The 57,065-nt window shown below is 59.1% G+C and carries 51 protein-coding genes and 11 pseudogenes (2 of these 62 only partly in view); 35 read left to right on the top strand and 27 right to left on the bottom strand.

Features of this window, described 5'->3' with window-relative positions; all coding sequences use genetic code 11:
* The 5 genes and pseudogenes from HGP14_RS35650 to HGP14_RS23270 all read left to right on the top strand — a co-directional run.
* Positions 1-278 (top strand): annotated as a pseudogene (locus tag HGP14_RS35650) (DUF6481 family protein) (its annotated part extends 88 nt beyond the left edge of the window); the annotation flags it as partial.
* Positions 279-373: 95 nt separating this feature from the next.
* Complete coding sequence (locus HGP14_RS23255) at positions 374-649, top strand: hypothetical protein (protein WP_168832251.1); 276 nt, start codon at positions 374-376, stop codon at positions 647-649.
* 862 nt (positions 650-1,511) lie between these two features.
* Entirely contained in the window at positions 1,512-2,639 is a 1,128-nt protein-coding gene (locus HGP14_RS23260; protein ID WP_168832252.1) for a PAS domain-containing protein, read from the top strand.
* Positions 2,636-3,103: a response regulator gene (locus HGP14_RS23265; protein ID WP_168832253.1), complete on the top strand. Its 468-nt coding sequence runs from the start codon at positions 2,636-2,638 to the stop codon at positions 3,101-3,103. The genes HGP14_RS23260 and HGP14_RS23265 overlap by 4 nt, the downstream gene beginning before the upstream one ends.
* Before the next feature lie 168 nt (positions 3,104-3,271).
* The gene (locus HGP14_RS23270) at positions 3,272-5,014 is read left to right on the top strand and encodes a PAS domain S-box protein (RefSeq protein WP_168832254.1); all 1,743 of its coding nucleotides are present in this window, start codon (positions 3,272-3,274) and stop codon (positions 5,012-5,014) included.
* A 178-nt stretch (positions 5,015-5,192) separates the two neighbouring features.
* On the opposite strand, the pseudogene HGP14_RS23275 reads toward HGP14_RS23270, so the two are convergent.
* From HGP14_RS23275 to HGP14_RS23290, 4 genes and pseudogenes are all read right to left on the bottom strand, one after another.
* Positions 5,193-5,818, bottom strand: a pseudogene (locus HGP14_RS23275) (S1C family serine protease); the annotation flags it as partial.
* Positions 5,819-6,196: 378 nt separating this feature from the next.
* A complete protein-coding gene (locus HGP14_RS23280) occupies positions 6,197-6,445 on the bottom strand; it encodes a DUF982 domain-containing protein (protein ID WP_168832255.1) in 249 nt (82 codons plus the stop codon).
* 363 nt (positions 6,446-6,808) lie between these two features.
* Positions 6,809-7,072 (bottom strand): DUF982 domain-containing protein, encoded by a 264-nt coding sequence (locus tag HGP14_RS23285; RefSeq protein WP_168832256.1) that lies wholly within the window; start codon positions 7,070-7,072, stop codon positions 6,809-6,811.
* Positions 7,073-7,271: 199 nt separating this feature from the next.
* On the bottom strand, positions 7,272-7,457 hold the full coding sequence (locus HGP14_RS23290) for a hypothetical protein (protein WP_168832257.1): 186 nt from the start codon (positions 7,455-7,457) through the stop codon (positions 7,272-7,274).
* On the opposite strand from HGP14_RS23290, the gene HGP14_RS36270 reads away from it, so the two are divergent.
* From HGP14_RS36270 to HGP14_RS23295, 3 genes are all read left to right on the top strand, one after another.
* Positions 7,451-7,576 (top strand): hypothetical protein, encoded by a 126-nt coding sequence (locus tag HGP14_RS36270; protein WP_281408114.1) that lies wholly within the window; start codon positions 7,451-7,453, stop codon positions 7,574-7,576. The two genes, HGP14_RS23290 and HGP14_RS36270, sit on opposite strands and share 7 nt — an antisense overlap.
* Positions 7,577-7,772: 196 nt before the next feature.
* The gene (locus HGP14_RS36275; protein WP_281408115.1) at positions 7,773-7,901 is read left to right on the top strand and encodes a hypothetical protein; all 129 of its coding nucleotides are present in this window, start codon (positions 7,773-7,775) and stop codon (positions 7,899-7,901) included.
* Positions 7,902-7,965: 64 nt separating this feature from the next.
* The gene (locus HGP14_RS23295; protein WP_168832258.1) at positions 7,966-8,541 is read left to right on the top strand and encodes a hypothetical protein; all 576 of its coding nucleotides are present in this window, start codon (positions 7,966-7,968) and stop codon (positions 8,539-8,541) included.
* Positions 8,542-8,901: 360 nt separating this feature from the next.
* Here HGP14_RS23295 and HGP14_RS35655 read toward each other — a convergent pair whose 3' ends face one another.
* The 3 genes and pseudogenes from HGP14_RS35655 to istA form a co-directional block, all read right to left on the bottom strand.
* Complete coding sequence (locus tag HGP14_RS35655; RefSeq protein WP_246704551.1) at positions 8,902-9,048, bottom strand: DUF982 domain-containing protein; 147 nt, start codon at positions 9,046-9,048, stop codon at positions 8,902-8,904.
* Between the two features lie 357 nt (positions 9,049-9,405).
* Complete coding sequence (gene istB, locus HGP14_RS23305; protein ID WP_168832259.1) at positions 9,406-10,143, bottom strand: IS21-like element helper ATPase IstB; 738 nt, start codon at positions 10,141-10,143, stop codon at positions 9,406-9,408.
* Positions 10,144-10,155: 12 nt separating this feature from the next.
* Positions 10,156-11,686 (bottom strand): annotated as a pseudogene (gene istA / locus HGP14_RS23310) (IS21 family transposase).
* 176 nt (positions 11,687-11,862) lie between these two features.
* Between istA and HGP14_RS23315 the strand changes: the two are divergent.
* Positions 11,863-12,066 carry a hypothetical protein gene (locus HGP14_RS23315; RefSeq protein ID WP_168832260.1) on the top strand — a complete coding sequence of 68 codons (204 nt, stop codon included), beginning with the start codon at positions 11,863-11,865 and terminating at the stop codon, positions 12,064-12,066.
* A gap of 20 nt (positions 12,067-12,086) precedes the next feature.
* Here the strand turns inward: HGP14_RS23315 and HGP14_RS23320 are convergent, their stop codons facing one another.
* Entirely contained in the window at positions 12,087-12,347 is a 261-nt protein-coding gene (locus tag HGP14_RS23320) for a DUF982 domain-containing protein (RefSeq protein ID WP_168832261.1), read from the bottom strand.
* 256 nt (positions 12,348-12,603) lie between these two features.
* Here HGP14_RS23320 and HGP14_RS23325 point away from each other — a divergent pair, with 256 nt between their 5' ends.
* The 3 genes from HGP14_RS23325 (at position 12,604) to HGP14_RS23335 (ending at position 14,058) form a co-directional block, all read left to right on the top strand.
* Complete coding sequence (locus HGP14_RS23325; RefSeq protein ID WP_168832262.1) at positions 12,604-12,978, top strand: hypothetical protein; 375 nt, start codon at positions 12,604-12,606, stop codon at positions 12,976-12,978.
* Positions 12,975-13,436 carry a hypothetical protein gene (locus HGP14_RS23330; protein WP_246704553.1) on the top strand — a complete coding sequence of 154 codons (462 nt, stop codon included), beginning with the start codon at positions 12,975-12,977 and terminating at the stop codon, positions 13,434-13,436. The genes HGP14_RS23325 and HGP14_RS23330 overlap by 4 nt, the downstream gene beginning before the upstream one ends.
* Positions 13,437-13,842: 406 nt before the next feature.
* The gene (locus HGP14_RS23335; RefSeq protein WP_168832263.1) at positions 13,843-14,058 is read left to right on the top strand and encodes a hypothetical protein; all 216 of its coding nucleotides are present in this window, start codon (positions 13,843-13,845) and stop codon (positions 14,056-14,058) included.
* A gap of 1,036 nt (positions 14,059-15,094) precedes the next feature.
* Here HGP14_RS23335 and HGP14_RS23340 read toward each other — a convergent pair.
* The 3 genes and pseudogenes from HGP14_RS23340 to HGP14_RS23350 all read right to left on the bottom strand — a co-directional run bounded on the left by HGP14_RS23340 (position 15,095) and on the right by HGP14_RS23350 (position 16,435).
* Positions 15,095-15,813, bottom strand: a pseudogene (locus tag HGP14_RS23340) (SOS response-associated peptidase).
* A gap of 74 nt (positions 15,814-15,887) precedes the next feature.
* Entirely contained in the window at positions 15,888-16,079 is a 192-nt protein-coding gene (locus HGP14_RS23345) for a hypothetical protein (protein WP_168832264.1), read from the bottom strand.
* Positions 16,079-16,435 carry a hypothetical protein gene (locus HGP14_RS23350; protein WP_168832265.1) on the bottom strand — a complete coding sequence of 119 codons (357 nt, stop codon included), beginning with the start codon at positions 16,433-16,435 and terminating at the stop codon, positions 16,079-16,081. The genes HGP14_RS23345 and HGP14_RS23350 overlap by 1 nt, the downstream gene beginning before the upstream one ends.
* 357 nt (positions 16,436-16,792) lie before the next feature.
* Here HGP14_RS23350 and HGP14_RS23355 point away from each other — a divergent pair, with 357 nt between their 5' ends.
* Together HGP14_RS23355 and ligD are read left to right on the top strand one after the other, a co-directional pair.
* The gene (locus HGP14_RS23355; protein WP_168832266.1) at positions 16,793-18,031 is read left to right on the top strand and encodes a DUF2254 domain-containing protein; all 1,239 of its coding nucleotides are present in this window, start codon (positions 16,793-16,795) and stop codon (positions 18,029-18,031) included.
* A gap of 145 nt (positions 18,032-18,176) precedes the next feature.
* Complete coding sequence (gene ligD / locus HGP14_RS23360; protein ID WP_168832267.1) at positions 18,177-19,220, top strand: non-homologous end-joining DNA ligase; 1,044 nt, start codon at positions 18,177-18,179, stop codon at positions 19,218-19,220.
* A gap of 168 nt (positions 19,221-19,388) precedes the next feature.
* On the opposite strand, the gene HGP14_RS23365 is transcribed toward ligD, so the two are convergent.
* The gene (locus HGP14_RS23365) at positions 19,389-19,586 is read right to left on the bottom strand and encodes a hypothetical protein (RefSeq protein WP_168832198.1); all 198 of its coding nucleotides are present in this window, start codon (positions 19,584-19,586) and stop codon (positions 19,389-19,391) included.
* A gap of 137 nt (positions 19,587-19,723) precedes the next feature.
* Here HGP14_RS23365 and HGP14_RS35660 point away from each other — a divergent pair.
* Positions 19,724-19,906 (top strand): annotated as a pseudogene (locus HGP14_RS35660) (hypothetical protein).
* Positions 19,907-19,919: 13 nt separating this feature from the next.
* Here HGP14_RS35660 and HGP14_RS23370 read toward each other — a convergent pair.
* Positions 19,920-20,312 (bottom strand): annotated as a pseudogene (locus HGP14_RS23370) (hypothetical protein); the annotation flags it as partial.
* Positions 20,313-20,522: 210 nt separating this feature from the next.
* On the opposite strand from HGP14_RS23370, the gene HGP14_RS35255 reads away from it, so the two are divergent.
* Positions 20,523-20,819, top strand: coding sequence for a hypothetical protein (locus HGP14_RS35255; protein ID WP_205927303.1), 297 nt, complete (start codon positions 20,523-20,525; stop codon positions 20,817-20,819).
* Positions 20,820-21,139: 320 nt separating this feature from the next.
* Here HGP14_RS35255 and HGP14_RS23380 read toward each other — a convergent pair whose 3' ends face one another.
* Both HGP14_RS23380 and HGP14_RS23385 read right to left on the bottom strand, forming a co-directional pair.
* Positions 21,140-21,373: a tyrosine-type recombinase/integrase gene (locus HGP14_RS23380; protein ID WP_168832268.1), complete on the bottom strand. Its 234-nt coding sequence runs from the start codon at positions 21,371-21,373 to the stop codon at positions 21,140-21,142.
* Entirely contained in the window at positions 21,361-22,029 is a 669-nt protein-coding gene (locus HGP14_RS23385) for a hypothetical protein (protein WP_168832269.1), read from the bottom strand. Before HGP14_RS23385 ends, HGP14_RS23380 begins: the two co-directional genes overlap by 13 nt.
* Positions 22,030-22,258: 229 nt before the next feature.
* On the opposite strand from HGP14_RS23385, the gene HGP14_RS23390 reads away from it, so the two are divergent.
* The 4 genes from HGP14_RS23390 to HGP14_RS35665 all read left to right on the top strand — a co-directional run bounded on the left by HGP14_RS23390 (position 22,259) and on the right by HGP14_RS35665 (position 24,501).
* Entirely contained in the window at positions 22,259-22,522 is a 264-nt protein-coding gene (locus HGP14_RS23390; RefSeq protein WP_168832270.1) for a hypothetical protein, read from the top strand.
* A gap of 346 nt (positions 22,523-22,868) precedes the next feature.
* On the top strand, positions 22,869-23,006 hold the full coding sequence (locus HGP14_RS23395; protein ID WP_168832271.1) for a hypothetical protein: 138 nt from the start codon (positions 22,869-22,871) through the stop codon (positions 23,004-23,006).
* Positions 23,007-23,404: 398 nt separating this feature from the next.
* A complete protein-coding gene (locus tag HGP14_RS23400) occupies positions 23,405-23,575 on the top strand; it encodes a hypothetical protein (protein ID WP_168832272.1) in 171 nt (56 codons plus the stop codon).
* 617 nt (positions 23,576-24,192) lie between these two features.
* Positions 24,193-24,501, top strand: a complete 309-nt coding sequence (locus HGP14_RS35665; protein WP_246704554.1) for a hypothetical protein — start codon at positions 24,193-24,195, stop codon at positions 24,499-24,501.
* Between the two features lie 364 nt (positions 24,502-24,865).
* Here HGP14_RS35665 and HGP14_RS23410 read toward each other — a convergent pair whose 3' ends face one another.
* Positions 24,866-25,147, bottom strand: a complete 282-nt coding sequence (locus HGP14_RS23410; RefSeq protein ID WP_168832273.1) for a hypothetical protein — start codon at positions 25,145-25,147, stop codon at positions 24,866-24,868.
* Positions 25,148-25,971: 824 nt separating this feature from the next.
* On the opposite strand from HGP14_RS23410, the gene HGP14_RS23415 reads away from it, so the two are divergent.
* Positions 25,972-26,484: a hypothetical protein gene (locus HGP14_RS23415; RefSeq protein WP_168832274.1), complete on the top strand. Its 513-nt coding sequence runs from the start codon at positions 25,972-25,974 to the stop codon at positions 26,482-26,484.
* Positions 26,485-26,811: 327 nt separating this feature from the next.
* Here HGP14_RS23415 and HGP14_RS23420 read toward each other — a convergent pair whose 3' ends face one another.
* Positions 26,812-28,119, bottom strand: coding sequence for a polysaccharide pyruvyl transferase family protein (locus tag HGP14_RS23420; protein ID WP_168832275.1), 1,308 nt, complete (start codon positions 28,117-28,119; stop codon positions 26,812-26,814).
* Between the two features lie 315 nt (positions 28,120-28,434).
* Positions 28,435-28,755, bottom strand: a complete 321-nt coding sequence (locus HGP14_RS23425; RefSeq protein ID WP_168832276.1) for a low affinity iron permease family protein — start codon at positions 28,753-28,755, stop codon at positions 28,435-28,437.
* A gap of 763 nt (positions 28,756-29,518) precedes the next feature.
* Here HGP14_RS23425 and HGP14_RS23430 point away from each other — a divergent pair.
* From HGP14_RS23430 to HGP14_RS23475, 11 genes and pseudogenes are all read left to right on the top strand, one after another.
* Positions 29,519-29,974 carry a KilA-N domain-containing protein gene (locus HGP14_RS23430; RefSeq protein ID WP_168832277.1) on the top strand — a complete coding sequence of 152 codons (456 nt, stop codon included), beginning with the start codon at positions 29,519-29,521 and terminating at the stop codon, positions 29,972-29,974.
* 28 nt (positions 29,975-30,002) lie between these two features.
* Positions 30,003-30,416, top strand: a pseudogene (locus HGP14_RS23435) (N-acetylmuramoyl-L-alanine amidase); the annotation flags it as partial.
* Positions 30,416-30,706 carry a hypothetical protein gene (locus HGP14_RS23440; RefSeq protein WP_168832278.1) on the top strand — a complete coding sequence of 97 codons (291 nt, stop codon included), beginning with the start codon at positions 30,416-30,418 and terminating at the stop codon, positions 30,704-30,706. The pseudogene HGP14_RS23435 and the gene HGP14_RS23440, both read left to right, overlap by 1 nt.
* Complete coding sequence (locus tag HGP14_RS23445; protein WP_168832279.1) at positions 30,703-31,068, top strand: hypothetical protein; 366 nt, start codon at positions 30,703-30,705, stop codon at positions 31,066-31,068. Before HGP14_RS23440 ends, HGP14_RS23445 begins: the two co-directional genes overlap by 4 nt.
* A gap of 1,389 nt (positions 31,069-32,457) precedes the next feature.
* The gene (locus tag HGP14_RS23450; RefSeq protein WP_168832280.1) at positions 32,458-33,237 is read left to right on the top strand and encodes a Crp/Fnr family transcriptional regulator; all 780 of its coding nucleotides are present in this window, start codon (positions 32,458-32,460) and stop codon (positions 33,235-33,237) included.
* Between the two features lie 967 nt (positions 33,238-34,204).
* Positions 34,205-35,231 (top strand): annotated as a pseudogene (locus tag HGP14_RS23455) (IS110 family transposase).
* 791 nt (positions 35,232-36,022) lie between these two features.
* Positions 36,023-36,535, top strand: coding sequence for an acyloxyacyl hydrolase (locus HGP14_RS23460; RefSeq protein ID WP_246704560.1), 513 nt, complete (start codon positions 36,023-36,025; stop codon positions 36,533-36,535).
* Positions 36,536-36,929: 394 nt separating this feature from the next.
* Positions 36,930-37,143, top strand: a pseudogene (locus tag HGP14_RS35670) (flagellin); the annotation flags it as partial.
* The gene (locus HGP14_RS23465) at positions 37,121-37,396 is read left to right on the top strand and encodes a hypothetical protein (protein WP_168832282.1); all 276 of its coding nucleotides are present in this window, start codon (positions 37,121-37,123) and stop codon (positions 37,394-37,396) included. The pseudogene HGP14_RS35670 and the gene HGP14_RS23465, both read left to right, overlap by 23 nt.
* Positions 37,397-37,791: 395 nt before the next feature.
* Positions 37,792-38,104: pseudogene (locus HGP14_RS23470) on the top strand (flagellin); the annotation flags it as partial.
* A 671-nt stretch (positions 38,105-38,775) separates the two neighbouring features.
* Positions 38,776-39,369 carry a cysteine hydrolase family protein gene (locus tag HGP14_RS23475; RefSeq protein ID WP_168832283.1) on the top strand — a complete coding sequence of 198 codons (594 nt, stop codon included), beginning with the start codon at positions 38,776-38,778 and terminating at the stop codon, positions 39,367-39,369.
* Positions 39,370-39,881: 512 nt separating this feature from the next.
* Here the strand turns inward: HGP14_RS23475 and HGP14_RS23480 are convergent.
* Both HGP14_RS23480 and HGP14_RS35675 read right to left on the bottom strand, forming a co-directional pair.
* Complete coding sequence (locus tag HGP14_RS23480) at positions 39,882-41,783, bottom strand: potassium transporter Kup (RefSeq protein WP_205927304.1); 1,902 nt, start codon at positions 41,781-41,783, stop codon at positions 39,882-39,884.
* 62 nt (positions 41,784-41,845) lie between these two features.
* Entirely contained in the window at positions 41,846-41,992 is a 147-nt protein-coding gene (locus tag HGP14_RS35675) for a hypothetical protein (protein ID WP_246704561.1), read from the bottom strand.
* Positions 41,993-42,575: 583 nt separating this feature from the next.
* Between HGP14_RS35675 and HGP14_RS36485 the strand changes: the two are divergent.
* Both HGP14_RS36485 and HGP14_RS23490 read left to right on the top strand, forming a co-directional pair.
* Positions 42,576-42,835: pseudogene (locus HGP14_RS36485) on the top strand (hypothetical protein); the annotation flags it as partial.
* A 256-nt stretch (positions 42,836-43,091) separates the two neighbouring features.
* The gene (locus HGP14_RS23490) at positions 43,092-48,623 is read left to right on the top strand and encodes an AAA family ATPase (RefSeq protein WP_168832285.1); all 5,532 of its coding nucleotides are present in this window, start codon (positions 43,092-43,094) and stop codon (positions 48,621-48,623) included.
* Between the two features lie 39 nt (positions 48,624-48,662).
* Here the strand turns inward: HGP14_RS23490 and HGP14_RS23495 are convergent, their stop codons facing one another.
* The 7 genes from HGP14_RS23495 to HGP14_RS23525 all read right to left on the bottom strand — a co-directional run bounded on the left by HGP14_RS23495 (position 48,663) and on the right by HGP14_RS23525 (position 56,043).
* Positions 48,663-49,709, bottom strand: a complete 1,047-nt coding sequence (locus HGP14_RS23495; protein ID WP_168832286.1) for an ABC transporter permease — start codon at positions 49,707-49,709, stop codon at positions 48,663-48,665.
* Positions 49,706-50,500: an ATP-binding cassette domain-containing protein gene (locus HGP14_RS23500; RefSeq protein ID WP_168832287.1), complete on the bottom strand. Its 795-nt coding sequence runs from the start codon at positions 50,498-50,500 to the stop codon at positions 49,706-49,708. Before HGP14_RS23500 ends, HGP14_RS23495 begins: the two co-directional genes overlap by 4 nt.
* A 53-nt stretch (positions 50,501-50,553) precedes the next feature.
* Positions 50,554-51,564, bottom strand: a complete 1,011-nt coding sequence (locus HGP14_RS23505) for a substrate-binding domain-containing protein (RefSeq protein ID WP_168832288.1) — start codon at positions 51,562-51,564, stop codon at positions 50,554-50,556.
* Positions 51,565-51,675: 111 nt separating this feature from the next.
* Entirely contained in the window at positions 51,676-52,479 is an 804-nt protein-coding gene (locus HGP14_RS23510; RefSeq protein WP_168832289.1) for a DNA-binding transcriptional regulator, read from the bottom strand.
* Positions 52,480-52,616: 137 nt separating this feature from the next.
* Positions 52,617-54,125, bottom strand: coding sequence for a bifunctional 3-(3-hydroxy-phenyl)propionate/3-hydroxycinnamic acid hydroxylase (locus tag HGP14_RS23515; protein ID WP_168832290.1), 1,509 nt, complete (start codon positions 54,123-54,125; stop codon positions 52,617-52,619).
* A 31-nt stretch (positions 54,126-54,156) separates the two neighbouring features.
* Positions 54,157-55,137, bottom strand: coding sequence for a VOC family protein (locus HGP14_RS23520; protein ID WP_168832291.1), 981 nt, complete (start codon positions 55,135-55,137; stop codon positions 54,157-54,159).
* A 66-nt stretch (positions 55,138-55,203) separates the two neighbouring features.
* On the bottom strand, positions 55,204-56,043 hold the full coding sequence (locus HGP14_RS23525) for a fumarylacetoacetate hydrolase family protein (protein WP_168832292.1): 840 nt from the start codon (positions 56,041-56,043) through the stop codon (positions 55,204-55,206).
* Positions 56,044-56,388: 345 nt separating this feature from the next.
* Here HGP14_RS23525 and HGP14_RS23530 point away from each other — a divergent pair, with 345 nt between their 5' ends.
* A protein-coding gene (locus HGP14_RS23530) for an MFS transporter (protein WP_168832293.1) crosses the window boundary here: on the top strand, positions 56,389-57,065 show its 5' portion. It continues 655 nt past the right edge of the window; the window shows 677 of its 1,332 coding nt (coding positions 1-677); its start codon is at positions 56,389-56,391; the stop codon falls past the right edge of the window.

Genomic DNA, 57,065 nt, shown 5'->3' on the forward strand with positions numbered 1-57,065 from the left:
AGCCCTTGCGGGTTGCGAGGCAAGCCGAGCGCATCTCGGTTGGTGAAGCTCGTGAAGCCCGCCGTGCTGAAAGGCAACGCCTGAAGCTTGAGGAGCGCATGCTCCTGGAAGCGCAGGTGGCTGAAGAGCAAGCGGCCGCGGAGGCCGCAGCCATGGCAGAAACCAGGGCGCGTGCGTAGGCTGAGAATGCCCGTATCGCCCGGGTGGTCGAAGATGAAGCTGCTCGGAAGGCAGAGCGAGACAGACGCTACGCAAACCGCAAGGCTAGACAGGCTTAGCCTTCACACTCCTGAAATCGCGTTGGTGAACGATATCACTGACCAGGAGCTGTGGCACAATCATATCGAAACTTACGCGAACAACAGGAGCCATCATGGCGCTGGACACGAACGAGCTTCAAGCGATCAACACATCCTGGCAGATTGCGATCCAGGAAATCCTCCGCATGATCATTCGTGACATGTACCATGCAGGCGGCGAGGCAGCATTCAATGCCCATATCAAACGGATTGAAGAAGCGGCAGTTGACAGCATCTATACCGACCTAAAACTTCGCGGTACCGACGAGTGGACGGAGGTCCTCGTCAAGGAACGAGCCAGCAACTTCGTGACGACCCTTTTGACGTCGTTCACATATGATCGGGCCTGATTCGAGGGACGCGGCATAATCTTCGGTGCGGCGAGGCTCGTTCCGGCCGGCGACCATGTCGTCTGCGCGCTCAGCACCGAGCCATCGCCTTCAAGGACGAGGAATGCAAAGCCGGCTCCTGTCGTCCCAACAGATCGTTGTGCCTTCCTCGAGTATACGGATCGCGTTGCGCTTGCTGCGCCGGGCCGTGATCCCATGCAATTGATCTGCGGCGCGACCAGAACATGTTTTTCCGCGAAGGCGACAAGAACTACCCGCGCTGGACCGGTCTATCGGAGCAAACGAAATCGACGACTGAACAAAACACCTGTTAGCGCGTTTTGGCTGCATCGTAGGGGCGTACCGCAATCATGATTATGAACCCGCCATCATGATTATGAACTCTTCAGATGCGAGACTTGTGTTCGATCCATCTATGCGCCGCTCAATACGGAGCCTTCCTCAGCATCAGGTGCTCGATCTCGATGATCGCTTCGCGTGGCTTCTTGGGCGCCTGTCTCGGGCCGAGGGCACCAGCACGTCATCGTCCTTTTCTGAGGATCATGTTGTCGCGTCTCCCGTCGCCCGGACGGCCCAAGCTTGGGTCCAACCAGGGGCCGTCCGATGAGAGAGAGCCAACCTTCCTAATATGCGCGAGCGCGCTTGCTGAACCGACTTAACCAAAGGTCCTCACCTAGTAGATCTTTGGTGCATTCGTCGAGACGGCCAAGTTGTGGCATCGAGAGTTCGGTGCCCTTCAAGAGCAGTAGCGGACAATACCGACGCATTCGAGCAGTTTCGGAGCCTATCCTGCTCCGACTATCGACCGGGAACCAAAATCAAGTTCCTGCATTATATAGGGCTTCATTTTTGCGGGACCCTCATGCGGGAAAAGAACAGATCCAAAACCGACGCGCAAGACGCCGGCGACAGGCTTGTCGCGCGCCATGTCCGTGAAGATCCATTTGCGGCAGCCTTCAAGGCGACACGCATGCCGATGATCGTCACGGATCCTAACCAAGACGATAACCCCATCATCTTCTGCAACACGTCGTTTGAAAAGCTTACTGGCTACTCGGGCGACGAATTGGTGGGTCGCAATTGTCGCATCCTGCAAGGGCCGGGAACGGACAAGACAACAGTCGCACGCATCCGCGAGGCGGTCGGCGCAGGTCGGGACATTGCGGTCGACATTCTGAACTACCGCAAGGACGGCACCACCTTCTGGAACGCTCTTTTCATAAGCCCCGTCCGAGATGATGAAGGCCGGATCGTCTACTTCTTTGCTTCGCAGCTCGACTTCACGAACGTCAAGAGCCGGGAAGCCGAGCTCGCCGCAGCCCGACATCAAGCCGAGGAGGAGGTCGCCAAGAACACCGCCGATCTTCGCGCTGCGCTGGCGGCCAAAACACTCCTCGTCCACGAGGTCGATCACCGGGTCAAAAACAACCTTTTGACCATGGCTTCGATCGTCAAGCTGCAGGCTCGCACAACGAAAGATGAGAGCCAGAAGCGTACCCTGATGGCCGTTCTCAATCGGGTGGAAGCGCTCAGCACCGTTCAGCGCAAGCTGTTTACCCTTGACGATATCGCAAGGTTCGATGTCGCTGACTTCGCCCGCGAGCTTGTCACCGATCTGATCGGCGGGATTGGCCGCGAGGATATTCACCTGACACTCGACCTGCAGCCGCTTTATGTCCCAGCCGTCAAGGCGACGCCGCTGTCGCTGATCCTCAATGAGCTCGTTGGTGACGCCGTCAGACGCGGCCTGAGCGATGGCGGCGGCGAGATCCATATCGTCGTGAAGCGGCTGAATGGACACTTTCTGATCCGAATCGAAGATACCGTCAAACCCGTCGAGCCTGATCCGGAAAGCGCGGAGTTCAGCCGTCTGCTTCTTGAAGCTTCCGCCCAGCAGCTCGACGCCCAGATCGAACGAAGCAGCCAGGGCAGGAAAACGATCGTGAATGTAACGCTGCTTGTTGATGAACATCAGGAGAATGGCCATTGAGGGTGATGATCGTTGAAGACGAGATGCTGCTTGCAATGGAACTGGAAAGCGAAGTGGAAGCGGCGGGACACGAGGTGATCGGTCTCGCCATTAGCAGTCACCACGCTCGTGATCTTCTCTCAGCCTCAAGACCAGATTTCGCGTTCGTAGACATCCATCTCACGGACGGCCCAACGGGAATAGATGTAGGCCGTCGTCTTGCGGAAGCGCAAGTGCCATTCGTGTTTGTCAGTGGCAACATCAAGCGCCTTCCCGATGACTTCGCGGGTGCACTCGGCACGATCGAGAAACCGTACACGGTGAACGGGATGAAGAACGCCTTGCAGTACATCTCTGCAGTGGTTTCAGGCGATGAGGACGGCGCGGCGCCACCCAGCCTCGTTCTCGCCTGCGACGCTCAACCTCGCACGGTGCGCAAGCATGCGCAGCGTCGCAGCATGGGTCTGCCCGGACAGTCGGTTTGAGAGAAAGATCGACTGATGTAAACTCAGGCCGATCATGATCAACGGGTCGTAGTTGGGAAAGTAGAGGGGAACGCGCCACTGGCTGAACAAATACCGCATGTCTCAAGGGGCGCAAGCGCGCAGGCACTTCTGGCGTCGGTCGATTGGGAGTCCTCACCCGTCGGCCCGATGTCTCAGTGGCCCAACTGTCTGCATTCGGCGCTCGACATCATGCTGCCCTCGCAGGCCCAGATCGTTATGTTCTGGGGCCCTGAATTCGTTGCCTTCTACAACGACAGCTACGCCCCGACGATCGGGGACAAGCACCCCCATGCGTTTGGCAGGCCGGCTCGGGAATACTGGTCCGAGCTTTGGGACGATCTCGAGCCCCTTCTCAAGCGTGTGCTGGAAAACGGGGAAACCGTCGCGGCCAAAGACCGGCCTTTCTACATCGAGCGGCATGGATTTCCGGAAACGGTCTACTTCGATATTTCCTACTCACCCGTACGGAATGAGCACAAAGCCGTTCGGGGAGTGTTGTGCATCGTCAACGAGACGACCGAACGCGTCAACGCCGACGCGGCTGTCCGCGAAAGCGAGGAGCGTCTTCGAGCGATCTTCTCACAATCGGCGGCAGGCATCGCCCTTGGCGAGCCAACCGGAGAGCTCGTGAGCGTCAACCAGCGCTTTTGCGACATTGTTGGCCACCCGGCCGAGCAATTAATCGGAACGCGGATGCAGGACATAACCTATAGGGATGACCTGCCAGAACACGCCAGGTTGTTCGGGCGTTTGGTCGAGACCGGAGAGAGCTTCAATATCGAAAAGCGCTACATTCGCGGTGACGGTAGCCTGATCTGGGTTGCCGACTCGGTCTCGGCCATCCGGGACGAGCAAGGTCGGATCTCCAAGGCCGTTGCCATCACGATCGATATCACCGAGCGCAAACGAACCCAGGAAGTCGAACGGCATCTTGCGTCCATGATCGCCTCGTCCAACGACGCTATCTTGGGCATAGACCTCGAGATGACGATCACCAGCTGGAACGCCGCCGCCGCGCGCCTCTACGGCTACTCCGAGGAGGAGGTCATCGGTCAATCGGTTCTGACGCTCGTTCCCGATGACCGCAAAGACGAAGAGCCTTCGATCCTGCGGCAGATCAAGGCCGGTCTGGTGGTAGAACCCTACGAGACCAAACGAACGCGCAAGGACGGGCGGCAGGTCGACGTTCTTCTGAGCGTCTCTCCCATTCTAGACGCATCCGGAAAGGTCATCGGCGCTTCCAAAGTCGCCCACGACATTTCTGCGCGAAAGGAGGCGGAACGTCTGCAGGCCATGCTGGCGGGTGAATTGAGTCATCGCGTCAAGAACATTCTCGCCGCGGTTGCCGCAATCGCGCGGCAGACAATAGGGCGTGACGCCGCGAACAAAAAAGATGTCGAAGCTTTCCTAGCAAGGTTGACGTCGCTCGGAAGGGCACAGGACTTGCTCTTGAACGGTGATTGGCAACACGCTGATCTTCGAACGGTCGTCGAACAGGCCATCTCACCTTATCCAGGCGAGAGGTTTCGCGTCGAAGGACCATCGGTATCGCTTCCCCCGAAGGCTGTCGTTTCGCTTTCGCTGGCGCTTCACGAACTGGCGACCAATGCCGCCAAATACGGAGCGCTTTCCGCCTCCACCGGTCTCGTTTCTATCGACTGGCAGCACGACAAGTCTGTAAACGCGGTACTTCGACTACGCTGGAAAGAGGAAGGCGGTCCGGACGTTCTACCGCCGGCAACGAAGGGATTTGGCTCCAGGTTGATCGAGCGCCTTTTGGCTGCGGAGCTCAAGGGCTCTTGCGAGATCACCTTCAATCGAAATGGTGTTGAATGTGTGATTGCGGCTAACCTGGCGCAAATTGCTGACGATTTTGCCCCTCACCGGTAGAAATCCAATGGCGTGAGCTCCCCTGGCACAAACTGCGCCGACCAGCGAGGATCGCTGGCCGGCCGGCGGTTAGGGGCGGATGTGGTTCAACTCCTTGACGACGGCCGGGACGCACACGCGTAATGTGGGCGAGCGTCTCTACGACCCAGTAGCACGTGCTATGACAGTGCGTTCGGACGTCCCCCGCCTTCAGGGTTAGCTGGATCCGAGTTCCTGCAGTCGTAAGTCCGATACGATTACGCAGATCAGCCGCACCTTGAACCGGGCGGCCGTCGATGGCCGCCACGACGTCACCTGGCTTCAATCCCGCCGCCGCCGCCGGAGATCCTGCCTCAACTGCCCCCCTATCACCGCTCTCTGGACGTCATCAACGCCAAGCGAAACTGCTGTGCCAGGATCAAGGTCCCGGACCGCGAACCAGAGTTTCCCAAGCCTCATGAGCTGCGCCATGACCGCTCTTGCTATTTTGCTTGGGACTGCAAAGCCGATACCGATATTGCCGCCTGCAGGTGATGCCTGCGAGCCGCCCATCAAAGGTCACCAATGCTCCACCGGGATTCCCAGGGTTGATCGACGCATCTGTCTAGATGAAATCTTCATAGCCTTCGCGGCTGAGGCCACTTCGGCCAAGCGCGCTCACGATGCCAGACGTGACTGTTTGGCCAAGACCGAAGGGGTTGCCGATCGCCACCACATAGTCGCCCACCCGCAATGCATCGGAGTCACCAAAAGGCAGTGCGGTCAGATGACGGCTGGGATCTGGAGGACCGCCATATCGGTGCCTTTATCGGAGCCGATCATCTTTGGCAGCGGGATGTCAGCGAAGGGGCGCATCCTTCTCCCTGAGCGGTTCGGCCCACATCGCCTCCAGGATATTCCGGTGCCGGTCCTGCGTTGTCTCGTCCAAGCTGGTGAAGGCGAGGGAGCGCATGTACGCCATGGAGATCGACCGGAACGTGTTTGGCTTCACGACGACTGATAGAGCCTTGGCTTCGCCAACTCGCTCCCTGTGCGGCTTTGCGGGCCTTCCAATATGCCGTGGCAAACTCTTCGGAGGTGAGAGCCCTGCGCCCTGGCGATCTGCTGGGGCATCCGCGAGATGAAGGTCCATGCCGGACGGTATCAGCAACCGCTTATGGATCTTCGCATGCAGCGGAACGAGAGGAGCGCGGCATGAGGACCTCAACTCGTTCGCAGAATTCCACACTCACTGGCAGCCGCTATGAACGCGTCACGAGGGTCAAGGTCGGGTGGCCCGCCGTTGAGGGCACTGAGACATACCTTCCGAGCCGCCGCGTATGCCGGACCTTTCTGATTTGGCCAACTAGTCATCAAGCATTCTACGGCCTCCCTGGTGCTTTTCACGGTACGGAATTGGTCTTTTCCGTCGATCACCAGTTCCACGCTGCGGTCCCATATATCGTTTTTCACGAATTCCTCCGTTGGCGCCTACGATTGTCGGCGAGGCAGGTTGGCATGATCCAGATGCCAGCGCGCGGGACCAAAGTCCTGAGCAGGCAAAAATCCCGTTCAATCATCAAGCGCGTCGTTAACGCGGCCGTGATCTCACTTCATCATCGGTGGAAAGTCTTTAGGGATCGGGGCCGGATTAGGAACCTCAGCAGGCGGCAAATCTGGGATCGGCTCCTCGTTCGGCGGCTGCGGTACATCGGACGGGAGGTCGGGAACCGGTTCCGGCTTCGGACTGGGTTTCGGGTCTGGGGAAATGGTCGCCATGGCGGGGTCCTTTCTATGGCCCCAATCCATTCGTGGCGCAGTTTGTTCCTGACGACCTCAGTGAACGACAGTGATCACCGGGATGCCAGCTTCCTCGGCCGCTCGGATGAGCGCAGCTCTCGCATCTGCCGCCGCCGTCTTGCCGTGCAACGCCTCCAAACAGGTCTTTACGGCCACGAGGTATTCCTCCCCATCGTCGAAAGGCCAGGAAGCGAACAGGGCTTCTGCAGCGTCTCCCACCGACTTCACCAATCTGTATTTTTCAGAGCCACTCATCACCAGCATCAGCGGAGGGAATGCTCTGAATGTGTGTCCGTTCATTACACTCGAACTCCTGACGGTAAATACTTTAGTAACCGTGCAAGAGCCGTGCCGTGCGGGGTGGAACGAAATCCGTTTTCTCCTCAACCTCTATGGCCTCCTGTCCTCGTCGGCGAGGGGAAATCATCCCTCACGATGCAGCTGATCTATCACGCGGTCGTCGAGCGGCATCCGGTTCTCTCCTCTCCTATGACCAGCCTCAGCTCAATGCATTCGCCAGATGATCGCGCAGGTGCACGGCATCAACGTCCGCCAGCAGCGCGATCCGTCTCGTCTGACGACCTAGAACGAGCAGGACCGATGCGATAGCTTCGCCACGTGGATCGATCGGCAGCCCCTCGAAATCATCCGCTGCCAGCGAGAGAGCATACCCAACTGGTGACATATGCCCGCCGCTTCATCAAAAAGCGCGCCAACGGCAAGACGCGCTTTATCGTCATCGACCACATTGGCATTGTGAAGCCGCGCGATCCGAAGCTGTCTCCGGGACCGCATCTCCGGTGAAGTCACAGTCGAGTTGAAGGCGCTGGCCGACGAGACCGAGAGCGCGATCCTCATCCTCAACCAGCGCAACAGCTTCGGCACCCGCCGCGACAACCCACGGCCCATCTCGGCCGACCTATAACGGGGCGAGGGCGCCAAGGCCGACTATGACGCCATCGTCTAGCTCTACCGCGCCGAGAAGTACAAAGCCGACCGCGTGGCCATCGCCGCTACCGATGCCGACTGGAAGAAGATCAACAGCGTCTTCGGCTCCAACGTCGAGGGAGTAGCCGAGATCGGCAGCACAAATGCCGCTTCGGTGATCCGACCATTCGCGAGCGTATGACCTTCGAGGCGCAATTCACCCGATACGTATCGATGCGGCCAGAGCGGCCGGCGGAGTTGTTCTGATGAAGCAGCTCTCATTCTTCGACATGATGGCAGCGCCCCCGGCGCCGGTAGCCGCGCCGGTTGCGGCAAAAGTAAAGCTCTCGCCTTGGCAGATCGAGCAAAGAGACAGCCGGCTAGCCCGCTTTGCGTACCGTGACAGCCTGCCCAGCGATGATGCCGGAATGCTCAACCAAGCTTGGATAGAGCTTCGCGCCTATGACACCGCGGTTCGGAACGCCGACTACGACGGTATGGTGATCTCTGGGAACCGCCTGAAGGCGATCGGCGAGCATGCGTTCGGGTTGACGGTCGAAGAAGCTCAAAAGGGTGGCCCTCCGGACGGCAACGAGCGGTTCTTCTGCCTATACGATGCATGGCAGTGGTTATCAGCTGCGCTCGCCGCTGACGACGGTAAGATTTCGATGTTCGGTCAGAAAGGCCGCTTTGAGATCGAGACGCCGGTTGTCGGGTTGATTTCGCCTATGCGGGCATCTTCGGTTTCTGCGGTGGCGATGCTCGTGTCATCGACCATGAAAAGCCGTTCTTTTCCGAAACAGGCTACCGATCATTTCAAGTCTGCCCTGATGATTTCGTGATTGCAGCCGCAAAGCGCGACTGCCGGCGCTGGCTAGAAAGGGTTTGCCTCGGGCAACTCACTGAAGGCGGAAAGAAGAAGATCCACCTAACCCGAGCATGGCCTTCCTATGCGCGGCAGTGGCGGGATTCCCGAAATTACGCCGAAAAATATGCGCGCATAGACGGTTGGACCGAAGAGCGACGGGCAGAGCACGACGCGAAGCAAGCTGCTGCACTGGAGCGAATGGCCGCTGAAGGCATAGACCCGGAAGAAGTTTGGAGAAGCAAATGAACTACTTTTGGCCTTCACGCCAACATCTTTGCTGTAGCAGCGGCGTTCACGAATGCCATCCGAGCCTCCTCGGCGCTCGCATTCTGACTCAGCGCAGCCAGCATTTGCGTTTAGCCGTTTCATAAAGGGCGTCCGTGGCTCCGGGCCAACGGTGATTGAGACATTCCAGCGCTTCATCGGGGCCGCAGATTTTTTTGCGAGAACCGTCTCCAATCTTAACGTGCACCGGAATCATTCAGGAGACCTTGAAGTCGATCTTGATGACCTTAGCCATTTTGCACCTTCGATTTTGGATGGCCTCGAACTTGCGCATTAGGAATTTGTTCCGAAGGAGAATGCAGCTTGAACGAGTTTGCTGGTTATACAAGCCGGTACCAGGCGGCCATTGGGGCATGCTCAGATTTGCCCGTGACGGCCATCCGAAGCCGATCATGGGCGACGGGGATAGGCCAATCGTGTTCCCGACCTGCCGATTCCGATGAAGCCGCCCCTTTGTTCCGAGATGATTACGCCCCCGGTTTCCGGGATGATCTCGCCCCCTGTTTAGGGGGTCTGCAGGCGATGATTGTTGTCAGTTCATTCAGGCGAAGTGTCAAGCTTTGCGCGACAGATTCCGGCGTAGACTGTCGCCGCTCAGTTCGATGCGATGGGCGTTATGAACGAGGCGATCCAAGATCGCATCGGCGTAAGTTGGGTCTCCTATGACGCTATGCCATGCGGACACGGGAAGCTGGCTGGTGATGATCGTGGATCGACGGCCATAGCGATCTTCGAGGATTTCGAGAAGGTCGTGGCGGGCCTGCTCATTGAGCGGTTCAAGTCCCCAGTCGTCGAGGATCAGGAGTTGAACATGGCCCAGGGTCCGTTGCAGGCGGGCATACCTGCCGTCGCCGCGAGCGAGCGCGAGCTGAGCAAATAGTCGCGGGACGCGTTGATAAAGAACGGATCGATCGTCTCGGCAAGCCTTGTGGCCAAGAGCACAGGCCAACCAGCTCTTTCCGACACCCGAGGGTCCGCAGATGGCCAGATTGTCGTGGGCATTAATCCAGTCGCCGCCAAGCAATTTTAAGAAGAGCGCGCGATCAAGACCGCGTTCGGCGCGATAATCGACATCTTCCGGGGTTGCTTGGTGGCGCAGCTTTGCGAACCTAAGGCGTGCGGCGAGCTTGCGATCGTAGCGAGAACTCCATTCCCGTTCGAGCAGCAGTCCGAGCCATTCGGCGTGCGAGAGATGGTCGGCTTCGCCGTTGGCGACGAGCTCCCCGAAGGCCTTTGCCATGCCGACGAGGCCCATGGAATTCAATTTATCCAGTGTTGGATGAGCAAGCATCTTCCGTTCTCCTTAGTGGTAATAGCGAGGTCCGCGTACGTTGGCGTGGTGGATTGGTTCATGAGACGCCGTTCCATTTGAGGCAGCAGTTCGATCGAGGTGATTGTCGAGGATGGAGCGCACCGAGCCATAGGTCCGTGCCCCGATCTCCAGTGCACGGCCGCAAGCGGCATTGACCCTGTCGCGGCCAAAGCTCTTGTTGAGGCGGATGATCCCGAGGCAGGCGCGAAAGCCCTGCTCGGGATGCGGCCTGTCGGCAAGAATGCGCTCGCACAACAGCGCAACATCCGGCCCCATGGCAGAGGCTTCGCGTTGAATGCGTTCGATCGTCCAGTCGGCAAAGCGGCGATGCGCCGAGGGCATATGATCGGGGATCGTCGTATGCTTTCCGTTTCCGCTGGAGCGGCGATGAGCGGCAATTCGCTCGCCCCTGTGGAAGATCTCGATCGTATTGGCGGTGATCCGAGCCTCGACCTGCTCTCGGGCGAAGCGATAGGGGACAGAATAGTAGTGCCGCTCGATCTCGACGTGATAATCCAACCCCGCACGCCGGATACGCCATTCTGCAAAGACATAACGTTCCACCGGCAGTGGTCGAAAAGCCGGATGATCAAGCTCTTCGAACAATTGGCGACGAGTGACGCCAACCCGGCGCAGAACACGCTTGTCGTTGAGATCATGCAGCAAATCGGCAATTGCCGCATTGACCTCTGCCAGGCTGTAGAAGGTGCGATGGCGAAGGCGGCCCAGCAACCAACGCTCGACGATACGAACCGCAGCTTCTACTTTCGCCTTATCGCGAGGGCGTCGCGGCCGAGTTGGCAGAACGGCGCTGACGTAATGGGCCGCCATCGCACAATAGGTCCGGTTGACCTGGGGATCAAAGTGACAGGCCTTGATAATCGCTACCTTGGCATTGTCGGGAACGAGCAAGGCTGGCGCGCCGCCGAAGAACTCCAGCGCCTGGATATGGCATTCGATCCAGTCGGGAAGCGTCTCGCTCCCAGCGAGCATGAGCGTATGACAGGCTTGATGCGCCCATAACCGCCACGAACAGATGGGCCTGTCGTGTCTTACCGGACAACCGATCGACAACCACGGTGACCGTGTCGCCGGCATAATCGACGAACAGCTTATCGCCGGCCGCATGATCCTGCCGCATCGTCACCGGCAGCTTCAGAGCCCAGCCGCGGTAAAGGTCACAGTAGCGGCTATAGCGATAGCCGTCCGGATGGCGGCTGATGTACTCGCCCCAAAGGATCTGCAGCGTCATATGCTTACGCTTCAGCTCGCGATGGACGTGTGCCCAATCCGGCTCAGGCGCACGACGATGGCCCGTCTTCGTCCCGGCCGCTTTGTAAAGCGCCGCCTCCAGGACTGCATCGCTGAGGTCGTCACCCAAGGGCCACGAAAGCTTCGCCACCGCCGCACGCCGAAGCGTCTCACGCACCGTCGAGGGCGCAGCGCCAACTCGCACCGCAATCGACTTATGCCCAAGCCCTTGCTCAAATCGATATCTTAATATCTCGCGGACACGCTGCATCTCCAATCTCTCCGCAGGCATCCCGTTCCTTCCTCGTCAACGTCGAAGGAAGAAACTTCACACCTGCAGACAACCCTTGCCAGATGCCTTCGAAGGGGGCGGCATCATCTCGGAATCAGGGGGCGACTAATCCTCGGAATAGAGGGGGCGGCATCATTTCGGAATCGGGGGGCGGATTGCCTCGGAATTTGCACCCGACCGAGGTCGAAGCCTTGCGGGCCGTGAACAAGCACCTGCTTGCCTATTTCAACGGCGACTACCGGCGCGACGGCGCGAAGCTCGAAGCATCATCCGCCGGCGATGCGCTGTTCCCCGGTCTCAAGCCGATCTTCCGTAAGGGGAAGAGGATCGAAGTCGAGCGTAAAGGGGCGGCGGCATGAGTGAGATATTCAGCGGAGTCTCACTGTTCCATGGACGTCTCTATAGGAACGTTTGCCTCTCGGGCGGCGATAATGAACGCTTCTCGTGCCTCTCGCGGCTCGCGTATCCCTGCGTCGACGTCAGCGCAAATTTGAAGTGCCGACATAAAGGCTTTTCCTTCCGCCGTCGGCCATGCATTCAGCAGGATGTCGCGCGCTTCATTCGTCGTGTTGACCATCAGCATTTGGCCGGTCCGCTTGCAGACCACCAGAATCGGCGAATCCCAGCGCCTATTGCCCATTGCCCAACCCTCGAGAACTGGAACGATGGTACTTTAAGGCAGTTGCTTGCCTGCGCAAGACAAACAGATGTGAAAGCGCGGAGGGATCCCGCATGACCATCGCCGTCCAAAACCATTCATCCGCCGCTGAGATCGTCGGCTAACGCGGGCGCATCCTCGGGTCATCAACCCGCCGGTCAAGGTCACGCGCGAGGTCCTGGAAGCGGAGGACGCCAAGATAGCTTCCCTTTGCCAGACGATCCGCGTTCACGAGCAGATGCAGCAGCAGAAGCAGTCGATAATCGACCGGCTGAAGGAAGAGCTGCAGCAGGCCCGCAAGAGCGAGGACATCCTCAAGGCAGAGCTTCGCAAGGCGCAGGCCGGAGGAGCGTCAAAGGTTCAAGGCTTCGACGGCTGCGAGGAGATCGTCGCCGAAGTGATGAAGGGTTGGCCCGATCTCACGATGGCGCACATCAGGAACCGCCGTCGGGCGGAGCACATCGTCGCGTGCCGTCACGCATGCATCATTGCTCTCGCCGATCGCATCCCTGACATGACGCATTCTGAGATTGCCCGGTTCATGGGGATGAATGGTTCCACCGTTCGCTATGCGATCAAGAAGCACCGCGCAGGGATGGGCGAGATCGAATGACCGAGCATCACGAGGCCCAAGCGATCTTCGCAGAATACGGCATCGAAGTGGTGCCGGCGAACGTGATGCCGGCCAACGGGCAGACGCGCGCCATCGCCACGCTTGACCGCATCAGAAACCGCCATGGCGAGGCTCACGCGAGGTTTGTGGTCATGACGCTGTCTGAGACCGCCAACAACAAGGCCTTTATCGATGAGACCTCCCTATGGGTAATCAGCGACATGGTAAGGGCGGCGGCCAAGAACCACCCCGAGCTAGTCGAGAACAATGTCTCCGCCTGGTTCGCCTTCTTCGACGGTCTACCGCTGGGATGGCTTCAATACTGGGCTCTGGACCTCGACGGCGTCATATCGAAACGACACGCCTTGGGCGGGATGATATACGAACGGATGCGCCGGCCGTTCGGAGCCTTGGCGGTCCAGCCTGATCTTCTTGATGACAGACGAGGTGCGGCATGATGACAGGACGTGACATCGGTGAGCGTTTCATCCGGGCTGTGGAGATCAGCTTCGCATCAGTCGGCCCGAGGGTATCCAGCCGCGCTGCCTGGATAGAGTATCCATACACCCAGGCAGATAAGAACGGCTGGGCGCTGAACGGCTTGCGGAGGAGCGGAAAGCCTTCTGGGCCACCATGCGGACACCTACCGCCCGCGACATCACTGAGGCCGAAGAGACGCAAGGCTGGCTATCCCATGTCACCGACGAGAGCGAGCGGCGGTGCCTCACAGCATTGGCATGGTGCTCAGCTCGGAAGCGCTATTTCCAGGACTGGTGCAAGGAAGAATGCATTCATCCCGAGACCGGTCGGCGCCGAAAAGCGCGGGCAATCTTGCGTATTTTGTTAGCTTTGCCTCGCAAGCCATTGCAGCATAACGAAATCGACGTTTTTTCCCTGTTGCCTGATGACCCGGAAATCAGCGATAAGGATGTCATCATCGCAGAAGGTGCGACACACTGGCGGGACGCTGAGGCAAAGCCGATGGCCTGCGACTTTGACACGACGCTGGAGCGGTTCGATTGGGCTGAGGCACAAAATGCCCGCCGCCAGCGTGAGGCCCGGCGGAAACAGGCGGCATAGCGCGTCTCCGGCTCGAAAAGCGGCCGGGCGGGCAACCTTTCGAGGCGGCGTCTCAGCATCGACTGGGAAGCGATGAGAGTTAGTTGTAAAGGCCGTTCATACCGCCGCCGCCACGAACAGGGCCGATCCCTGCGGGAGTTGCGTAGGTAGTATTCTCCGCACTGGTCGTTGTGCACCCCGAAAGGGTCAATAGCGCTATTGCGACCGCAGCTAAAAGGTACTTCAGAGGCATGGCATCGTCCTATCATCAGAGACTGTGCGGGCCTCAGGGGCCAGAGCACGGATACTCCCTCAACTGATCGGCAATGGCAATCGGGGCGGCTATAATCAATTCGAGGCAATGCCTCAGCACAGGTCGGCTCCGGCCTCTGAATGCAGGCGGTGGTTCGTCACCGGGGGCGTTCAAGCCAGCGCGTGAACACACGGTGCAATCGGCGGCGTGGCCACAAAGCCGATTGTGGAGCCATCATCCAGCCCGCCCCGTAACCCGGAGGCGGGCTTTGTCGTAGCCAGCATTAATGGCTGGCCGGCAGGAAAGGGGTTACCAACGTCGGCTAGTGCGCCGCACGTCGACGATGCGCCCATCCCTTTGACGGACCCCGATCTCGTAGCGGTTCCCGTTGCGGATTGCGCGATAGGTAAAGTACCTCCCTCGGCAATTATCCCGAAGGACGTCGCGAAAGCCCCGGGTACGAAGCAGCCGCGCACCCTGAGGGCAGGTTATCGGTCGTCCGTGGTTTCAGTACTTTGACTTACTCGGAAATCCGCATGGCACTTTTTGAGTTTCAGTTCTTGGAGGCGATAAGCGCATGGCCGTAGCTAGTCGCATAGAAATGGCGAAGGCGCTGAGAGGGCAAGCCCTAGGACCTTGGTCCACTACACCGCGCTTTCGCCTAGCTGAGTGACGAGGAAGCGTTTTGGTTACTGGGATACCGCTCCTCGTAGCCCTCCTCCAGGGGGAAGGAGGCCACGGCTTAACTCACCGTCCGGGTCGTGGCCTCCTTGCTGTCATCGTCCCAAATGACACCCCGCGGGTTCAGATCAGTGTCGGTTCGGGATCGGGGTTTATCTCTTCGATGATGTCGGGTGTGTCGTTCTTTGGCGAACCGACTTTTCTGTCGATCGGCCACATCGTCATCGGTTCGGAGGGGAATGGTTTCATCAGGTCGTTTGGATCCGGCTCTGGCGACAGCCAGCGGTCATAGTCCTCCTGATGCAGAATGACCGGCATGCGGTCGTGGATCGCGGCCATCATCTCATTCGCGGGGCATGTAACGATGGCGAATGTGCGAATTTCAACGCTGGCCGCATCTCGAAATGTTTCCCAAGCGCCAGCAAGCGCAAAGGGTTTTCCGGACTTCATTGCAACGGCATAGGGCTGCTTGTTCTTGCCGGTGCCGAAGATGTCCTTCCATTCGAAGAAGCCGTCTATCGGTATCAGGCAGCGCCGCGCGCGGTAGGCAGACTTGAACATGCCGTTGGTGGCGATGCCTTCACAGCGCGCGTTGATCGGTGGCGGCCTTCCGCCGGGCTTCATCCATCCTGGCATCAATCCCCATCGGGCACTGACGAAGATGGTCCCCATCGTGACAGGCTCCCGCACCAGGTCTTTGATGATGATCGGGTAATCGAGGGAAGGGGCGCCGTTATAGCGGGGAGCTGATTGGAGAGGCCGAGTGCTGCCTTCCGATCGGCGAACGCGAACGCGTCCATCATGCTTTCAAGATTGGTTTTGATGAATACGCGTCCGCACATGCCAGAGCTCGCTCACGTGTTTCCGGGGGCGCATCTAAACACGCCCATTTGTTATTCGGCAATGAGGTTGCGGTTTAGCGGTCGTACTTCGGCGACCAGCCACGAACCATCCCGCGGCTAATCGCGCTTTCCGTCAATGCGAGCTGAAGCCTGAGGTGGCGGATATCGGCCAGCAATGTTGCTATCGTTGCCTTGGCATCCTCGTCGTGAAAGGCGAGGGCAGCTTCGACCTCGTAGTCGACGTCTTCTTTCGTGGCCGGCTGCATCAGAGAACGAGCCCCTCAGCCCTGGCCGTATCAAGGACTAATTGGATCGCGGTGTCGGGATCGTTGTCACAAGCAAACCACGCCGGTTTACCTGAGATGTCTTCTCCGTTGATGATCGATCTGAAGGCGCCGCAAGCCAGTCCGCGCTTGCAATCCATTGCGACTTCCAGCTGACCCATCGGCGCTCCGGAACCCATGTCGTAGGCGCCGGCAACGAAGAGGTGCACCTGCTCGATAGCCGCGCCGGCCTTCAACGCAGCAAGCAGACGTGGGTGCGCGTCGGTGATGGTGACTTCGCAAGGCGGCGTCCAATAGGTGCCTTGCTCCAATTCTTCATCGTTCGGCTGCCGAGGCATATCCGTTCTCCATTCCCAAAAATGTTTAGCTACCGGCCGGGAGCCGTATGTTCTTATTATGTTCTCATTTCAGGAGGAGTCAACAAGGCGCGACTATGAAGCGTCGGAGCAGGTTCAGCGCTTGGGCTATTCGGAGCGATGACCGCTTGCGGCCTTTATGAGACGTCGAAATAGCCATTAGTTATCAGCGGGTTGAGTAATGATCTGTGGTTTTGCTACCTAATGCCGCTAAGTTGGACATGTCACAGCTTGTCTGGACCGGTGTCAGGACGTTCGCAAGCAAGAGACCGCAATGCATGCCAATGAGTGACCTCTCGTCCCGTTGAAACATCTGTTCCACTCAAATGAGGGCCATCCGTGCGCTTCCTTAGGCGGTTTTCCAGACTACGTGCGGGCCTATGGTTCATCCCGCTCACTTGTGTGCTGGCCGGCGTTGCCCTGTCGTTTGGCACGATCGCGATCGACCAGACATACGACTATAACCTCGTGCCGCAATGGCTCAGTGGTGGGCCGGATGCGGCTATCGAAATCCTCGGAACAATAGCGGCGTCAATGGTTAGCCTCGCGGCGCTTGTGCTGACAATCACAATGGTTGTCGTGCAACTCGCCATGGGCCAATTCTCTCCTCGAATCGTCCAGCGAATCCTTCAGGACAAACCAAGTCAGCTCGCGATTGGCATTTTTGTGGGTACATTCGCCCACGCCATGCTGGCACTCCGTGAGGTGCAAACGGATGCTCAAGGCGTGGTTCCGGGCGTCGCGGTTCTGGTCGCTTTCGTACTTGTAGTGGCAAGCATAATGATTCTGGTCTGGTATGTTAATCATATCGGGCGCGCACTCAGAGTGTCGGCACTGATTGAGCTTGTGGGCAACGATACCCGCAAGCTGCTCGACCAGATCTATGCGGACGTTGGTGCTACGAACTCCGACGGGTCAACGATCCCCGCTCCCACATCGGGGGTGATCATCCGAATAGACCACGACAAGCTAGTCCGAGTTGCCAAGGCCGGCGGCTGTGTTCTCACGCTGCGGCCAGCACTGGGGGAGTTCGTGCCGGCTGGCGCCCCACTTTTTGAGATCACCGGAAACACGGCGCGCCTCGACGTGAACGCAGCGATGCGCTCGATCGAGCTCGGACTTGAGCGCACCCTTGACCAGGACATGGCCTATGGTTTGCGACTGTTGGTTGACATTGGTGAACGGTCGCTGTCGGACGGTCCCTTCCAAGACCCAACGACGGCGGTACAGGCCATTGACCGGCTGCACGATTGCCTTCGTCAACTGGCGCCGCGTCCTTTTCCAGATGGTCGATACCGCGACGAGGCAGGCGAGGTGCGCCTGGTGACGTCGTCGATGACATGGGAAGACTACATTCACCTCGCCTTCGATGAGATCCGAATTGCTGGTTCAGGCTCGCCACAGATTGCACGACGGCTGCGCGCAGCACTCGAAGACTTGCTCGCTGTCGCTCCGCCCGAACGCAAGCGGCCGCTGCAAGAACAACTCGACTTGCTGCGGTCCGGGATCGGGGGTTCGATGAGTGAGGCTGTGGACCGGAACAATTCTTCGCAAGCAGACCCAAGCGGACTCGGCTGATCAGGGACGAAGGTTGCATCAGTGTCTGCTTCGGGATCTAATCCCGTCGTCACTCATCGACTCGATGCGAACGGCTTCTATTGGCGCCAAGCGGACATTTGGGCCTCCCGTGGACTCTTTAAGCATTCTCTGATGCACTGAGGGCATGACAAAAGCCCCTCGGAAGACGTCCAAGCCTCTCCTCAGTGATGCCGGCGCACCGGTTCGATCCCGGCCGCGCAAGCGCCGCGATCCTGCACAGCCAAACCTTCCCCTTGATCCCATGCCCGATGGGATCGAGCCATGCCTTGCGCTGGTCAAAGGCAAAGTGCCGAAAGGTCCGGATTGGGTCTATGAGATCAAGTGGGATGGATACCGCCTGGCGGTTCATATCGAACCCAAGGGTGTGCGGATCATCACCCGCGGCGGGCATGAATGGACGCATCGCTTTCCTCGCATTGAGGAGGCCGCGAAGCAGCTCGGCGTGAATACGGTCATCCTAGACCGGGAGGCGGTTGTCTTTGACGAGCAGGGCCGGTCTGATTTCGGGAGGCTGCAGCAATCGCTCGGCGGCCGGGGTGGAAAGCAGAATTCCTTCGAAGCGTCGTTCGTGGCCTTCGACCTGCTGTACTTCGACGGGCACGATTTGACCAATATGGATCTGCAGGCGCGGCGGCACCTGCTCGAAGGTTTTGTCACGGATCCGAATAGCGTCATCCGGCTATCGGAAGAGATTGAAGCCGATGGCGACAGGTTCCTTGCTGCAGTTTGCGAGCTCGGCCTTGAGGGCATCATCGACAAGAATCGGCACAGCACCTACCGCTCCGGCAGGCTGGGAGATTGGGTCAAGGTCAAGTGCCTCCAGAGCGACAGCTTCGTGGTTGTTGGCTACGAGAAATCTGCCTCGGCGACCCGTGGAATTGCGAGCCTGCTACTCGCAGGGCGCAAGGGCAATAGTCTCGTCTACGTTGGCGATGTCGGGACCGGATTCAAAGAGCGCGATCTAATCTATCTTTCGGAGACGCTCGACAGTCTCAAAACCAGCAAGCCAGCCGTTCACGTCAAGCGAAAGAACATTGTGTGGGTACAACCGACGCTAATAGCCGAGATCGAATATCGCGCTTGGACCCACGACGGGAAGCTCCGGCATGCCTCGTACAAGGGGCTTCGAGAGGAGCAGGACGAGGCGGCGATCTATGAGATCGCGTAAGAAACCAAACGGACGCTTCTTCGGAGTTCCTTCCATGCTCCTTTAAGATGCCAATGATCTGTTCGTCCGTGAATCGGTTGCGGTTCATGGTCCTCTGAAGGGCCAAGGCTTGCTTCAAAATGGATTATTTCAACGGGCAAGGACCTGCTGTCTGGTCCGTTAGCGTACTCAGCATCCGACATAGCTGCGTTCGCGGGAACCGTTCACCCGCATGGTGGTTTGGATTTGATCGAGGTCAATCATGATCTCGATTATAGGAGAAACGATTATGCCATCAACCAGCGGAACACAGGGCAGCAAAACAAGCTCAAAGTCCGGCGGGGGCAAGAGTGCCTCCAGTAAAGACAGCTCGGCTTCGAGCGGCAAGCAAGGCGGTTCTCACGAGCAGCACGTAAAGGCTGGCGAACAGAGCCACAAGAATTCGAAATAGAACCATGAACGAGCCGGTTTGGAACTGGCTCTTTCATGACTTGGATCACATCCGTAATCCCGGAGGCAAACCAATGAGCACGAACGATCAGAACGCCACACCCCGAGCAGCGCCGTCCCAAGGACGTCGGTCCGGTTGCCGGGAAACCGGAGGCGGCTGACAAGGAATCTTTGGCCCCGCCACAGTACAACCGCCGGGCTCTAAAGATGAGAGCGCGCGGCCGATCGTTAATCCTGTTAGCGGCGGCACGATCTGAACGGAATTCGCAACTAATCGGCCCAGGTCGGTGAGGTGGCCGCGACACCGGTGCCGCGCACAATAGCTTGCCACTTGATTGGCGGAGAGGCCTTGCCCAGTTTTACCGATGGCTCGCGACCCCAGACACGAAGCTTGCCGAGCTTCGAGACGAAAGCGTGCAGACCATCCTCTCGCGCAAGGGCTAGTACGCCGTCGTCGAAGTCGTCGGCGATCCCGGCCTTTTCAAGCAGGGGTAGCGCAGACTGGTCGTAACCGATGAACTTGCAGTGCTGGAAGGCGTCGGCGACGAAGTCTCGCGCCGTTGCCTCCTTGATGATGTCGTTGATCCCCTCCGCCGAGGTCAAAATTGCAACAGCGTCAAATAGCACCGACGGCCCGCCGTCGATCATGTGATGCGCTTCAACCCAACAAGCCGTCAGTCTTCGATAAGGAAACCGGCCTGCCCATCGAGGCGTCGGGACGGAAGCTCGGCGGTCTGACCCGTAAGGACGCCGACGACATAGCTGCGCAGCTTAACGCAGCCTTCATCGATCACATCTCCGATACGAATTTGGAACAATGAAGGAGCAACGTAGTTGGGCCGCATCTAACCAAGCTAAATGGGAGGATCTCCAATGCTCTTGAAACTCATCACGGTCTCTGCTCTTTCGATTGGTCTTGCAACATCGGCGATGGCTCAGGCCAGCGGCGGTTCCGGTTCTAGTGGTTCTGGTACCACGAGCGGCTCCGGCAACACCGGCGGTTCTGCCGGCCAAAATCAGAACACGAGCGGTAACTTCAACGGCGGGACTGATGCCGCCGGCGGTGATATCAGAGAGTCCTCGGACTGCGTTCAGGGCAAGACCGCAACCAACAAGGCGGGCAAGCCCGTACCTGGTACAGCCAAGCGCGCCGGTGGCAACTGCCAGTAACATCCAACGGGGCGGACGACCATTAAAGACCTCGCACAGTGCGTGCGAGGTCTTTATCGCGCGGCCGATTTGAAGGCGTTAGGTGTGGCAGGGTGTGGCAGCCTCGATTGATTCTTCACGAAAATTATTTCAGCCTAAGTGTGGCAATCATCGCTGCATCTATTTGAAATCGCCTGATTTCGATATTTCGGGCGAGGCCTCCAAACCTTCTTTCACCCCATTGTAAGTGGTTGATTTTGCCGCTGAAATTCTCAGGTGTGGCAATTTGGACTTGAACCGTTCCGCCACACCAAATCGAGGTGTGGCAGTCCGTTCCTGTTTTAGCCATCCGTTCCATCGGCCGCCGGCAGCAGTTTCGTGCCGATTCCATCCCAGTTGATCTTCGCAGCTGCTTGTCTGGCGAGACGTGCCCGGTTCGCATTCCGGGTGTAAATTTTCGACGTCTTCGCGTCCTTCCAGCCGAACATCGCTTCAAGCATATTATCCGTCGCTTCGTTGTGGGCGACGTCGGTCGCGAGCCCTTTGCGCACTGAATGCGAGGTCAGATGCGGCATCCCTGCCTGACGCCACCAATCCGAAATGCGATTCCCCAGACCTTCACACTGAATGGCTTTCCGAACTCGGTCACGAGATAGGTGAGGGCCGTAACCTTGTGCATCGCCAAGACGCCTTCGAGAATCGGATGTATCGCGATCTCGATATCCACAGGCGTCCGGTTTCGGTTCTTGAAGAGGCGAAGCTTGAAAGCATCCCGCCGGCGGTGCTGAGGACCGAGGAGCGCAAGATCCGATACGCGCAGGCCGGTGTACATCTGAATGGCGAGGTACAGGGCCGCCTTGGATTGGGCGCCGTGATGTTCGATGAACTTGGCGAGCTCCTCCGGCTTGGCTGTCTCATGGCCGTCGGTGTGAACCTTAAATGGGTCTACCAGCCGCGCGATGTTCGGCGTGATTGGCTTATTGTCTTTCTTCGTCTCAAAGACCTGGCGGAGGACCTTCAAGCGCTCATCGGCGGCAAATGGCGCTTCCTTCTTCCGATCGCGAAGAACCTCGATGTGAGCTGCGGTCATTTTTCGAAGTGGGATGTCAGCGAAGAGGCGATCATCCTTTTCACTTAGCGGCTCTGCCCACATAGCCTCCATGATATTCCGGTGCCGGTCCTGCGTTGTCTTGTCCAGGCTGGTGAAGGCGAGGGAGCGCATGTACTCCATGCAGAGCCACCGGAACGTATTGTGCTTCACAACGACTGGATAGAGCCTTGGCCTCGCCAACGCGCTCCCTGAGCGGCTGTGCGGCTTTGCGGGCCTTCCAATATGCCGTGGCAAACTCTTCGGAGGTGAGAGCCCTGCGCCCTGGCGATTTGCTGGGGGCGAGGGCGCCAAGGCCGACTATGACGCCATCGTCTAGCTCTACCGCGCCGAGAAGTACAAAGCCGACCGCGTGGCCATCGCCGCTACCGATGCCGACTGGAAGAAGATCAACAGCGTCTTCGGCTCCAACGTCGAGGGAGTAGCCGAGATGGGCAGCATCAAATGCCGCTTCGGTGATCCGACCATTCGCGAGCGTATGACCTTCGAGGCGCAATTCACCCGATACGTATCGATGCGGCCAGAGCGCCCGGCCGGAGTTGGATCTGTGATGCAGACATCCTTCGCCTTTCCAATCAAGACGCGCAGCTCGACCAGGTCGTTCGGGTGCTCGTAGGCCGTGAGTTCACTGGCACCGTTGGAATGCTTTTCTCGACCGTGGTCCTCCGACCTCCTGCCGGCAGAGAATGGTAGCAACCGGCATGCTAATCACGGGAACGCCGGTTAATGCGCGCGAACTGTATAGCGACATGATCAAGGCGGTTTCCTCGATCCTCGTCCAGAACCCCGCCTTGGTCCGCTCGCCGTCGCTCGTCGGTGATCAATGCAATCGACCTCGGCAGCTCCGGCGCAAGGCTAAGGCCATCAATTGCGGAATACCGACAAACCATGTTCTCCGCGTTTGATCGGCGTGAAATTCTACAAGGCCCTACAGGGCGATCTACTTGACATGATGAAGCGGCATGAACGTGGCGGTGTTTGCGGACTGGACCTATGAGCAGGTGCGGGCGAGAATCATCGAGGTAGCGGAGACGCTGGCTGCCTCGCCTACGGCTCTCGGGCCGCGCATGAGCCAGGGCGCATTCTTCCCGAGCCGGTAAGGCCAAGCCTCACGCCGACACCAATTTGAGAACCGGGCGGCTATAGCCCGTTGGAGAGCCGCGAAAGCGCACATGTGGGCTTGACCCTGCACTTGGCGCCGAAGCCATGGCCCGCACCGGACGCGGGTGAAACAGCGGCATCATTCGTGTCTGAGGCTCTGCCTGGATTGGTCGCCGGAAACATCCTCACTCGCCCGGGCTTCGGCTCGGGCGCCAATTCGAGCCAAAGCGGAACTTGCTTTAAACACATTGGGGTGCAAAGGTCGTCCATCGAAATTGCTAGTCGAGCTTCGTTTCACGCACCGCGCGTTCAAGCTGATCTTTCCTTTCAAAATCGATTTCTACGTCGTCTGGCGGCAAGCCGGAGGCGATTACCCGTTGGAACGAAGGAAGATAGTATGAGCAAGACCAATGCAGCCGAGATCCGGCGAAGAGCCGAGCGCCAGGTTGCCAACACGAGTGGCGGCGGTCATCTCGGCGGCACCAATTTCGGCCAGGCCAATGATGCCAAGACCTCGGGGGGTAGTAGTCAAGGTGGGAACCGCCGCCCCAGCGGCGGCCGCAAATAGTCAGAGATTGGTTTGCTGACCAATCTACCGAAATGACCATCACAGCCCGTCACCTTAAGCGGTGGCAGGCTTCCCATGCCTGCGTTGTGGCTTCACGCTCGTCCTGGTGCCGCGACACCTGGATTAGCCGTCAGCAGGCGAACGACCTCGGCAGCCAACTCTGTAACATCGTACACAATGGCCGCGCCATGGTTACTGGTGGCGGTCGTGACTATTGATGTACGATCAGGGAGCGCCACTAGGGACACCACCTGATCCGGGTTTATGAAAACAGGCACCGCAGCCTGTCCAATCAGTGTCAATTGCACAAGCCTCATGTCATCCCTCCTGCACGCGAGGTTTGTCTTCGCGGTATCAACGCAAAACACTCGGGAAAGTTTAAGTGGGATGGGTTAGAGGGTCGCTACCTCGATTGCTGAACGCAGGGCGGCCGGACAAACACGGGAAAATCCCGTGAATGGATGAATACCGAAAAAGAAAACAAAGGCCCTTAGGTGGCCGCCCATAGCCCGCCCCGTAACCGGTTTTTCATTCGGAGAGCGAGATGATCGAAACCATCCTCTGGCTAGCGGTCATGCTGCTGGCCGTTCATTGGCTGCTCGACCACCCGCTGCAGAGTGACTTTCCTCTCCGGGCCTAAACAATCGGGCCCGCTGCGCGTTTATCACCTGATCGCCGGCGTAGGGCTGGTCACCGGCAGTGTGTGGCTCGGGTTAGCGGAATGGCTGGCTCACACGATCATCGACGAGGTAGCGGTTGGGGGCGGGACGACGTTCGCTCAGGATCAAGCCTCACAAATCGCCGGCAAGGCCGTCTGGCTCGCCTACCCTCCTCCTGTCCGCAACGCTGCTGCATGGATCGTCTATCTCGCCCTGGTGGCGCTGACATTCGCGGCGGCCGCTCTCGCGGCATGGTGGCCGAACTGACGCTTCTGAAAGGATCGGGTACTCCGACGTATGTTGGAGTTCGGCTATTCTACTTCGGCACGGCGAAAGTTCACCTTTCGCCGTTTCGGACTCTGTTTCTGTAGCGCTCTCGATCCTCTTCGGAGGCACCGGTCACTACATCCTGCCCGAGCACGCTCCGCGACGTTGGAGTGAGCCACGGCTTCGATGGATTTTCTTGTTCCCACAATAGCTTCGCTAGGCGCTCGATCTCGTCGTCTTTCATGAGACGCTCCCAAGGTTAAGCCATGCCATCTGAAAAACGCACGGCATGAGAAGTTCGCTCAAGCCCTCGCCAAAGCCAAGTTTCTCGGCGTCGACGGAGGCTTTGGGAATTTTGTTAGAGTTATCGGAACGGTGGATTCGCTTCGATCCAGCTGTCCGTGTCTTTGTGGTATCGCTCGTGCTTATGGTTGTGCGTCAACTCGGACACCATCAGCCTGTCGTTCTCCAGAAGGAATCGCTGATAGTAATCGTGAACTTCGGCAGCCGTGTTGGCCACGTTTACGAGCCAACATGACAGCTGGTATTTGTGCGCTCCGTGGCGCATGAGGTCACGAAAGAGCGGCCGGTAAAGGGGTGCGCTCTCCTTCTTGACGAGCTCGAAAGTAAGGATGAACGGAGGCATGCTCCCATCCTCTCTGCTACCGGGCCAGGAGGTGCAGGTACCGCCTTCCATGAATGCCGCCTCCGGGCACCGCGATGTCTTCAACCCACCGCTGGCTACCGCCGCCTTAAATAACGCACTCTAGCGGAAATTGGTTCAAGGCAGCACGCCGCTAGAAAATTCTTATCGCGAAGTGCGAAGGCTCCACGATCAGTACAAATGATTTTGCTCACTCTCGCCAATATAAACCGCGGTGGCGCCAGACATCCCTGATCTTCGCTTCGATCTCTTTGAGTGACCGCTCGTCAAAGTCTTGGTTCAAGGTCATAGCCAACGCATGCAAGTCCGTGATTATTCGGCCTTGCCTGCTCGGCCAGATCAGCCTGTCCATTGATTGCGGCCATAAGGTCGTCGTCCATCCCGTCCTCCAAGGTCCCAGGCACGGGGAACGCACGGCATTAGACTTTGTTCTCCGGGGTAAGCCACCCTTCATTCACGGCGTGAAGTGGGTCAGCCGGACTAAAGCAGAGAGCTATCGATCGTCGGGATTTCGCCTGCCTCTACCCTCATCTTCGCTTGTGTAAGTGCGAACTCTTTGGCTTCTGGGTTCGGTGGAGGATCATCGCCAAGGCGGTTCTCGTGATCCGAAATCGGCCGCAGGAGGGGGAGATGAACTCGGCAATGTCTTCTATCCCCGATAGCTCCTCCTGGGCTGGTTCATCGGATATCGGGCAAGTGTCGCTGTACCAATTCATTCACTCCTCCCCAGGTTGCATTGGAGGTTGGCGCAAGTGCTTCCCGGAGGCAAGATGGCTTCGCTAGCTGATTGTAAGTAGGAACACTTTTTGAGTGCCTTCGCGGAAAGCTTCGTCGTTGCCGATGCACCAGTGCCCTTGGTGAAGTTCTTCACACCAGCGGATGGTGACATCATCACCTTCGCAGGAGATACCAACCAGTATGTGGTGGCCTCTGGTGACTCCGACGTATTAAACGCTGGCACGATCACGCTGCAGAATCCGGGCCGTCGTCAGGCTATCCGAGCCTCTGCGACGGCAATCACCGTTGTCGGCAACTCCGCCCGCAACATGTTCTTCGCCCGCTCCGCCCTCGCTCTTGCGACCCGTGCCCCGGCGGCGGCGCAAGGCGATATGGCGGCCGACCGCATCATCATCACCGATCCGCTCTCCGGTCTTTCCCGTCGAGCTCTCTTTTTACGAGCAGTATCGCCAGATCCAGTACGAGATCGCAGCGGCCTGGGGCTGCGCAGCGATCAAGAAGGACCACATCGGTCTGGTGCTTGGCTGACCGGTCTTAACACCGGCCGGGGCTTCGACCCCGGCCTAATTCTCGTCTGCTGAGGCTCGACCTGGTGAATTACCCTCAGGCTCGCTAATGGCTTGATTTAGGTTGATGTTCAGCAAGTGGCAGAGTTCTTCTGCCTCAGCCCTCCGGAGCCCCTTGAGTGGCGTTCCGGGTGGCATCTCGGCAAGCAGACTGGTGTGAGAGTCGACGACGTCCCAGCCGGTCAGCAAATTTCGCGTCAAGTTGTATCTGTTGGTGCTCATCGGACAATCGAACGCAATCTCGGGCGGTTTGTTCCAAGCAAAAACTCATTCAACCGGAGAACGAACATGGAAACGAATAGGTTGATGCGATGTGGATTAGATGGGCTAAGAAGTTTTTCGCTACCGCAGAGCTTTGGCGCTGTAAGCGGCGGCCAAGAATTCCTCGTAGCCGGCAACCCTTGGCGACGACTGGTCGGGCGCTTCGTCAAGAAAGGTGCGAGCTTCGACGTTTAAATCCGACCCGGGTTTCACCAGGCGGACGAGCGGCGAGTATTGTGCTAACCACTGGTTTTTATGTGTCTTCACGTCGAACAGTAGCGTTGGCACATGGCACAAAATGCTAAATATCGCCATGTGGAAACGACCGCCGATGTGCAGACAGCATCGGGACAATGTCTCAGCAGCCTTCTCGATACTGGCGGTTTCAGCGAAGATACCGCCCCGTGCCACTATGTCCCGCTCGAATTCGGCGAGGCGATCAACGGCGTGCGTGAGGACTATGGGGCGCAGGGAAAGCGTGTCACATGCGTCAATTGCGGCTTTGAATATCGTGATGTCATCCGCCGCATCGTTGCGAGCGCCAGTGGTTATCAGACAACCATCTCGCTCAGAGGCTTGGGACGGAGGGATGCGTAGAAAGGCGGCATCCGGCAGAAATCTTACATTGTGATGACTTGCCGATATTTCATCGCGTGCCGCAACGAACTTCAGCGTTTCGAACAGCATGCGAAGATAGACGTCCCGCTCGTCTGAGTAGATTGGGATGGTACCGTTCAAGACGGCATAGGGTATCCCTATTTGCTGTGCAAGGAGCGCTGGCGTGAAAAAGGTTGCAAGGCCCTCCATTGTCGTCTTGGGATCAAGAGAACCTTCCGGTTGGAGGACCACGAAACTGGACTCCATGATGGTACCGAGGGCGTTGTCGCCATAGCCAACCCGCAGACGGTTCTTGAGTTCATCTTGATCTGGATTTTTCACGGCGATGCTTATCGCGAAATCTTCTCGAAAGGCTGAGAACCGAAACCCAAGTGACGTGATCGCGGCTTCAGGGAAGATCTTGCGGATCTTATCTTTTAACCCTTGGCTCGTTAGCCGACATCCGATGTTGACCCGGAAGTCCGTGTCATTGAATAACGCCAGCTTGAAATTGCCGTTTGAACTTTTCGCCCGCGCCAATTCCTCGACGAATGTCCGGTAATGGGTCCAGAAGCCCGAAGTGTCGCCGGCAAGTTTTCTGTCACAGAGGTCGAGCGCGTGGCCATACATTTTCTCATCGACAAGCAATCCGACAGCTCGCCGAAGTTTGGCGTCCTGATGCGGCTTGTCCTTAACGGCCTCAAAGATGTGATTTGCGAACTTTTGCTTGTCTTTGCCTTTGCTGGCCTTGCCGAGGCGCCAATGAATGGCTGAAGAGATAGCGCTTAGCATGGCGGCCGAGAACCTTCTAAACACATCGAATGAAGAAAATCTAAAACTGCATAGACAGGTTTAGAGATCAAGCGCTGAGTATTCAACGATAATCACTATCATTTGCCAGCGCCTGCTGAATTCGCTCCGGCCGATGAAGATAATCCGTAGGCATGTACTCGGTACACTAGCCACCGCTCCCTGCGCCTTCTCCACCAAGGAACACCAATGAACCGCTCAAACTTTTACGCGGCGTTTCGCGGCCCCGCGGAGGCGGAGACCCTGCGTAGGGTCCCGGGCTGATGGTTTTTAGACCTCTTCGCTCCATCTCGTCTGTTACTCCTCTGTCTTTTGGACCTCACGGAAGCTCTCGATCTCTTCCGGCTCCTTCTCATCTATACGCGTAATCTCGTTCCTCGCCTCGCCCTGCGTATGAAGCAGTTGGTCTAGTTTGGCGTGAATGGCTTGGGTGTCTCGGTGCTCGGCGCGCTGGATGAACAACGTCATCAACCATGTGGCAAGCGTGGCAGCGCCATGCCACTCCAATGTCTTCGGGCTGAAGACGAGCCATCCGATGGCATAAAGGAATACGATCACGAAAGCCGATGGACGAGCAGTCCAAGTACCTAGGTGTGTCAAAAAGGATTGCCACTGCATCGGGTTCTCCATCCATTGCTGGAGCCGCAACCCGCATCACGCATCCTAGTACCACCTGATGCCCCAAAGGCCACTCGCTGAGGCGGGCTTCACTTTCAGGAACACCCCACCATGCACGCACAACTTCCACGCGGCGCTTCGCTGCGAGGGTGGAGACCCGGCATAGGGCTGGGGCCTTACCGGGTCTCCATGCCGCGCCGGGTCAGCCACCGGCGCAGCACATTCAATGCTGCGTTGGACGTCGATACAGACTTCTTTAGGAAAAGGCGAGGACCGGTGCAGAGATGATTGCCAGGGCAATGATCGAGGCCACTGCCAACTTAATTCTGCGGATACGCCGGGTACGCACACCAGTCCAGTCATAGACCATTTCGAAGATCCTCATGATCATCGGGCACAAGCGGAATCGACTTCCGGCATTGTGCTCACGCCAAGTCACTTGTTGCAAGTGGGACCGCCTATCGCGCCGGTTGCTTGCCTGAACCCTTCGACAACGATCTGGATCATCCAATGGATCCTGCAAAGGACGGGCGGCAAGTGTCGGTCTTTCTGTGAGCATCGTCGCGGAAAACCGCAATTGTCCCCGATATTCACAGGGCTCCCCTTGCTTTGGAAAGCAAAGTTCTGACAGAAAATGTAGGATTCACTCAGCCGTGAATTGCCGTGGCTCCAAAAACGGCGGGACGGTTGGCCCTTAGCTTGGACACCTTGGGTAGCCAACCATCCCCTTCTTGTCTTGCTCCAGTGGAGTGGAGCAGTCACGATGGGAACCCATATTATGGGAAATCTTCAAGTAGCTAGACTGAACTACCAGGGCCACGTCATCGCAGACAAAGGCGACATGCTGTCCTTGACAGACATGTGGAAGGCAGCGGGCGGTGAAGACGCTCGCCGCCCAAGCGATTGGCTGGCGCTTTCCAGTACCAAGGAATTCCGCGAGGCAGTGGAAGCGACTTTGGATGCCGGAAATCCCGGCATCCAAGTAAAGCGTGGCGGTCGCGGCGTCGGCGGCGAAACGTTCGCCCATTGGCAGATTGGCTTGGCCTATGCCAAATACCTTTCTCCTGACTTCCACATGTGGTGCAACACCCAGGTGCGTGCCGTTATTGAAGGGAAAGTTCCCGCTACCATTCCGGCCAATGTCGTTGAAATGCTCCGACGCACTGACGGCATCGCCAAGATGCTCGCTCACACTTCATTGATCTGCCGGCGGCCATAAGTGCTCGGAGCTCGACAAGGAGCACTATCACTTCATCGTCGAAGGCGACGGAAACGTAGTTCGCGGCGATCACACGATTGCCGACAACGTGAGCACCGTCAACGACGACTATGCAGCTCATACCCTGCGGGCGAACACCGGCTCCATCGGCGTCTCCATGGCTTGCATGGCGGGAGCTGTCGAAAGCCCGTTCAATGCCGGCAAGTTCCCGATGACGGAAACACAGTGGAACCGGGCGATAGAGGTCATCGCTCACCTCGCGGACTTCTACCATATCCCTGTCACCGATAAGACGATCCTCTCCCATGCGGAGGTGCAAACGAACCTTGGCATCCAGCAGCGCGGCAAGTGGGACGTGGCTCGGCTGCCGCTCGACCCCAAGACCGTCGGCGCCAAGGCTTGCGGCAACAAGATGCGGGAGCGCGTCAAGGAGCTGCTGTGATGAAGTTCTTCATGGACCACAAAGCATCACCCGATTGGGCGGTTCGCCAGCGTATCATCATCCTGTCGCTGCTTTGGATTGCGGCGATCGTCACGTACCTGGCCGTCTGGGGGCGGCCGATCGCACTCAGCGACACCATCGCCATGAACCTGATCCTGCTCTTCGGCGGCATCATCGGCAGCTATGTCTTCGGCGCCGTGTGGGAGACGAACTCCGCCCGCAAGGTGGCCGTTGCCCAGCAGGCGATAGAGCAGGGCGAGGCCGACGCGACTGTTGAGGTGAAGCCATGATCTTTGGCCTATCGAAGCCCTTGGTCGCCGCCATCGCCGCGGGCCTGCTATTTCTCTTGGCAGCAGCTGGCGTTGCATATCTCGCCGTTCGGGACATCCATTCCATGGTCGACCAGGCGGCAGCAAGCGCCACTGAGCTCGCCGATGCTTCGTGGACGGCGAAGCTCGAGAAGTCGAACGCCGAAGCCAATCAGAAGATTACCGACCAGGCCATTCACGCCCTGCAAATCGAGGCGGAGGCTACCGCGCGCATCAATGCGGCATCACGGCAACTCGAAGAACTGAGGAAACGAAATGCAGCCTTACCTCATGGCGGCGATGTCAGCCTTACCGCTGATCGTGTCCGCTTGCTCCCAGACTAAACCAGAGCCGGTCGTCATAACCAAGGTTGTGACGGCGACGCTTCCTCCTGCATGCCGACGGCCGGCGCCGGCGCTCTTGTCAATGATCAATTGGCATTACGCTAACAGTGAGTGGTGAGTGGCAGTCGGAACAGCGACCAACCAGCTCAAAGGTACTGGTTCACTGTCGGGCGTCGGCCCGTCTCCGGGCCCTAGCCATCCGAACAGCCAAGCAAGCAGAAAAGCCACTGCGGCGGCGAGCACGATCAGGATCCACACACCCAACGTACGCCGTGGTGGCTTGCCGGAATATCGATCAGGATCACTCATTGATCACTCCCGAAGCTGTTCGGGAACCGTGACCGCGCGGCACCAGGATGAGGGCGAATTATCACTGGTGGCTGAGATAGAGGGCTATCCGCGCGGCCATCATGAATAACGCTAGGGATAGGCGAGCGTTCCAGTCGGCTAGGGTGCGGACAAAAGAAACCCCGCCTGCCGTGGAGAGTGGTTGCGGGGTCAGGTCGCCAGAACTGCTGCTGGCTGGATGCGCTGCTAGGAGAGGCAATATGCGCAATCCACCAGTCAACGACCCGAGCAGGCTCTAGGTTCCAGTCCTGTAAACGAGCTGTCTGGGGGGACCAAGGGCTCGTCCAAAAGTGTCGGAGATGGCGAGCCCCTGGTCTTATGGCGACCGCGGATATTGGGTAACGTGGCCGTCACGGCGCTGTGCTTTGGGGGGCTACAGCGCCTAAAACTAAAGCTCCGGGGAGCCCGCTCGTCAATAATCAATCAGGGTTAAGCCAGTCGTTATCTGCCGATCGAAGGGCCCGCTCCTACGGAAAAGCGAGCCCTTGCCGCGCCTCCTGTATCCCCTAGCCATTCAGCGCGGAATCGACCACGCGACATCCGGATAGGTGTCATCCGGTTGAACAGGAGGAACTGCCGCGCCGCCCAGCATCCCAAAGGCATGGCCAGGGGTCGTCCTAAGCATCAAAAAGGACAGAGCCCTGCCGCAGATCACGGCGTCGAGGAGTTTGGGGCTTTGCTTCGGCCGCCGCGGTTTCCGGCTTGGGGGCAAAGGCGCTAAAAGAGTTAAGGCCTGATGTCCGCTGGACAATCATCAGTTAGGATTACCCAGGAGCTCACGAGAAAGGGCTCGCCATGACTGAAGCGAGCCCTTGCCGCTCGGACCTGGAAGGGAAGTGAGGGACTGCGCACCCAAGCGGTCCACTGCCTCAACAATCTGAGTTCGACAATGTTCCTGAGCGGAAGCGCACAGTTGCCGATTAATCTGAGAACTGATGGAACAAATCTCGCATGGGACCATTGTACCCCGTCGGTTCAATTTCTACGGGTGTGGACCGCTTGGGAGACAATCTGCTCTTGCCCTTTTGGGAGGAGTGGAAAATGCTCGATGGAAACGCAACACCGAACATCCTCATCGCAGCGATGGATAGAGAGTCGGCTGAGGCCGTTCTGAATGGCTCCGAGCTGATTGATCTGAAGATCCATCAACAGCTACAGGCTCCTCATAAGCCCATCCAGTACGTCTATTTTCCGGAAACAGGGCTGAACTCGATCATCGTCCACGCGCCGGGCGGTTTGGAGATCGAAACCGGGCTTGTCGGGAAGGAGGGAGTGGTCGGAACGAACGCGCTCGCCGGGATCATACAGTCCCCGGATGAAGTCGTCGTCCAGATAGCCGGCAGCGCCCGTCGCCTGCCGCTGCGCCACATGCAGTCCCTGATTGACGAAAGCGCGGCTCTTGAGGATCTCCTCATCCGCTATTTGCAGACCCTGCAGGTGCAGATCGCCGGCACGGCGCTCGCGAACGGAAGAGCGACGATCGTTCAGCGGCTAGCTCGCTGGCTGCTCATGTGTCAGGATCGCATCGAAAACCCACACCTGGCGTTGACCCACGAGTACCTCTCGACGATGTTAGGCACCCGCAGGGCCGGCGTAACCACAGCGATACATGTCCTCGAAGGTGACCACCTAATACGATCCACGCGAGGTGTTTGCACGATCACGAACCGGCCGGGCCTCATTGAGCGGGCCGGCGGAATCTATGGAGCACCGGAGACGGAATACCGGCGCCTGATCGTTGTGAGCGCAGAAGGTGAGGCTCCGCATGGGACGGAACGCAACTTTCGCTCTAGTCGGGATTCAGGGCGCTACCTTTCTTGAGGCTTCTAAGTCGAGCCTCACGCAACCGTGCGGTTTTGGCCTCGCGCTGAAGGCGTTCCTGTTCAAGGATTGCTGCGGGGCAGACAGGGCCGTCGAACTAGACTTGGAAATACTACCAAGCTCGTCCAAAGGGTCAAAGATGGCGAGCCCCTGGTCTAAATGGCCGCCTCGGATATTGGGTAACGTGGCCGTCACGGGGCTGTGCTTTGGGGGCTCCAGCGCCTAAAACTAAAGCTCCGGGGAGCCTGCTCGTCAATAATCAATTAGGGTTAAACCAGTCGTTATCTGGGATCGAAGGGCCCGCTCCTACGGAAAAGCGAGCCCTTGCCGCGCGTCATGGATCCCCTGCCATTCAGCGCGGGATTGACCACGCGGCACCCGGACAGGGGTGTCATCCGGTTGAACAGGAGGAACTGCCACGCGGCCGAATTGTGCTAAACAAGGCTGGTTCGGTAATGTTCCAAAAAAAGGCGCGCCGAAGCAGGGCAGGTTATGGGAACGGTGACCGCGCGGCGCGACGATTGAGAGTGCGTCTTCGTTGATGGTGGTTAACAGCAAGACTGCCGCACGGTCACCTGCTTAACCAAGTAAGTCCATCTCTGTTCCGGTTCGCTAGCGTACGAAGAAAGACCCCGCTGACTTGTGGAGAGGTTGCGGGGTCAGGTCGCCGGGTTCGGCTGGATGCGGTGGTAGGGTGACACCTGGCGCAATCCGGCAAATTAACGCGCGAAACGGTCGCTGCGTTTCTGTCCGTTACCGTACGATCAAAAAGAAAGCCCCGCCGAAGCGGGGCGAGTTCGCCTGTAGCAACAGTTGAACGACCAGGGCCGTGCGATGTTCCCGTACGGTGGCGTACCGACTAAAAAAGATCGGATGACTGGGGCTCCGGCGGCCTCTCTGCATGGGAGTAACGGGATATCGATCTTCCGGGCAGGCTCCAATGGTTCAACCGGTCAGGAGATCTGCCATGGAACTGTTCGTCGGTCTTGATGTTTCCGTTCGCACCACCAGCGTCTGCGTGATGGACACGAGTGGTAAACTCATCAAAGAGGGCAAGGTTGAGACCGAGCCGGATGCGATCGGCGCCTTGCTTCATGTAATTGGCGACCCCTGTAAGCGTGTCGGCCTTGAGGCCGGTCCGCTTCGCAATGGCTCTACAGCGGCCTGGCAGCCGCAGGCCATCCGGTGATCTGCGTCGAAACACGGCACATGAAGGCTGCGCTCTCGGCTCAGATCAACAAGACCGATCGCAACGACGCCCGCGGCATCGCGCAGATGATGCGTGTGGGGCTTTACAAGCCAGTCCATGTCAAGACCGTCGGGAGCCAAGAGATCCGGATGCTGCTGACCGCGCGCAAGTTCGTGCAGACGAAGATTCTCGATGTGGAGAATAACTTGCGCGGCCTACTACGCAACTTCGGACTCAAGGTGGGAGCCGTGACCAAACTGCAGTTCGAGCGGCGTATTATCGAGTTGCTCAAACAATCCCCCCATCTACGCTTGGTAATCGACCCTCTCCTGAAAGTCCGCCACGTGCTGAGAGAGCAGTTTCGGCACCTGCAAAGGGCCATGGAACGGCTGGCCGAGAGCGACGACACTGCAAGCTGCTGATGACGGCACCGGGCGTCGGGCCGATGGTCGCCCTGAGTTTCCGGGCCGGTGTCGACGCGGTACGGTTCCGCCGGTCGCGCTCCGTTCCCGCCCACTTCGGATTGACGCCCTCGCGCTATCAATCCGGTGAGATCGATCGAGATCGGGGCATTTCGAAATGCGGTGATGCCGCGATACGATGGGCGCTGGTCGAAGCCGCCGGGATCCTGCTGCGAATCTCGAAGCGGAGCTCGCCGTTGAAGGCGTGGGGCCTCACCATCGCTCGTCGGCGAGGCATTGCGAAGGCTACCGTGGCGGTGGCTCGACGTCTGGCAATCATTCTGCATCGGATGTGGGTCGACAACACACCCTATCGCTGGGAGGCCAGTGCCAGTGCCGCCTGAGAGATTGAGTTAAGGGTTCCGCTTCGCCACGGATAGAGGTCCCGTTCAGGGACGAGTGGGTAGGCAATCTCGAGGCGGGGCTGGACGTCAGCTCAGAGCTAACAGTTTCGGAAAAAAGATTGAGATGCCTCTCCATCCGACCCGATCATGAAGCGGTCACGCGCCGACTTCGAAGAGAAGCCAGAGCCCTGGCGGGCGCTCATCACTATCCGGCGTGCTACAGCCGTGACTCTTAAACTATTACAATGACCGTAACCGCGCCGCGTCGACGCGGAGCATAACCTTTTGCTTGACAGACCCAGCCCCAAAAGAGAAGCCCTGCCGAAGCAGGGCAGTTCTCATCAGTATTCAGGGATCGCGCAACCGATCCCGACGCAGGAAACGAATAAGGAAGCCTCAGGTTCCAGCCAGACCATTCGACCAAAAGAAGCCCCGCCGAAACCGGGCAATCTGATCCAGAGGATCGCGCGGCCTTCCAAAAAGGAGCACGGAAGGGTCAAAGCAGTGAGCTCGCCGCGCGATCCCAAATACTAAACGATCAGTGTGGCGCAACGTCCGGTCTGGTAGCGTACCGTGAGAATCAGCCGATGAGGCCGAACGATGCCGCGAAGCTGCCGATGACGCCCGCAATCGCCCCCAGCATGGCCAACCCCATCAGCGTCCCCGTCCGCGATCAAATCGTCCCGACCCTTTACTTTGCTGTGAGCACCTTCCATGTTGCTCACCGGTGAGATTCGGCCTGCGGAGGACCATCAATGAAGTTCAACGGCGTGTTGGCGGCTGCGCTGCTAATGCCGGTGTTGGCGAGTCCCGGTTACGCGCAGGACCAGATCTTCGATGAGCTGCGCTTTGGCGCCTCGACGTCGATCCAGGGCGGCCACGAGCGGGAAGACGGCATCTTTCCGGAAGTCACCGTCTTTTTCGATCCGTTTGGTGCCGATTCCGCCACGACCTGGACCCAGACGCTTGTGAGCCCGCGTATCCATCTCGGTACGTCGATCGGAACTGAGGGCGAAGCGACCCAGTTTTTCACCGGCTTTTCCTGGACTGCCAACTTTACCGAGAAGCTTTTTGCCGAGGCTGGTTTTGGCGGTTTGATCCATACCGGCGAACTCGATCACAACGACGACGGCCCTGCACTCGGCTGCCGTGTCCTCTTCCGTGAGTATGTCGGCGCAGGCTATCGCTTCGACAGTCACTGGAATGTCATGGCTCAGGTTGCCCATTCCTCTCACGCCAACCTCTGCAACGGGCCAAATGACGGCATGACACGTGCAGGCGTGCAGCTCGGCTACAAATTCTAAGCAAAACGATAGGGCCACCGCGTGCGTTACTCACCGGGCGGCGTTCTGTCCGTTCGGCATCCTATTCCTGCATGCGGTTGCAGGCCGCGATAGTTCGGCGGCTGATGCTTCCGGCAATACCACAGCGTGGTTGCCTTACTCTTCTCGACCTCATCAGCAGCCACATTCCCCAGCCGGGCTCGCGCGGCTCATCGGAGAAATTGTCGTCATCGTTCATTTTCTTTCCAGTCTCATTCACGCCTACCGCGGATTTAGAGACATCGGTCCCTTGCGATATTTAACGGCCGAGTTAGTTTCACTTTGTTAAACATTTCTGCCCAATTTCACTCCCTGTGCGTGAGGAGGCGCGATTTTCCTACCAATGCATAATCATTAGTTTCATTTCGAATCATTGATGTCTTTCATCAATACGAATTACTCCGCGATTGCCGCGCTTCAGACTCTGAGATCCGTCAACTCCAATTTGCAAGCACGCAACAACACGTTCAAGCGGCCTTCGAGTTCCGACTGCCTCCGACAACGCACCTTATTGGTCTATCGCAACCACAATGCGCTCGGATAACGGTGCAATTTCCGCTGTTCAGGATGCGCTGGGTTTTTGGGCGGCAACACGGCGTCCCAGGATCGGGGACGACGGTCAGCATAACGATCGACCGCTCTCTGGTTGATCAGGTCTACCCGACGCTGAACGGTGTCATCTCCACCCGCGACCAGTTCGCCTGGGTGATCCGCGCGGCTCTCACTCCCGTCGGAGCACAGTTCGCCGTGAGCGGAACGACTGACGGCTATGCGCTTCTTTCGGTCGAGACCTCGGCCTTTCCGGATCCTCGATCCAGGTCACGAGCGCGAGTTCCACGCTAGCAAGCGGAAGTACGGGCGGACTCGCCACCACCGGAACGGACTACGGTAACCGGCCAGAACTCGTCAGCTTCTTCGACGACCCCTTCAACATCTGCAGCTCGGCGGAGATCTATCTCCCGATCACGATCAACGGCACGGACAGAACCGTGACGATCAACCGCAAAATTGTCGATGACGCGCTTGGCACTACGGATGGCGACATCACGTCGGCCGACGATGTCGTGACGGTCTTCAATGCGGCGATGGCCGCGCAGAACGTCGGAGTGAAGGCGATGAACGAGGGCACATACATCCTCTACGAGATGGATGACACAGTTCACCCGGAGGCCGGCAGCATAACCTCGCTGGGAATCGGTCCAGCTTACGACAACTATGGTGTACTTCCAAATTTCGGCATCTTGGATGTAGACATCACCTCGGATGCGATAGACCTCGACACCTATATCGACGGCGTTGAAACGATGTTGGCAAAGATGACCTCAGCAGCTTCCATGATCGGCAGTTTGCAGACGCGGATTGACATGCAAACGAACTTCTCCAGCAGGCTAATGGCTTCCATCGAATCAGGTGTCGGCAAGCTCGTAGACGCCGACATGGAAGAAGTCGTCGAAGCTCAGCGCTTTGCAGACGCAACAGCAGCTCGCGCTTCAGTCTCTTTCTATTGCTAACAGCTCGCCGCAGAATCTTCTCAGCCTCTTCCGGCAGTAACAAGCGCCTCGCGTTTCGCAGCAGCGGAACTTGCGGACACTTTCTCGGACGCGCAGAAGACATCTCAACTACCACCGCTGTACCCCTCCATGCGGCGGCAGCTCGCGATAGCTCAGAGGCTCATGCCTCCGGCAATACCACCGCGTTATTGCGCTGCTCTCCTCAAAGCCGTAGCAGCCCATTCTGTGCAGCGGATGCCGCTAGCGTCCTCATGGTCGCAGTAGTGCTCGACGTGCACATTCGCGCCTAGTGCGCTCGTGTGTCCCTCAATCGACATCCTGACTTCCTCGCATCTCGTTGTGCCTCATCAGCCGGTGATAATAGGTCCTCGACTATGCGCGACGCTTCCCGGGCCGTGGGACAAAATCCCTGATGCGGTAGCGGCCGCTCCCGGACGTTCGGCCCCTGAGCGCTCCAGCCCACGCTTCGGCCCGGCATCCTCCAGACGACCGCGACCGATCGCCACTTCCCCGTCCAGACGAGAAGGCAGTCATCTCGCTGCAGTTGCCTGCAGAGTTCGTCATCGTCCTCGAGCCGGCGTCCCCCACTTGGCTTGCGATCCCTTGAGCCACCGCTGGTCCTCGCCAATCCGGACGTGCGCCACCCCATCCTCACCAAGATTCAGGGAACCCGACGACCTTATGCCGAATTAGGGGGTCAGAGGAGATTCTATGAACAAAGGCAGGCTCGAAAACTGGCGCCATATCTGTGTCGACATGCAGCGCCTGTTTGCGGAAGACACGCCTTGGCATGTCGCGTGGATGGATTCCGTGCTGCCGCAGGTGCTTGAGATCGCCTCGACCTATCCCGAACGCACCATCTTTACGCGCTTCCTGACGCCGGAAACGAAGGATGTGGCAAACGGCACGTGGCGTAATTACTATGAAAAATGGTGGATGATGACCGGCGAACATCTTCCTGCAGAGATGTTGGAGCTTGTACCCGCGCTGCAAAGGCTGGTGCCGCCGGCTTCTTTTCTCGACAAGAAAATCTATTCCCCATGGCTCGACGGCAGGCTCCATACGGCTTTGCGAACCAGGGCAGTCGAGACGCTGGTGATTACCGGCGGCGAAACTGATGTCTGTGTCATGGCGACGTTGCTCGGGGCCGTCGACCTTGGCTACCGCATCATACTCATCGAGGATGCCCTCTGCAGCGGCGACGACCAAACGCACGAAGCCTCGCTGGAACTGCTGCGAAATCGCTTTTCCGTCCAGCTCGAGTTGATGTCCACGGATAATTTCCTGCGGCAAGCACACGGCTGAGTATCACCATCTCCGCATAACCGAAGAACTCCTGCAATGGCTTGCTATCGGGCCGCAGCGCTGGCGTCCCCAGCGGAGGTGACTTCGCCGAATGATGGTGCGGGCCCCAAGCGGTCAATCCGTTGGTTAGCTTAGCTTGCCGTCGCTTCACTCTCTTCCCAAGCGAGTCATTCACAAGTGACGGCACTTCCTGGACGGCGTGGTGCTCGGGCGAATTAAGCCGTGACACGCGTCGTTCGCTTACGGGGTTCTTGCGGTAGGGCAGCCTGTTGAACATCAGGCCACCGATGTACAATTGATTGTTTAGGATGCCGGTGCCTCTTCGGCGGTGTGGTCCAGCAACTCGTTCGGCCTCTGTTCCTTTACTGAGAACTTCACGCGGTCAGACGCTTGTAGTTCCGCAACGAAGGCATCGACCTTTGCCAGTTCGACTTCGGATCAGGGACCTGCAACGAGATCTGCGTTCCCATGGAGGTGCGGCGCGTTTATGTCTGATGCTCATCGACGCAGCGCTAGATCACCGTCTGAAGACCGAGTTCGACGACCCGGCCGGTGGGAAGACCAAAGTAGTCGGTCGCATTGCTGGCGTTCTGGGCGAGCGCAATGAACAGCCGGTCCTGCCAGAGGGGCATCCCTCCTTTCTTCGATGGAAGGATCGTCCGGCGCGACAGGAAGAAGGACGTAGACATAATGTCGAACTTCAGCCCGAGTTTGCGCACAAGGACAAGTGCACGTGGAATGTTGGGCGTTTCCATGTAGCCGAAGGTGATGACAAGACGGCTGAAGAGAGGATTAAAGCTTTCCAGGAAAATCTTCTCATCGTCCGGCACGAAGGGCCTCGTCGTCGTCACGACGCTGAGGATGACGTTCTGTTCATGGAGGACCTTGTAGTGCTTCAGGCTGTGCAGGAGTGCCGTTGGCGCGCCCTCGACATCGCTCGTCAGGAAGACGGCCGTGCCCGGAACTGTCGGAGGTTTCTTCTGCGCAAGCTTGTCGATGATTACTGCCAGAGGAATCTCGTCTGCCTTCGTGCGGGCGGCGAGCAGCCGTCGCCCCGCCATCCACGTCTGCATGATCAGGATTATGGTCGACGAGACGAGAACAGGCACCCAGCCGCCATCTGCGAACTTGGCGACGTTGGCGGCGAAGAATCCGGTGTCGATCAGGAAAAGAGGGACGACGATCGCCGCAGCGCTCGCTGGCCTCCAGCCCCAGACGCGTCGCATGACCACGAACAGCAGAACCGATGTGATAAGCATCTCACCCGTGACCGCGATCCCGTAGGCCGCCGACAGACCGCTGGAGTTCTGGAAGAAGACGACGAGGGCGGCTACGAAGACGAAGAGCAGACTGTTGACCTGCGGCATGAAGATCTGCCCGGAATGCGTCTCCGATGTATGCAAGATCTGCAGCCGTGGCAGCAAGTTCAGATGCATCGCCTGACGGACTAGGGAGTAGGCGCCGGAGATGACCGCCTGGCTTGCGATCACCGTCGCAGCGGTGGCGAGGCACACGATAGGAATCCTCGCCCATTCCGGATGCATTCCGAAGAAGGGATGCGCGGCCATCCCGGGATTTGCGAGCACGAACGCCCCTTGCCCGAAGTAGTTGAGCAGAAGACATGGAAAAACGAGCGAGAACCATGCCGTCACAATCGGACGTCTGCCAAAATGGCCAAGATCGACGTAGAGCGCCTCGGCGCCCGTCACCGCAAGGAAGACCGCGCCCAGCACGGCGACCGCGAGGCGGATGTTGCTCGCGACATACCGCATTGCGTGGAGCGGATTGATCGCCCCAAGGATCGCCGGGTCGTCGAGGATGTGGATCGCCCCGCTCACCCCAAGAGCGGCGAACCAGAGCGCCATGATCGGACCGAACACCGACGCGACGCCGCCCGTTCCGAACCGCTGGACGAAGAACAGGACTGCAATGATCGTGAGCGTGATCGGCACCACCCAGTTGGAAAGAGCCGGGGCTACGACCTGAATGCCCTCGACCGCCGAGAGGACTGAGATCGCCGGAGTGATGATTGCGTCTCCGAGAAAGAGCGATGCTCCGGCGACGCCAAGCACCAGGACCCATGCGGGTCTACCGGAAAGGCTCTCGCGCGCGAGCGTCATCAGGGAGAGAGTTCCTCCTTCGCCGCGATTGTCGGCCTTCAGGACGAAGCTGACGTACTTTATTGTCACGACGATCGTCAGAGCCCAGACGATGAGTGATAGGATTCCCAGCACGTTGTCACGATGCGAGCCCGAGCCGGCCGTCGCATGAAGCGCTTCCCTGAAGGCGTAGAGCGGACTGGTGCCGATATCCCCATAGACCACACCTAGAGCCGCGAGCACGAGCGAAGGAAGACCGCTCCGAGTTTCATGGTCGAGTTCGGGGTCTTCGGATCGCAGTTGAGGGTAGGTCAACGAACAGGTCCTGACTGAGGTGTAAACGGATTTGTAGGCGATGCCAATGATACCGGCAACGCTCAGAAATGACATTGGTTCGAAAGGGATGATGATGGTCGGTGATCGCAAAAGCACGAGGCGGCCGCGTCAACATTCCTCGGAGCGAACTGTTCGGTCGCGATGCCGGCGCGAATGAGCTCCGCCACATTGGCCTGAAGTCGCTTCAGATAGTGCCTGAACGACGGCCAACTGCTTTCTGCAGCAAGAACAACTAAGGTTGAACATTTGGCAGTCGCCGTGACGTGCCTACAGCATCAACTGGTGTTGTCTAAGCGCGGTTTCTTTCAGGCGGTCCGCTGCACTGGCCAATCCGCCATCGTCAGGCGCGGTAAAGCCGAGATCGCCTCAATCGTCGTCTTATGGGACCCCAGAATTGTTGGAGCACTGGCTTCGAGCCGTGTGAGATATCAGCTCATGAACTGGTTTCCTTCGCAGTTGAAGGTCTCCGCCAGTTTCACGTAGACGGAGGGGCCGAGGAGGATAGCGGCAGGAAGTAGGTCGCGGCTGAGCCGGGCCGTGAAAGCCGGCGCCACCGTCGATCCGTCACGCTCTCAGGCATCCCGATGAACACAATCCCCAGCGGACCCGCACCCGGCAGGGCCGAATTCCGTCCCAGTGTTCTCGGGATGGAACCCTGATGTTGGAAGTCTAGCTTTTTGAGCTCTGTCTCATTCATTCTATCCACCGAGCTCAGCCCCGGGGTACGCTCGTCCAGTTCAGGCTGCAGAAGCGGCGCATCGATCAAAAACGCGCGTGCAGCGCGAAGGCGACGTCGTCCATCTCGCAGCGTAGTAGCTTTTCGACCTCTCTGACGACCTTTCCGGTCTGGCAGACCGCGACATGGACTTCAAGCTCCCGACCGGCCGCGGACGAAGTCGCCGGTTCCTGGAATTCCGGATATCCGCAACAGGGCGGCGGCGGTCAAGCCAAGGGACATTTTCCTATCCGATCTCAACATCGATAGTTTGCAAGTAAAGGCTAGGAATTTTCCATCGATCTCGGACGTTTAAGCTGCCGCATCGCGCCAACATCTTTTGCCATTGATGTCGCGAAGGTCCCGTCACGGCCACAAAGCGGAAGTTCAGCGAATCGGAGAACGCCGAGGGCTCCGGAAGAGGGCCGCACTCGGCACACGATGACGAAATGTGCTAATATGCACTCTAGCTAAACTGGGGCAGATGAAAACCGACGCAAAAATTTGCCGCCAGTCTGCCAGGGGTGGGCGTGGAGTCCGGCAATTGGACTCATCCTCTCGGATCGGCGCCGATGGAGAATAGCAGTCTCCAAGTCCTGTGGGAGGACGACGAACGCGTGGTCTGCCGGGGACGGCGCCTAGGTGCCGACGGCAGGTGGAAGGCCGTGTTGGCCGTACTGCCCGCCGCCGAGCACCCGGCCCCCTCGAGCCTCGATCGCCTCGTGCACGAGTATGAGTTGAAGGACGAGCTGGACGCTGCATGGGCGGTGTTACCGCTGGAAATCGGACACGACAGCGGCCGGAGCATGCTTGTGCTGGAGGACCCCGGCGGCGAACCGCTTGACCGCCTCGTCGGCGAGCCCATGGAATTGGGGCACTTTCTAGTACTTGCCGTTGCCATTGCCTCGGCTCTCGGCAAGCTCCATCAGCGCGGCCTCGTCCACAAGGATCTCAAACCCACCAATATATTGGTGACGGGCGCGGCCGCAGAGGCGCGGCTCACCGGCTTCGGCCTCGCCTCGCGCCAGCCACGCGAGCGGCACTCGCCCGAGCCTCCCGAGGTCATCGCCGGGACGCTCGCCTACATGGCGCCGGAGCAGACCGGGCGCATGAACCGGTCGATCGATGCCCGCAGCGACCTCTATTCGCTTGGTGTGACCTTTTATCAAATGCTCACCGGCGTTCTGCCATTTACGGCTGGCGATCCAATGGAATGGGTGCATTGCCACGTCGCGCGATGGCCGGTACCGCCTACCGAGCGGGTGAAGGGAGTCCCCGCTATCGTCTCAGCCATCGTGATGAAGCTGCTCGCCAAGACGGCCGAGGAGCGCTACCAGACCGCCGCCGGGCTCGAGCGCGACCTCATGCGCTGCCTTGAGCAGTGGGGAACCGAGAGCCGCATCCGCCAGTTCCCGCTCGGCGAGCACGACATTCCCGACCGCCTGCTGATCACCGAAAAACTCTACGGGCGGAAGCGGGAGATCGAGACCTTGCTCGCCGCCTTCGAGCGAGTGGTCGCAGGCGGCGAGCCGGACCTGGTGCTCGTTTCCGGTTATTCCGGCATCGGCAAGTCCGCCGTCGTCTACGAACTGCACAAAGAGTTGGTGCCGCCCCGCGGTCTGTTTGCCTCCGGCAAGTTCGATCAGTACAAGCGCGACATTCCGTATTCGACGCTGGCACAGGCCTTTCAGAGTCTCATCCGGGGACTTCTCGTGAAGAGCGACGCCGATTTGGCACTCTGGCGCGACGCGCTTCTGGACGCGCTCGGCCCCAATGGGCAGCTCATGGTCGACTTGGTCCCCGAGCTGAAGCTCATCATCGGCGATCAGCAGCCGGTCCAGGAGCTTCCGCCGCAAGACGCGCAACGCCGTTTTCAGCTCGTGTTCCGGCGGTTCATTGATGTCTTCGCCCGGCCGGAGCATCCGCTGGCGCTCTTCCTGGATGACCTGCAGTGGCTCGATGCTGCGACGCTCGATCTGCTGGAGGATCTATTAAGCCAGTCGGATGTCCGGCACCTGATGCTCGTTGGCGCCTATCGCGACAACGAAGTGACCGACACCCACCCGCTAATCGGCAAGCTTGAGGCCATCAAGACTGCGGGCGGCAGGGTAGAGGAGATCACGCTTCTACCGCTCGCCCGCGAACACCTCGGGCAGTTGCTTACGGACACGCTTCACTGCGAACCCGAGCGGGCCGCGCCACTAGCACGACTGGTGCACGACAAGGCGGGCGGCAACCCGTTCTTCGCCATTCAGTTCATTTCTTCACTCGCTGAAGAGGGAATGCTCTTCTTCGATCATGACGCCGGGTGCTGGTCCTGGGATCTCGAGCGCATTCACGCCAAGGGATACACCGACAACGTCGTGGACTTGATGGTCGGAAAGCTCGCGCGCCTGCCGCCCGAAACGCGGGAGGCGCTGCAGCAGTTCGCCTGTCTCGGCAACACCGCAGATACCGCGATGCTTTCACTCGTCCTCGAAACCCCCGAGGAGCAGGTCCACGAGCCCCTTTGGCATGCCGTCGCTCATGGACTGCTGGAGCGTCAGGGCGGCGTCTATCGGTTTATCCACGATCGCGTTCAGGAAGCCGCCTATTCGTTGATCCCGGAGGAGGGACGCGGCGAGTTGCACCTTCGCATAGGGAGACTGCTTGCCGCGAACACTGCGCCGGAACTGATTGACGATTATATTTTCGACATCGTCAGCCAGCTCAATCTCGGCGCCGCCCTGATCACCTCAGACGAGGAGCGCCAGCGATTGGCCGAGTTCAATCTGCTGGCCGGCAAGCGCGCCAAGGCATCGACGGCATACGCCTCGGCGCTCAGCTATCTTGTTGCCGGCACGACACTGCTGCCAGAAGACGCCTGGGAGCGCCAGCACCAACTGGCCTTCGCGCTTGAACTGAACCGAGCGGAATGCGAGTTCCTCATTGGCGCACTGGCGGACGCGGAGGAGCGGTTGGCACAGCTTTCCAAGTGTGCTGTCTGCACCGACGACCAAGCTACTGTCGCCTGCCTACGCATCGATCTCTATGCTGCGCTCGGTCAGACCGATCGCTCGGCCGCCGTCGGTCTCGATTACCTGAGACAGCATCTCGGCATCGATTGGTCGCCACATCCGGCCAACGAGGAGGTGCAACGGGAATACGACCGGGTCTGGTCGCAACTCGGGAGCCGTACGATCGAGGAGCTCATTGAGCTGCCATTAATGAGCGATCCGGCATCCCCCGCGGCGCTGGATATTCTCACCCGGCTCGTTGGGGCGGTATGGCATACCGACGCGAATCTTGCATGCATGGCAATCTGCCTGGCTGTTAATCTGAGCCTCCAGCGCGGCAACAGCGATGGTTCCTGCTACCACTATGTGTCGCTTGGTTATATTGCCGGGCCCCGCTTCGGCGATTATGCGGCCGGATTTCGCTTCGGTCGGCTCGGCTGCCAACTGACCGAAGAACGCGACCTGAAGCGCTTCCAAGCGAGGACTTACAAGGACTTCGGGGCCCATGTCATACCGTGGACAAGACACATTCGAACCGGCCGCGACATCTTGCGGCGAGCGCTTGAAATTGCCAACCAGAGCGGCGACCTCACCTTTGCCGGATACAGCTATGCCAGCTTGAATTCGAACCTGCTGGCGGCGGGAGATCCGTTGATCGAAGTGCAACGCCAGGCAGAGATTGGCCTCAATTTTGCGCGGAAGGTGCGGTTCCAGTTCGTCATGGATCTTGCCAGTGCGCAGCTCGGCCTCGTCCGGACGCTGCGCGGCCTGACGCGGAAATTCGGCTCCTTCGACGACGACTATGGATTCGACGAACTTGAGACCGAACGCCGATTTTCGAAGGATCCGAATTTGATTCTTGCGGAAACCTGCTACTGCGTCAGAAAACTCCAGGCGCGGTTTTTTGCCGGCGACTATCAGGCAGCCGTCGATGCGTCATTGCGGGCGCAGCGGCTACCATGGACATCGGTGTCGCATTTCGAAGAAACGCCGGAGCATCATTTCTATGGCGCATTGGCCCGCGCCGCCTGTTTCGACTCTGATGTGGCCGACCAGCGGGGGCGGCATATAGAGGCTCTGGCCGGCCACCACCGACAGCTTCAGATCTATGCGAAGAATTGCCCTGAAAACTTCGAGAACCGAGCCGCGCTGGTCGGCGCCGAGATAGCGCGGATTGAAGGCTGCGAAATCGACGCCGCCCGTCTCTACGAACAAGCTATCCGATCGGCGCGCGACAACGGCTTCGTTCATCATGAAGCGCTCGCATATGAACTCGCCGGCCGCTTTTATGCGGCGCGAGGCTTCGAGGACTTCTCTCGTCTCTATTTCCGCAACGCGCGTAACTGTTATCTGCGCTGGGGGGCGGACGGTAAGGTTCGGCAACTCGACCAGCTCTATCCTTACCTGAGTGGGGAAGAAGACCCTGCCGCTCCAAAGAGCACGATCGGGGCACCGGTCGAGCAACTCGACCTCGCAACCGTAATCAAGATCTCGGAAGCCGTATCGGGCGAGATCGTACTTGAAAAGCTGATCGACAGGCTGATGCGCACGGCTCTCGAGCATGCTGGCGCAGGGCGGGGGGTGCTGCTTGTTCCAAACGGCGGAAAGCTCACGGTCGAGGCCGTGGCCGAGACCACCGCCAGGGATGTCGCCGTGGGCCTGCGCCCGCTTGCCGGAACGATGCCCGTGCCCGAGGCGATCGTCAACTTCGTCGCGCGGACCGGCGAAGCGGTTATCGTCGACGATGCCTGCACCGAGAATACCTGGTCCGACGAATACATACGGGACACCATGCCCCGTTCGGTACTCTGCCTGCCACTCGTCAAGCAGGGCAGGCTGATCGCGCTCCTCTATCTCGAGAACAATCTGGCGCCCCGCGTCTTCACTCCGGGCCGGATCGCGGTTTTGAAGCTGCTCGCCTCGCAGGCCGCGACCGCGCTGGAGAATACGCGGCTGTACGAAGATCTCGCAGGACGCGAAGCCAGAATTCGGCGGCTGGTCGACGCCAACATCATTGGAATCTTCATTTTTTCTCTCGAGGGCCAGATTCTAGACGCTAACGACGCATTTCTCCACCTGATCGGCTACGATCGTGAGGATCTCGTCTCTGGCCGCATCCGTTGGACCGATCTGACCCCTGAGGAATGGCTTGATCGGGACATGCGACAATGGATCCCTGACCTGAAAGAAACCGGCATTCTGCCGCCTGTGGAGAAGGAATATCTGCGCAAAGACGGCAGCCGTGTACCCGTGCTGATCGGCGGGGCGAGCTTCGAGGGAAACGAGGACGAAGGCGTTACTTTCGTGCTCGACTTGACCGAACGCAAGCGCGCCGAAGAGGCGCTGCAGCAGGCGCAGGCTGAGCTCACACATGTCTCGCGGGTGACTACGGTAGGAGTACTCACTTCTTCCATCGCCCACGAGGTCAATCAGCCGTTAGGCGCTATCGTCACCAATGCCAATGCTGCGCTGCGCTGGCTGGCCGCTCAGCCTCCCAATCTCGACGAGGCGCGGGAGACACTGGCCCGTATCGTACGGGACGGGTACCGCGCCAGCGACGTGATCGCGGGAATGCGCGCACTCCTGAAAAAGAGAGACGGCGTCCGCGAGCGGGTGGACCTGACTGAGCTAATCCGAGATGTGGTCGCCTTCGTCCAGGGTGAGTTGAGCGGCCATCGGATCATGCTACGGACCGAGCTGACGGACGACCTGCCGCAGGTGGCAGGCGACCGGGTGCAGTTGCAGCAAGTAATCATCAATCTGGTGATGAACGGCATCGAGGCGATGAAGGACGTGGCAGACTCGCCGCGCGAGCTGGTGATTGCCTCCCGGTCCGAGGCCTCCGGAGCAGTGGAGGTCGCGGTGAAGGACGCCGGCATCGGGCTCAGCGGGCAAGGTGCGGAGCGGGTTTTCGAGCCGTTTTATACGACGAAAGCAGAGGGACTCGGCATGGGTCTAGCGATCTGCCGGTCAATCATCGAGGCGCATGGGGGCCGTTTGTGGGCAAGCGCGAATGAGCCTCGGGGCGCCGTGTTTCAGTTTACATTGCCAGCAGAGAGAGATGAACGCGCTCCCGTCAGACAGAATGGCCAGATGTCGGCTTTGTGATCACAACCAGAACACTTGGCATCATCGGTCAGCGGCAGGTTACCGGTAGCGAGCCTGGTTCCAGCGGTGGCCTATAAGCGAGAGAATGATGATCAGGCCGTTGAAGAACTGTACGTAGAAGCCGCTAAGCCCTGCTGCCACAACCCCGGTCTGAATAAAGGCGACGGTGAGCGCGCCTATCGCGCCGCCTATCACGGTGCCGACACCGCCCCAGGTGGGTGTGCCGCCCACGAAGACGGAGGTAAGCACGGGCAGGAGATAACCATCGCCGGCGGTCGGCCACCAGGTAAAGTTGATCATGGTGGAGAAGGTTCCGCCGATCGCTGCGCCGATACCCATGAAGACGAAGAGCTTCACGCGCACGCGTTTCACGTTGATTCCCATTTGCGCGGCACTGTCCGGGTTGTCGCCGACGACCTTGACGTGCGCTCCGAAGCGGTGCCGGTTATAGAGGAGAGCCGCCAAGATAACAAAGCCGACCGCCCAGAAGATCTGCACCGGCACGCCGAGGATCTCACTTGAGAAGATCTCGTAGGCCAGACTATGGGCAAGCGTGACAAGCGCTATCGACTTGCCTTCATTCACGATCTGAATGAGGCCTCGCAGGAGAAAGTTCATGCCGAGCGTGGCTACGAGCGAGGACAGGCCGGCATAGACGACCAAAGCGCCGACGCAGAACCCGAGAACCAGCCCGGTCAGGATCGCTGCTGCCAGACCAACGAAGGGATCGAAGCCAGCCTGCACCGACAGCGCGAATATCCACGACGAGAATCCCATCACCGCTGGGAAGGAGAGATCGATCTCGCCGCCCGTTACCACGAAGACGAGGGGCACGACGACAAAGAGCGCCACTGGAACTGTGGTCAGAACGGAGCTGTAGATCGACCAGTTCATGAACACGGCCGGATTGGCGGCGATGAAGACCGACATCATCACGACAAACACCGCGAGCGTGCCGAGCGCTGCCCGGTTCTCGACGACGAGGCGGCGAAGCCGATACTCGGAAGGGTGACACCAGTTCGCCTCGGCCTGGGTGGCATCCCCGGTCGGGCTCCTCGACCGGCTCTCATCCGCCAGACCCGTCATGGCACCGCTCCGCCTGCTACCGCAGTGCGGCGCCCACCGGCACTTGCCGGGTGCGCGACACGTTCCATGAAACCAATCAACTCTTCGGCAGATTTCACCTTCGACCGGTCCTTATCGAGCACGATCTTACCCCGATCAAGCACGGCGAAGCGGTCGGCGATGTCGAAGACGTGGTGGATGTTGTGGCCTATGAAAATGATGGATCGGCCGCTCGCCCGCACCTGCCGCATGAAGTGGAACACTTTCGCCGTTTCGGCCAGCGAGAGGGCCGTGGTCGGCTCGTCAAGGACGATGAGGTCCGCCTGCTTGTAGATGGCGCGGGCGATCGCCACACCCTGGCGCTCGCCGCCCGAGAGCTGCCCGACGATCGAACGCGGCGTAAAGACCTTCGAAGTGAACCCGATCTCCCGCATGAGCCGGTCCGCCTCGGCGAGCTGCCGCTTCACCTTGATCCAGCCGAACATTCCGGCGAGCTCACAGCCCATGAAGATGTTATGGACGATCGATTGCTGGAGCGCGAGGGCGCGGTCCTGAAATACGGTCTCGATGCCGGCCTCGCGCGACCGCGCTGCATTCCACCCGGAGACGGGTCTTCCGCGCACGATAATCTCACCGCTCGTCGGTCTCACGACGCCCGCGAGAATCTTGATCAGTGTCGATTTGCCAGCGCCATTGTCGCCAATTAGGCCGAGGACTTCGCCCTCATCGACGAAAAGATCTACCCCGCCGAGCGCGTCAACGCTGCCGTAGCTCTTCTTGATGTTGCGGAACTCGATCAGATGCTCCGCCATGCAACACTCCTTTCCGAGGCGGCCAGCGTTCGCAGCGACCACTCGCCGGGATCTCAGCGAAGCGACTGCTGCGCCAGCTTGGCTACCATCTCGTAGTTCTTCGGCGTCACGAAACCCGCCCCGGTGTCGACATTCATCGGCGCTAGGCCTAGCACGACCTGCTGACAAAGGCTCAGGATAGGCAGATATCCCTGCAGGAATGGCTGCTGATCTGCCGCGAGCTGCACCCAGCCATCCTTGAACGCCTCGACGATCTGCGGGCTTGTATCGAACCCGAAATTGAAGATCTCGCCCGGCTTCTTGTTGGCTGCCTGCATGTAGGTCGGCACGTTTCCGAGCATCTGGCCGCCGGGATATCCGACCGCCTTGACATCGGGATTGTTGAGGAGCGCCGCTGTGATGACAGGGATGGCAAGGTTGGGGTCAGACGCCCATTCTCCGGCCGGGGGGGTGCTGATATCGATTACTTCTAAGCCCGCTTCCTTCAAGATCGCTCGCGTGCCGCGTTCGCGCGCGCCGCGGTTCTCGTTTTCGAAGGGGCCGATCATGATCGCCTTGTCGCCGGGCTTGAGATCTGCAAGCTTGATCGCCTCGACTCCAAGGGCGCGGCCTTGCTCCTCCTGCTGCGCGCCGATATAACCGCCGCCGAAAGCGGCCACCACCTTCGGCACCGGAACGTTCTGATACATCATCTTGATGCCGGCCTTCGCCGCCTGCTCAGCGAGCGGCATGATTGCGGCATCGCCCGGATGACCCATCATCGCAATGCCGTCGGGCTTCACCGCAACGGCTTCGCGGAGCTGCTGGGTCATCACCTCGACGTCCCAGCGCGAGAAGATATAATCGACCTTGGGCCCGAGGTCGGCCTGCGCCTGCTTCGCCCCGTTGTAGACGATGGTTCCAAACGCATCGCCCTCCGCGCCCCCCACAAAGAAACGGATGTGGACGTCCTTGCACCATTTGCCGTCCAGTGCCTGTGCCGGGATTGAACTCATGATACCCAGCAGCGCGGCCGCGCAGATCGCGATGCACGATCGTTGGAACAGGGTCAGCACGATCCTCATATTAGCTCCTCCGCCAATCATCGTATCGCTTGTTTTGCCGCTTCTCCGTTTCGTCCGTGTCACACCGGGATACCATTCGCGAGGGCGGCAAGCGCCCCACGGCAACTGGAACTACGCGGAAGCGCGCTGCTCGGTCCCTACGGCTGCGGCAAGCCTTTCGGCAATCTCCATCAACGGTTCCACGTATCGGGTCGTCGCCTCCTTGATCGAGAGAGCGGACCGGATCCATATGATCGAGACGCATGCTGTCGTTACGCCGTCCAATTTCACCGGTACTGCTATTGACGACGTATTCGGTCGGAATTCGCCTGCCTCGCGGATAGCATAGCCCCTCGCTCGGATATCGGCCAGCAGATCGTTCAGATCGATGGCTTCCAGAAATGAAAGGTCTTCAGGCACAGCGAGCCGTCGGATATGCTCCACGACAAGCCTACGCTCCTCATCGGATATGAACGCGAGGTAGGCCCGTCCCGCCGATGTCCTGAGGACGGGCATGCGGTAGCCGATCATGCCCCTGTCGACAGACAGCGGGCTGCGCCCGTGGGTGGTTTCCTGAATCACCATCGCCGCGCTTTCATAGACACTCAGGTCGAGCGGCCAGACGATTTTCGGCAAGTACTCGGAAAAGAGCGGACCCGCGGCCTGACAGATGGCGGACATCGCCGCCGAGCCATCGCCAAGACTGGCCGCATAGCGCGTGACGCGGACCCGGTTGTTGGTGGAGGAAAACACGACGAATCCTTCCTCCTCAAGGGTCTGGAGCAGGCGGTACACGGTTGGGCGCGGGAGACCGAGCCTGGTCGCGATTTCGCCCGGACGCGCCTCTCCGAGAAGGTTTACTTCGCGCAGCACAGCAAGCCCGCGCACCAGAGCGCGCACACCGCTTTGGCCTGCATTGCTCCGCGTCTTTGGCATGTTCCGATGTTCTCCTCCGGTCGCCGGCGGTCGCGAGGAAGCGACGCTGTTGCGCAGTGCCGACCGGGTCCCACAACCGCCAGCAACCGACCATATCATATGCCGAAACCAAGATCGAAAATGTGGCCTTCAGCCTCTCAGGCGATGTTGCGCAGCCTTGTCGTTTCGGCGTCGACCCTATTTGGGATGAGTTCGAGCGCCAATGCCAGCTCCTCCGGGGAGTTTACCTTGGCCAGAAGGTAGCGGTCTGGCCGAATGACCGCTGCGGCCGCGCCGGCGAGATGGACGGCGCCATCCCTTGTTTGCGAGACGCGCAAGATGGTTCCCATGCGCTGGGCCTGCTCGATGAGCTGCCTATCGAGACCGGCGAGGAAGGAATCCGCGAACAAAAAGGAAAAGCCATAGCCGGTGACATCGTCGGTCAGCGTCCCATCCCGCATGAGCGGCTGGCCGAAAAGCGGTGCGGAATGGCTCAAAAGGCCGGGACCGATCGGCGGATAAACTGACTCCATTTTCGCGCCGCCTTCCGCTCTCGGGAAGGCGGCGGTGAGGGCGGAACGCGGGTCCTTTGTGTTGATCAGCCCGCCAAGCCTGACTGCCGTCGCGATGAATGTCCGGGCGTTTTCCCGACGCTCGGTGGCGTATGTGCCAAGAAGTGCGGAATCGTGTCCGGCCCGCAGACAGCGGATCAGCTTCCAGCCGAGGTTGGCGATGTCCCGAATGCCGGCGCACATGCCTTGCCCCATGAAGGGCGGGGTCTGGTGGGCCGCGTCACCTGCGATGAACAAGCGCCCGCGCTGCCACTCGTCGGCGACCAGGGAATGGAACCAGTAGACGGCCGTGCGTTCGATGTGCGCCTCTTCGGGCGTCACCCATTTCGAGAGAAGCGGCCAGACGTTTTCCGGACGGGCAATCGCGGTACTGTCCTCGTCCGGCAGGACGGTCAATTCCCAGCGGCGCCGGTTGTTCGGTCCACGGACGTAGGTCGAGGGGCGGGCGGGATCGCAATGCTGGAGAGACCAGTCGCCAAGCTCCGGCTTTTCCCCTCTCAGCAGAACGTCCACGACCAGCCACCGCTCGTGGAATCCGAGATCCTCCATGCCGGTTTCGATGAAACGGCGAATGAATGAACGCGCGCCGTCGCAGCCCACGACGTAGCGGGCGCGAACGCGGCGGATTTGACCGCAGCTCATGTCCTCGTAGCGTAGGTCCACCCCTTCGTCGTCCTCCTGGATAAAGAAGGCTTCACACCGCGTTTTCAGGGTCACGGCGGGATAGGATTGCAGGCGATCGCGCAGGATATGTTCAAGGTCCGGCTGGTGCACGCGATAGCTCGAATGCCAGCCCAAAGCCGTCACCTCCGCAGGGCGCGGCCAATCCAGCAGGATAGTGCCGTCGGGATCGACGAAGCGCATGCCGACGTTGAGGCGGCACACGGCTTCCAGTTCCTTGGCGATCCCGATCTGCTGGAACGTCCGCATCACCTCGTCGTCAAAATGAACGGCGCGCGGAAGATGATAGGCGGCATTCTCTCGATCGAGCAACAGTACTCGCACATCGGCTTGCCCAAGGATGTGCGCGAGGGTCGCCCCGACGGGGCCGCATCCGACGATGATGACGTCGTAATGCGTAATCTCGTGTGTCATGTCTTGTCCTCCCAAAATCAGTGCGGATGCATCAGCGTCCGGAGCGGGCGAGTTCGTTGAACAGCCACGGACAATCCGCGACCGGCGGCGCCTGGACGCCCCGAGCCGCCGCGTCCATGCGCATCTCGCGCAGGCGCTTCCTGCCGCCCTCTTCGGACAGGTAGAGGCGTTCATGTCCCCAGAAGGAAGGGCCGTCGGCGGTTTCGTGCGGTTCCCAGGCCGCTGGATCGATGACCCGGCCGCCCCAGCCGTTTTCGACGAAGAAGCCCGAGGGGGAATTCGCGTAAAACGACGTCATGTAGTCGTTCGTGTGGCGGCCGAGGGTGTAGGCAATGCAATCCTCTCGTTGCGTGGCGATATCATAGCCCTGACCGACGTCGTCCAGGTTCCGGAACTCGACCATGAAATGATGGAAGCCTTGTCCGCCCGAACCGACCATCGCGAAGCTGTGGTGACGACTGTTGACGTGAAAGAAGTACAGCGCGTAGGGCTGCAGGCCGTAGTCGGTAACGTGGAAATCAAGATTGTCACGGTAGAACGGCATCATGATCTCGATGTTCCGGACGTGGAGGACTGCGTGGCCCATGCCGACGGGGCCGGTCACGAAACCGGACACCGGTCGCCCCGGAACGAAGGGGTCGGAAGCGATCATCGGCTTCCAGATCAACTCCACCCGGTTGCCCATCGGGTCGTCGAACAGAATCATGGCCGCGCAGAAGCGTCGGTCGCATTCGGTTCGGGTGGCGTGCCGAACGCGCGTTCCTGCCTGTTCGAGCCGTTTCCCATAAAGATCGAGGTCGCTTTCGAATTCCACCTCCCACCCCATGCTTGACAGAGTCTCGCCCGGCTCGTTCATAACGAACAGCCGCTGCATCCGGTCGTCCATACGGAAGGCCAGCTCTTGCGACGAGCGGTCGATGCGCTGCATCCCTAGCAGCCGGCCCGCGAAATCGCCCCAGTCGGAAAGCTTGTCTGAGCGGATGCCGATGTATCCTAGTGCGTTGATTGCCACGTTGTCCTCCTCAAGCGGTCCTCTCCCTGCTGCGGAGCGCGGGTGGATGGCCGCGCTCCGCAGCCGTCAGTTCGCCGACGCAATCGGGTTCGACAGCGTGCCGATTCCGGTGATCTCGACGTCGATGCGGTCGCCCTCGAACATGTAGAGGGGCGGCGTCCGAAATCGTCCGACGCCGCCGGGCGTACCGGTGGCGATTACGTCTCCTGGCAGTAGCCTTGTGACCGTTGATACGTACTCGATGATTTCGCCAATTGAGAAGGCGAGGTCCGCAATCGGCGTCGTTTGAACTTCCTGACCGTTCAGAACGGTGCGCAGATGTCCGTTTTCCGGGTTCGGCAGTTCGTCGGCAGTGACGATCCATGGCCCCATAGAACCGGTATCGTCGAAACTCTTTCCGGACCAGAACTGCGTTGTGTGGCGCTGGAAGTCGCGGATCGTGCCGTCGTTGAAACAGGAATAACCGAGAATATGTTCCTTGGCTTTCGAGGCGGCAATGTTGCGGCCCGCTTTGCCGATGATGACCGCGAGCTCGCCCTCATAGTCGAATTCATCCGAGCAGGCGGGCTTGAGAAGCGGGACGCCGCTCCCGAGCACCGACGAAGGGTAGCGGGTGAAGATCGACGGGTATTTCGGTTTCTCGCGCCCGGTTTCCTTTATGTGGTTGGCATAATTCAGGCCGACACAGATGATCTTGTCCGGGTTCGGTATGGGCGACAGCAGCATCACATCCGCGAAAGCGAGACCTTTCGCTTCGACTTCGATTTCGGTGGCCTTGCCCGCAGTGAAGACCAAGCGCAAGTCGGGATAGGATGCACGAAAAGCAGATGTTGCCTCATGAACCCGGTCTTCCCGGAAAAGGCCATAAGTTCGGCGACCGTCGGTTTCGAAAGATACGAGGCGCATTGAGTAACTCCAATTTTGACCGTTGACTTGGCGCGATATAAACTCCGCCGCCACGCCTCGTGACAATCGCCACGTCCATTTTGTCCGCCAGGCGGACACGACGTTATGCGTCCGCCTGGCGGACGGTTTCGAACTGCCTGTTTCAAAAGTCGCCGTTTCCACGAACATTGCCGGCGGAGTTACGCTGCGGTGCGCGCTGTCGCGAAAAGGCGAGGACCGCCGGGTGGTGGAGGAACCGCCAAAACAGCATCAGAGCGTCTGCCGCCTTCGACTAAGAGAGGCGAATGACACTGCGCGTTTCGTTGCGGTTTGTAATTCGCTTGCCCATAGGGAGGTTTAGGGCTCATGACACTCGATGAATCTATAAAAAACGGGCCGATGCGCCCAGCACAGATCTGGATCTGCCTGATGTGTGTCCTGCTCGCCATGATCGACGGCTACGAAGTCGTCGCCATGCCGTTTTCGATGCCGACAATTGCGAGGGCCTGGAATCTGCCGAATTCGCAGGTCGGCTATCTTCTGAGCGCCGGCATCTTCGGGATGGCGCTCGGAGCCTTGTTCGTGTCTCCGCTCGCAGACAAGATCGGCCGCCGCAGGCACGTGTTGCTCTGCCTCGCCGCCATTACCACGCTGATGGCGGTTTCGGGTCTTTGCGCTTCATTGTGGCAGCTCGTCGCCGTTCGTGCGGCGGCAGGGCTGTTCATCGGCGCGATGATCTCCAGTCTTAACATCATCGTTTCGGAGTATTCCTCCGACAGGCGGCGCGGTCTCGTCATGGGACTCTACGGCGCCGGTCTGCCCATGGGTTCCGCCCTGGCCGGTTTCGCAATGGCGCCAATGCTGAAGTCATTTGGCTGGCAGGCACCCTTCTTCTTCGGCTCTCTCCTAACGGGCGCGATGCTTCTTGTGGTCCTGTTCTATCTTCCTGAATCGATCGAATATCTTGTTCATCGCAGGCCCAAGGATGCCCTGAAGACTTATAACCGTATTGCCGCCCGCATGGGGTACGCGCCGGTTGATGT

It is taken from the genome of Rhizobium sp. P32RR-XVIII (genome assembly GCF_012641395.1).
Taxonomy (GTDB): domain Bacteria; phylum Pseudomonadota; class Alphaproteobacteria; order Rhizobiales; family Rhizobiaceae; genus Rhizobium.

Coding starts and splice junctions, on each gene's coding strand:
- HGP14_RS23330 (WP_246704553.1), top strand. CDS start 12,975: ATGACCGAGCATCACGAGGCCCAAGCGATCTTCGCAGAATACGGCATC.
- HGP14_RS23495 (WP_168832286.1), bottom strand. CDS start 49,709: ATGACGGGTCTGGCGGATGAGAGCCGGTCGAGGAGCCCGACCGGGGAT.
- HGP14_RS23465 (WP_168832282.1), top strand. CDS start 37,121: ATGCGCTGGGTTTTTGGGCGGCAACACGGCGTCCCAGGATCGGGGACG.
- HGP14_RS23350 (WP_168832265.1), bottom strand. CDS start 16,435: ATGCCTCGGCAGCCGAACGATGAAGAATTGGAGCAAGGCACCTATTGG.
- HGP14_RS23445 (WP_168832279.1), top strand. CDS start 30,703: ATGATCTTTGGCCTATCGAAGCCCTTGGTCGCCGCCATCGCCGCGGGC.
- HGP14_RS23290 (WP_168832257.1), bottom strand. CDS start 7,457: ATGTCACCAGTTGGGTATGCTCTCTCGCTGGCAGCGGATGATTTCGAG.
- HGP14_RS23475 (WP_168832283.1), top strand. CDS start 38,776: ATGAACAAAGGCAGGCTCGAAAACTGGCGCCATATCTGTGTCGACATG.
- HGP14_RS23460 (WP_246704560.1), top strand. CDS start 36,023: ATGCCGGTGTTGGCGAGTCCCGGTTACGCGCAGGACCAGATCTTCGAT.
- HGP14_RS23525 (WP_168832292.1), bottom strand. CDS start 56,043: ATGCGCCTCGTATCTTTCGAAACCGACGGTCGCCGAACTTATGGCCTT.
- HGP14_RS23380 (WP_168832268.1), bottom strand. CDS start 21,373: ATGCCGCATCTGACCTCGCATTCAGTGCGCAAAGGGCTCGCGACCGAC.
- ligD (WP_168832267.1), top strand. CDS start 18,177: ATGACAAAAGCCCCTCGGAAGACGTCCAAGCCTCTCCTCAGTGATGCC.
- HGP14_RS23430 (WP_168832277.1), top strand. CDS start 29,519: ATGGGAACCCATATTATGGGAAATCTTCAAGTAGCTAGACTGAACTAC.
- HGP14_RS23510 (WP_168832289.1), bottom strand. CDS start 52,479: ATGCCAAAGACGCGGAGCAATGCAGGCCAAAGCGGTGTGCGCGCTCTG.
- HGP14_RS23255 (WP_168832251.1), top strand. CDS start 374: ATGGCGCTGGACACGAACGAGCTTCAAGCGATCAACACATCCTGGCAG.
- HGP14_RS23425 (WP_168832276.1), bottom strand. CDS start 28,755: ATGCAGTGGCAATCCTTTTTGACACACCTAGGTACTTGGACTGCTCGT.
- HGP14_RS23500 (WP_168832287.1), bottom strand. CDS start 50,500: ATGGCGGAGCATCTGATCGAGTTCCGCAACATCAAGAAGAGCTACGGC.
- HGP14_RS35255 (WP_205927303.1), top strand. CDS start 20,523: ATGCTCTTGAAACTCATCACGGTCTCTGCTCTTTCGATTGGTCTTGCA.
- HGP14_RS23400 (WP_168832272.1), top strand. CDS start 23,405: ATGAGCAAGACCAATGCAGCCGAGATCCGGCGAAGAGCCGAGCGCCAG.
- HGP14_RS23440 (WP_168832278.1), top strand. CDS start 30,416: ATGAAGTTCTTCATGGACCACAAAGCATCACCCGATTGGGCGGTTCGC.
- HGP14_RS23295 (WP_168832258.1), top strand. CDS start 7,966: ATGAAGCAGCTCTCATTCTTCGACATGATGGCAGCGCCCCCGGCGCCG.
- HGP14_RS23270 (WP_168832254.1), top strand. CDS start 3,272: ATGTCTCAGTGGCCCAACTGTCTGCATTCGGCGCTCGACATCATGCTG.
- HGP14_RS35655 (WP_246704551.1), bottom strand. CDS start 9,048: ATGATTCCGGTGCACGTTAAGATTGGAGACGGTTCTCGCAAAAAAATC.
- HGP14_RS23320 (WP_168832261.1), bottom strand. CDS start 12,347: ATGGGCAATAGGCGCTGGGATTCGCCGATTCTGGTGGTCTGCAAGCGG.
- HGP14_RS23505 (WP_168832288.1), bottom strand. CDS start 51,564: ATGAGGATCGTGCTGACCCTGTTCCAACGATCGTGCATCGCGATCTGC.
- HGP14_RS23285 (WP_168832256.1), bottom strand. CDS start 7,072: ATGAACGGACACACATTCAGAGCATTCCCTCCGCTGATGCTGGTGATG.
- HGP14_RS23325 (WP_168832262.1), top strand. CDS start 12,604: ATGCAGCAGCAGAAGCAGTCGATAATCGACCGGCTGAAGGAAGAGCTG.
- HGP14_RS23420 (WP_168832275.1), bottom strand. CDS start 28,119: ATGCTAAGCGCTATCTCTTCAGCCATTCATTGGCGCCTCGGCAAGGCC.
- HGP14_RS23395 (WP_168832271.1), top strand. CDS start 22,869: ATGAACGTGGCGGTGTTTGCGGACTGGACCTATGAGCAGGTGCGGGCG.
- HGP14_RS23410 (WP_168832273.1), bottom strand. CDS start 25,147: ATGCCTCCGTTCATCCTTACTTTCGAGCTCGTCAAGAAGGAGAGCGCA.
- HGP14_RS23450 (WP_168832280.1), top strand. CDS start 32,458: ATGCTCGATGGAAACGCAACACCGAACATCCTCATCGCAGCGATGGAT.
- HGP14_RS23515 (WP_168832290.1), bottom strand. CDS start 54,125: ATGACACACGAGATTACGCATTACGACGTCATCATCGTCGGATGCGGC.
- istB (WP_168832259.1), bottom strand. CDS start 10,143: ATGCTTGCTCATCCAACACTGGATAAATTGAATTCCATGGGCCTCGTC.
- HGP14_RS23385 (WP_168832269.1), bottom strand. CDS start 22,029: ATGGAGTACATGCGCTCCCTCGCCTTCACCAGCCTGGACAAGACAACG.
- HGP14_RS23490 (WP_168832285.1), top strand. CDS start 43,092: ATGGAGAATAGCAGTCTCCAAGTCCTGTGGGAGGACGACGAACGCGTG.
- HGP14_RS23260 (WP_168832252.1), top strand. CDS start 1,512: ATGCGGGAAAAGAACAGATCCAAAACCGACGCGCAAGACGCCGGCGAC.
- HGP14_RS23345 (WP_168832264.1), bottom strand. CDS start 16,079: ATGCAGCCGGCCACGAAAGAAGACGTCGACTACGAGGTCGAAGCTGCC.